Source organism: Escherichia sp. WS1152, assembly GCF_046487665.1.
In the GTDB taxonomy this organism is placed as follows: domain Bacteria; phylum Pseudomonadota; class Gammaproteobacteria; order Enterobacterales; family Enterobacteriaceae; genus Escherichia; species Escherichia coli.
Window position 1 is genome coordinate 115,344 of sequence record NZ_JBJQJA010000008.1, and the last position, 57,671, is coordinate 173,014.

48 protein-coding genes and 1 pseudogene (2 of these 49 cut by a window edge) are annotated in these 57,671 nt (G+C 53.1%); 21 read left to right on the plus strand and 28 right to left on the minus strand.

Annotated elements, in window-relative coordinates:
• Together yaiW and sbmA are read right to left on the minus strand one after the other, a co-directional pair.
• On the minus strand, nucleotides 1-946 hold the 5' portion of the coding sequence (gene yaiW, locus ACJHW7_RS14660; protein ID WP_021556549.1) for a surface-exposed outer membrane lipoprotein YaiW. It extends 149 nt beyond the left edge of the window; the window shows 946 of its 1,095 coding nt (coding positions 1-946); its start codon is at nucleotides 944-946; its stop codon lies off the left edge, out of view.
• 12 nt (nucleotides 947-958) lie between these two features.
• Nucleotides 959-2,179 carry a peptide antibiotic transporter SbmA gene (gene sbmA, locus ACJHW7_RS14665; RefSeq protein WP_001301663.1) on the minus strand — a complete coding sequence of 407 codons (1,221 nt, stop codon included), beginning with the start codon at nucleotides 2,177-2,179 and terminating at the stop codon, nucleotides 959-961.
• 351 nt (nucleotides 2,180-2,530) lie between these two features.
• Here sbmA and ampH point away from each other — a divergent pair, with 351 nt between their 5' ends.
• Nucleotides 2,531-3,688, plus strand: coding sequence for a D-alanyl-D-alanine-carboxypeptidase/endopeptidase AmpH (gene ampH / locus ACJHW7_RS14670; protein WP_000830741.1), 1,158 nt, complete (start codon nucleotides 2,531-2,533; stop codon nucleotides 3,686-3,688).
• Here ampH and iprA read toward each other — a convergent pair whose 3' ends face one another.
• Nucleotides 3,689-4,312: a hydrogen peroxide resistance inhibitor IprA gene (gene iprA / locus ACJHW7_RS14675; protein ID WP_001295335.1), complete on the minus strand. Its 624-nt coding sequence runs from the start codon at nucleotides 4,310-4,312 to the stop codon at nucleotides 3,689-3,691.
• 87 nt (nucleotides 4,313-4,399) lie between these two features.
• Nucleotides 4,400-7,417 carry an autotransporter adhesin EhaB gene (gene ehaB, locus ACJHW7_RS14680; protein WP_000556451.1) on the minus strand — a complete coding sequence of 1,006 codons (3,018 nt, stop codon included), beginning with the start codon at nucleotides 7,415-7,417 and terminating at the stop codon, nucleotides 4,400-4,402.
• Nucleotides 7,418-7,941: 524 nt separating this feature from the next.
• Here ehaB and hemB point away from each other — a divergent pair.
• Nucleotides 7,942-8,916 carry a porphobilinogen synthase gene (hemB, locus tag ACJHW7_RS14685; RefSeq protein WP_001295337.1) on the plus strand — a complete coding sequence of 325 codons (975 nt, stop codon included), beginning with the start codon at nucleotides 7,942-7,944 and terminating at the stop codon, nucleotides 8,914-8,916.
• A 106-nt stretch (nucleotides 8,917-9,022) separates the two neighbouring features.
• Here hemB and tauD read toward each other — a convergent pair whose 3' ends face one another.
• Genes tauD through tauA form a run of 4 tightly spaced genes read right to left on the minus strand, consistent with a single transcriptional unit; the run spans nucleotide 9,023 to nucleotide 12,437 of the window.
• Nucleotides 9,023-9,874, minus strand: a complete 852-nt coding sequence (tauD, locus tag ACJHW7_RS14690) for a taurine dioxygenase (RefSeq protein WP_000004033.1) — start codon at nucleotides 9,872-9,874, stop codon at nucleotides 9,023-9,025.
• Nucleotides 9,871-10,698: a taurine ABC transporter permease TauC gene (gene tauC, locus ACJHW7_RS14695; protein ID WP_000114602.1), complete on the minus strand. Its 828-nt coding sequence runs from the start codon at nucleotides 10,696-10,698 to the stop codon at nucleotides 9,871-9,873. Before tauC ends, tauD begins: the two co-directional genes overlap by 4 nt.
• The gene (gene tauB, locus ACJHW7_RS14700) at nucleotides 10,695-11,462 is read right to left on the minus strand and encodes a taurine ABC transporter ATP-binding subunit (RefSeq protein WP_000939376.1); all 768 of its coding nucleotides are present in this window, start codon (nucleotides 11,460-11,462) and stop codon (nucleotides 10,695-10,697) included. Before tauB ends, tauC begins: the two co-directional genes overlap by 4 nt.
• A 12-nt stretch (nucleotides 11,463-11,474) precedes the next feature.
• Complete coding sequence (gene tauA, locus ACJHW7_RS14705) at nucleotides 11,475-12,437, minus strand: taurine ABC transporter substrate-binding protein (protein ID WP_021556548.1); 963 nt, start codon at nucleotides 12,435-12,437, stop codon at nucleotides 11,475-11,477.
• A 302-nt stretch (nucleotides 12,438-12,739) separates the two neighbouring features.
• Here tauA and ACJHW7_RS14710 point away from each other — a divergent pair, with 302 nt between their 5' ends.
• From ACJHW7_RS14710 to fghA, 9 genes are all read left to right on the plus strand, one after another.
• Nucleotides 12,740-13,369 carry a response regulator transcription factor gene (locus ACJHW7_RS14710; RefSeq protein WP_000621915.1) on the plus strand — a complete coding sequence of 210 codons (630 nt, stop codon included), beginning with the start codon at nucleotides 12,740-12,742 and terminating at the stop codon, nucleotides 13,367-13,369.
• Nucleotides 13,369-14,910, plus strand: a complete 1,542-nt coding sequence (locus tag ACJHW7_RS14715; protein WP_000089301.1) for an MASE1 domain-containing protein — start codon at nucleotides 13,369-13,371, stop codon at nucleotides 14,908-14,910. The genes ACJHW7_RS14710 and ACJHW7_RS14715 overlap by 1 nt, the downstream gene beginning before the upstream one ends.
• A gap of 72 nt (nucleotides 14,911-14,982) precedes the next feature.
• Complete coding sequence (uhpC, locus tag ACJHW7_RS14720; RefSeq protein WP_072769118.1) at nucleotides 14,983-16,299, plus strand: MFS transporter family glucose-6-phosphate receptor UhpC; 1,317 nt, start codon at nucleotides 14,983-14,985, stop codon at nucleotides 16,297-16,299.
• On the plus strand, nucleotides 16,296-17,327 hold the full coding sequence (locus ACJHW7_RS14725; protein ID WP_021556546.1) for an ABC transporter substrate-binding protein: 1,032 nt from the start codon (nucleotides 16,296-16,298) through the stop codon (nucleotides 17,325-17,327). Before uhpC ends, ACJHW7_RS14725 begins: the two co-directional genes overlap by 4 nt.
• Nucleotides 17,328-17,395: 68 nt before the next feature.
• Nucleotides 17,396-19,474, plus strand: coding sequence for an ABC transporter permease (locus ACJHW7_RS14730; RefSeq protein WP_021556545.1), 2,079 nt, complete (start codon nucleotides 17,396-17,398; stop codon nucleotides 19,472-19,474).
• A gap of 11 nt (nucleotides 19,475-19,485) precedes the next feature.
• Nucleotides 19,486-20,532, plus strand: coding sequence for a ferric ABC transporter ATP-binding protein (gene fbpC / locus ACJHW7_RS14735; RefSeq protein WP_000078831.1), 1,047 nt, complete (start codon nucleotides 19,486-19,488; stop codon nucleotides 20,530-20,532).
• Between the two features lie 159 nt (nucleotides 20,533-20,691).
• Nucleotides 20,692-20,967, plus strand: coding sequence for a formaldehyde-responsive transcriptional repressor FrmR (gene frmR, locus ACJHW7_RS14740; RefSeq protein ID WP_001141271.1), 276 nt, complete (start codon nucleotides 20,692-20,694; stop codon nucleotides 20,965-20,967).
• 34 nt (nucleotides 20,968-21,001) lie between these two features.
• A complete protein-coding gene (frmA, locus tag ACJHW7_RS14745) occupies nucleotides 21,002-22,111 on the plus strand; it encodes an S-(hydroxymethyl)glutathione dehydrogenase (protein ID WP_000842102.1) in 1,110 nt (369 codons plus the stop codon).
• Between the two features lie 92 nt (nucleotides 22,112-22,203).
• On the plus strand, nucleotides 22,204-23,037 hold the full coding sequence (gene fghA / locus ACJHW7_RS14750; protein WP_021556544.1) for an S-formylglutathione hydrolase: 834 nt from the start codon (nucleotides 22,204-22,206) through the stop codon (nucleotides 23,035-23,037).
• Between the two features lie 325 nt (nucleotides 23,038-23,362).
• On the opposite strand, the gene ACJHW7_RS14755 is transcribed toward fghA, so the two are convergent.
• The 8 genes from ACJHW7_RS14755 to ACJHW7_RS14790 all read right to left on the minus strand — a co-directional run bounded on the left by ACJHW7_RS14755 (nucleotide 23,363) and on the right by ACJHW7_RS14790 (nucleotide 32,063).
• Nucleotides 23,363-23,902 carry a DUF2058 domain-containing protein gene (locus ACJHW7_RS14755; protein ID WP_021556543.1) on the minus strand — a complete coding sequence of 180 codons (540 nt, stop codon included), beginning with the start codon at nucleotides 23,900-23,902 and terminating at the stop codon, nucleotides 23,363-23,365.
• Nucleotides 23,903-24,003: 101 nt separating this feature from the next.
• Complete coding sequence (mhpT, locus tag ACJHW7_RS14760; RefSeq protein ID WP_021556542.1) at nucleotides 24,004-25,215, minus strand: 3-(3-hydroxy-phenyl)propionate transporter MhpT; 1,212 nt, start codon at nucleotides 25,213-25,215, stop codon at nucleotides 24,004-24,006.
• Nucleotides 25,216-25,792: 577 nt separating this feature from the next.
• Nucleotides 25,793-26,806, minus strand: a complete 1,014-nt coding sequence (gene mhpE, locus ACJHW7_RS14765; protein ID WP_001013510.1) for a 4-hydroxy-2-oxovalerate aldolase — start codon at nucleotides 26,804-26,806, stop codon at nucleotides 25,793-25,795.
• Nucleotides 26,803-27,753: an acetaldehyde dehydrogenase gene (mhpF, locus tag ACJHW7_RS14770; RefSeq protein ID WP_000044308.1), complete on the minus strand. Its 951-nt coding sequence runs from the start codon at nucleotides 27,751-27,753 to the stop codon at nucleotides 26,803-26,805. Before mhpF ends, mhpE begins: the two co-directional genes overlap by 4 nt.
• Entirely contained in the window at nucleotides 27,750-28,559 is an 810-nt protein-coding gene (gene mhpD, locus ACJHW7_RS14775) for a 2-keto-4-pentenoate hydratase (RefSeq protein ID WP_000160731.1), read from the minus strand. The genes mhpF and mhpD overlap by 4 nt, the downstream gene beginning before the upstream one ends.
• 9 nt (nucleotides 28,560-28,568) lie before the next feature.
• Entirely contained in the window at nucleotides 28,569-29,435 is an 867-nt protein-coding gene (gene mhpC, locus ACJHW7_RS14780; protein WP_000121896.1) for a 2-hydroxy-6-oxonona-2,4-dienedioate hydrolase, read from the minus strand.
• A gap of 17 nt (nucleotides 29,436-29,452) precedes the next feature.
• On the minus strand, nucleotides 29,453-30,397 hold the full coding sequence (gene mhpB / locus ACJHW7_RS14785; RefSeq protein ID WP_021556541.1) for a 2,3-dihydroxyphenylpropionate/2,3-dihydroxicinnamic acid 1,2-dioxygenase: 945 nt from the start codon (nucleotides 30,395-30,397) through the stop codon (nucleotides 29,453-29,455).
• Nucleotide 30,398: 1 nt separating this feature from the next.
• The gene (locus ACJHW7_RS14790) at nucleotides 30,399-32,063 is read right to left on the minus strand and encodes a bifunctional 3-(3-hydroxy-phenyl)propionate/3-hydroxycinnamic acid hydroxylase (RefSeq protein ID WP_001007431.1); all 1,665 of its coding nucleotides are present in this window, start codon (nucleotides 32,061-32,063) and stop codon (nucleotides 30,399-30,401) included.
• A gap of 190 nt (nucleotides 32,064-32,253) precedes the next feature.
• Between ACJHW7_RS14790 and ACJHW7_RS14795 the strand changes: the two genes are divergently transcribed.
• The 7 genes from ACJHW7_RS14795 to lacA all read left to right on the plus strand — a co-directional run bounded on the left by ACJHW7_RS14795 (nucleotide 32,254) and on the right by lacA (nucleotide 41,249).
• The gene (locus ACJHW7_RS14795; RefSeq protein ID WP_001180626.1) at nucleotides 32,254-33,087 is read left to right on the plus strand and encodes a DNA-binding transcriptional regulator; all 834 of its coding nucleotides are present in this window, start codon (nucleotides 32,254-32,256) and stop codon (nucleotides 33,085-33,087) included.
• Between the two features lie 114 nt (nucleotides 33,088-33,201).
• Entirely contained in the window at nucleotides 33,202-33,978 is a 777-nt protein-coding gene (locus ACJHW7_RS14800) for an MBL fold metallo-hydrolase (RefSeq protein WP_000705452.1), read from the plus strand.
• Nucleotides 33,979-33,997: 19 nt separating this feature from the next.
• Nucleotides 33,998-34,951: a GlxA family transcriptional regulator gene (locus tag ACJHW7_RS14805; protein WP_001247692.1), complete on the plus strand. Its 954-nt coding sequence runs from the start codon at nucleotides 33,998-34,000 to the stop codon at nucleotides 34,949-34,951.
• A 36-nt stretch (nucleotides 34,952-34,987) separates the two neighbouring features.
• A complete protein-coding gene (gene lacI, locus ACJHW7_RS14810) occupies nucleotides 34,988-36,070 on the plus strand; it encodes a DNA-binding transcriptional repressor LacI (RefSeq protein WP_024227145.1) in 1,083 nt (360 codons plus the stop codon).
• A gap of 122 nt (nucleotides 36,071-36,192) precedes the next feature.
• Nucleotides 36,193-39,267, plus strand: a complete 3,075-nt coding sequence (gene lacZ, locus ACJHW7_RS14815; RefSeq protein WP_021556539.1) for a beta-galactosidase — start codon at nucleotides 36,193-36,195, stop codon at nucleotides 39,265-39,267.
• 51 nt (nucleotides 39,268-39,318) lie between these two features.
• A complete protein-coding gene (gene lacY, locus ACJHW7_RS14820; protein WP_000291549.1) occupies nucleotides 39,319-40,572 on the plus strand; it encodes a lactose permease in 1,254 nt (417 codons plus the stop codon).
• A gap of 65 nt (nucleotides 40,573-40,637) precedes the next feature.
• On the plus strand, nucleotides 40,638-41,249 hold the full coding sequence (gene lacA / locus ACJHW7_RS14825; protein ID WP_024227144.1) for a galactoside O-acetyltransferase: 612 nt from the start codon (nucleotides 40,638-40,640) through the stop codon (nucleotides 41,247-41,249).
• Nucleotides 41,250-41,351: 102 nt separating this feature from the next.
• Here the strand turns inward: lacA and cynX are convergent, their stop codons facing one another.
• Genes cynX through cynT form a run of 3 tightly spaced genes read right to left on the minus strand, consistent with a single transcriptional unit; the run spans nucleotide 41,352 to nucleotide 43,699 of the window.
• A complete protein-coding gene (gene cynX / locus ACJHW7_RS14830; RefSeq protein WP_001307618.1) occupies nucleotides 41,352-42,533 on the minus strand; it encodes a cyanate transporter CynX in 1,182 nt (393 codons plus the stop codon).
• Nucleotides 42,534-42,538: 5 nt separating this feature from the next.
• Nucleotides 42,539-43,009, minus strand: a complete 471-nt coding sequence (gene cynS, locus ACJHW7_RS14835) for a cyanase (RefSeq protein WP_000616247.1) — start codon at nucleotides 43,007-43,009, stop codon at nucleotides 42,539-42,541.
• 30 nt (nucleotides 43,010-43,039) lie between these two features.
• Nucleotides 43,040-43,699, minus strand: coding sequence for a carbonic anhydrase CynT (cynT, locus tag ACJHW7_RS14840; protein ID WP_021556537.1), 660 nt, complete (start codon nucleotides 43,697-43,699; stop codon nucleotides 43,040-43,042).
• Between the two features lie 109 nt (nucleotides 43,700-43,808).
• Between cynT and cynR the strand changes: the two genes are divergently transcribed.
• Nucleotides 43,809-44,708: a transcriptional regulator CynR gene (gene cynR, locus ACJHW7_RS14845; RefSeq protein ID WP_021556536.1), complete on the plus strand. Its 900-nt coding sequence runs from the start codon at nucleotides 43,809-43,811 to the stop codon at nucleotides 44,706-44,708.
• Between the two features lie 130 nt (nucleotides 44,709-44,838).
• On the opposite strand, the gene codA is transcribed toward cynR, so the two are convergent.
• The 6 genes from codA to prpB form a co-directional block, all read right to left on the minus strand.
• On the minus strand, nucleotides 44,839-46,122 hold the full coding sequence (gene codA / locus ACJHW7_RS14850; RefSeq protein ID WP_021556535.1) for a cytosine/isoguanine deaminase: 1,284 nt from the start codon (nucleotides 46,120-46,122) through the stop codon (nucleotides 44,839-44,841).
• Nucleotides 46,112-47,371, minus strand: coding sequence for a cytosine permease (codB, locus tag ACJHW7_RS14855; protein ID WP_000076227.1), 1,260 nt, complete (start codon nucleotides 47,369-47,371; stop codon nucleotides 46,112-46,114). The genes codA and codB overlap by 11 nt, the downstream gene beginning before the upstream one ends.
• Before the next feature lie 893 nt (nucleotides 47,372-48,264).
• A complete protein-coding gene (gene prpE, locus ACJHW7_RS14860) occupies nucleotides 48,265-50,151 on the minus strand; it encodes a propionate--CoA ligase (RefSeq protein WP_000010304.1) in 1,887 nt (628 codons plus the stop codon).
• 39 nt (nucleotides 50,152-50,190) lie between these two features.
• Complete coding sequence (prpD, locus tag ACJHW7_RS14865; RefSeq protein WP_001275873.1) at nucleotides 50,191-51,642, minus strand: 2-methylcitrate dehydratase; 1,452 nt, start codon at nucleotides 51,640-51,642, stop codon at nucleotides 50,191-50,193.
• A gap of 33 nt (nucleotides 51,643-51,675) precedes the next feature.
• Nucleotides 51,676-52,845 carry a 2-methylcitrate synthase gene (gene prpC, locus ACJHW7_RS14870; RefSeq protein WP_001285909.1) on the minus strand — a complete coding sequence of 390 codons (1,170 nt, stop codon included), beginning with the start codon at nucleotides 52,843-52,845 and terminating at the stop codon, nucleotides 51,676-51,678.
• 159 nt (nucleotides 52,846-53,004) lie between these two features.
• On the minus strand, nucleotides 53,005-53,895 hold the full coding sequence (gene prpB, locus ACJHW7_RS14875; protein ID WP_000052197.1) for a methylisocitrate lyase: 891 nt from the start codon (nucleotides 53,893-53,895) through the stop codon (nucleotides 53,005-53,007).
• Between the two features lie 238 nt (nucleotides 53,896-54,133).
• Here prpB and prpR point away from each other — a divergent pair, with 238 nt between their 5' ends.
• Nucleotides 54,134-55,720 carry a propionate catabolism operon regulatory protein PrpR gene (gene prpR, locus ACJHW7_RS14880; RefSeq protein WP_000941072.1) on the plus strand — a complete coding sequence of 529 codons (1,587 nt, stop codon included), beginning with the start codon at nucleotides 54,134-54,136 and terminating at the stop codon, nucleotides 55,718-55,720.
• A gap of 97 nt (nucleotides 55,721-55,817) precedes the next feature.
• On the opposite strand, the gene yahO is transcribed toward prpR, so the two are convergent.
• Nucleotides 55,818-56,093, minus strand: a complete 276-nt coding sequence (gene yahO, locus ACJHW7_RS14885; protein ID WP_000691953.1) for a DUF1471 family periplasmic protein YahO — start codon at nucleotides 56,091-56,093, stop codon at nucleotides 55,818-55,820.
• Nucleotides 56,094-56,239: 146 nt separating this feature from the next.
• Between yahO and ACJHW7_RS14890 the strand changes: the two genes are divergently transcribed.
• Nucleotides 56,240-56,911: a LysE family transporter gene (locus ACJHW7_RS14890; RefSeq protein WP_072769115.1), complete on the plus strand. Its 672-nt coding sequence runs from the start codon at nucleotides 56,240-56,242 to the stop codon at nucleotides 56,909-56,911.
• A gap of 16 nt (nucleotides 56,912-56,927) precedes the next feature.
• Here the strand turns inward: ACJHW7_RS14890 and yahM are convergent, their stop codons facing one another.
• Nucleotides 56,928-57,173, minus strand: a complete 246-nt coding sequence (yahM, locus tag ACJHW7_RS14895) for a protein YahM (protein ID WP_000290614.1) — start codon at nucleotides 57,171-57,173, stop codon at nucleotides 56,928-56,930.
• A gap of 412 nt (nucleotides 57,174-57,585) precedes the next feature.
• Nucleotides 57,586-57,671 (minus strand): annotated as a pseudogene (yahL, locus tag ACJHW7_RS14900) (protein YahL); it runs 730 nt beyond the window's last position.

Consider the following 57,671-nt stretch of genomic DNA (forward strand, 5'->3'; position numbering starts at 1 on the left):
GATAAACTTTCTTGTACAGCGCCGTCTCCTCAAAAGAGAAGCTGTCACCTTTCTCTAGCTGACGACGAATTTCGCTGTCGCTCATCCCCAGTTTTGCCGCCAGTTTGCGCGTTGCCAGTTCGGTTTTCCCGGGTTCTTTACTGTCGTAACGAATTAAATCACCGTCCAGTGCCAGCTTCACGCCGCTGGCCTTACTGACCGCGTTCTGAAACGCGGCATTACGGCTGGCGTACCAGCCAGCGTTAAAATCAGCAAAACGGTATATCGGTGCACTATAACTGGCGGGATAATTCAGTAAATGGTAAGTACCAAACCACAACCCGCCGCGGCGACTAAAGACTTCCTGACGGACTGTACCGTCCATTTTCCACGGATACCCTTTGGTATGCTGTTCGGCAAAAGCAATGCTGACCTGCATCGGCCCACCGGTGCGCACCGGATTAAGCGAACCAAACAGCGTCTGCCCCATTGGCACCATGCTGATCAGATCGTCAAAAATCGCGCTCAATTGCTTTTCTGTACGCACCGAATCTAACCGTTCGCTATAACTTTTGCCGTTTGGAGATTTGATTTTTAGCGCGGTATGAACCAGAAAAGCAGGAATGTGCATCCGTTCAGCACGACGGTCAATCTCTTGCCAGGCGATTTTGCTTAAGCCCGGAACGGCCGGATCTGCCTGATAATTTGACTCCTGCTGCGCCACCGCCAGCACCGAGCAGACGTTTTCCAGCGTCGGTGCCAGCCCCTGACTTTCAAAGGTGGTGGCGAGATCTTTTGCCCAGGCATCACGGTCTTTCACGTTCGCAGGCATCTTCTGCCGCACGACGCTCGCCACATCTATCTCTTTTTCGCCCTTTTTCAACGGTTGCGGAGCCTGACTACTGCACCCCGCTAAAACCAGAACCGCCAACAATGACAGCGAAGATAGATGATTGACGCGCGACATTACTTCTCCTTTTTAGCTCAAGGTATGGGTTACTTCCTGAATTTTGTCACCATCCAGCTCATGTTCAAAGCTGCGCAGACGTTTGTAGATAGACATCAACTCAACCAGTGTGGTCCATGAGTTAATCAGGTACTGGAAAGCACCGCGAACCTGACCAAAAACGTTGGTAATCTGCGTCATCAGGCCGAGCGTAATCGTACCGGCAACAATTGACGGAAACAGCAAGAACAAACCGAAAACGTTATCGACCTGCAAATAGAGAATGCGAGCGATGTTGAAATACATATAGTGAAAATAGAGGCGGAAATAGTTTTTCCGTACGGCGCTAAACAGCTCGCGTACCGTTGGCGGCGTCGCGCGCGTGGCATCGTCTTCACCATAAACCAGCTCTTTACGGTAGGCAGCCTCTACACGCTGGTTTTTAAACTCCAGCCCCGGCAGTTTGATCCCTACCACTGCCAGCAATCCGGTCCCCATCAGCGACCAGACGATAGCGGCAATCACCAGACCATACGGAATGTGCCCGATAATCGGCAGCTCCGGCACATGCGCGGAGAGCGTTACCAACACCGGCAGGAAGGCGATCAACGTCATGATGGCGTTGATAAAACTGACACCCATATTCTCCAGCGTTGAAGCAAAACGCATGGTGTCTTCCTGCACACGCTGTGCGGCGCCTTCGATATGACGCAGTTGTTGCCAGTTCGCCATGTAATATTCGTTCATCGCCGTACGCCAGCGGAACACGTAGTGACTGACAAAGAAGTTATTCAGCACACTGATCACTACCGCGATCAGCGCAATCCCCAGAAAGACGCCCACTTCGCGGTAAAATTGTTCGATAGTGACTTTATGCGGCGAACTTAGCGCGGTTTGAATCAGATCATAGAACGGTGCATACCAGGCGTTGACGGCAACCCCGACTTCCACCAAAAACCAGGTGACGAAGATGATCAGTGCAGTACCGAGTATTGACCAGTATTGCCAACGGTGCGGGCTGTAGATAAACCAGAACAATGCAAAAAGTCCTACGCAAACAATGTAGTAAGCGTAAAAAATCAGGAAATCCAACGACCAGAAACGCGCGGCGCTAATCGGGATCTGCCCGGAAGCTCCGGTGATACGCGCCACCCAGTCACCCCCACCGGCTTGCCAGAAGATAACGGCAATCAATGCCCAAACAAAGGCCGAGAGAAAAAACGTTCCCGGCTTTGGGAAAAAAGACTTAAACATATGCACTCCTGCTAACTTCTTATCGTTTTAACAACTGCTGTGTATTAACCGCATGACCGCTACAAAGCGTCAGCCAAATGAAACCGCCCATTGTGACCCATAGCAAGGCGCTTAGTTCGCCAGCCTGGCCATAAGAATTGTTTCGACGGATTTCACAAACCAAAGATTGTTTACATAAGCGGATTAACACGCGCAGGATCACAAATGCAGGCATTGGTGAGCAGGAAAAAGATCGTGTTTACGCGCCGTTACGTTTTTAACACTATTATTGCACTAATTCGCCCTTTGCAATCCATCAATGAGTAGTATAAATACGCTCAGTTACCTTCATTCAATTTATGGACACCACCGTTGAAACGTAGTCTGCTTTTTTCTGCCGTGCTGTGTGCGGCGTCATTGACCTCCGTCCATGCGGCGCAGCCGATCACTGAACCGGAGTTTGCCTCTGATATTGTCGATCGTTATGCCGATCATATTTTTTACGGCAGCGGTGCCACGGGGATGGCGCTGGTTGTTATCGACGGTAACCAGCGCGTCTTTCGCAGTTATGGCGAAACGCGACCTGGTAATAACGTTCGCCCGCAGCTGGATTCGGTCGTGCGTATTGCTTCCCTCACCAAGCTAATGACCAGTGAGATGCTGGTGAAATTGCTCGACCAGGGGACCGTGAAGTTAAACGATCCGCTAAGTAAATATGCTCCGCCAGGCGCACGCGTGCCAACCTACAATGGGACGCCCATTACGCTGGTCAATCTGGCAACCCATACCAGCGCCCTGCCCCGTGAACAGCCCGGTGGCGCGGCACATCGTCCGGTGTTTGTCTGGCCAACGCGCGAGCAACGCTGGAAATACCTTTCTACGGCGAAGCTGAAAGCCGCGCCAGGCAGTCAGGCGGCGTACTCTAACCTTGCGTTCGACCTGCTGGCAGATGCACTGGCGAATGCGTCAGGCAAGCCTTATACCCAGTTGTTTGAAGAGCAGATTACCCGTCCGTTGGGGATGAAAGACACCACCTACACCCCCTCACCGGATCAGTGCCGCCGTTTAATGGTTGCAGAGCGCGGTGCCAGTCCATGCAATAACACGCTGGCGGCAATTGGCAGCGGCGGCGTCTATTCCACGCCTGGCGATATGATGCGCTGGATGCAGCAGTATTTGTCATCTGATTTTTATCAGCGCAGTAACCAGGCAGATCGCATGCAGACGTTGATTTATCAGCGCGCGCAGTTTACGAAAGTGATTGGCATGGATGTCCCCGGCAAAGCGGATGCGCTTGGTTTAGGCTGGGTATATATGGCCCCGAAAGAGGGTCGTCCGGGGATTATTCAGAAGACGGGTGGTGGTGGCGGTTTCATTACCTATATGGCGATGATCCCGCAGAAGAATATTGGCGCGTTTGTGGTGGTCACTCGTTCGCCATTGACGCGCTTTAAAAATATGAGCGATGGCATCAATGACCTGGTGACCGAGCTAAGCGGGAATAAACCGTTGGTTATCCCCGCATCCTGATTAATACTCTGAAGGCAAACGGTTGATAGCGACCAGTTTGCCTTTATTCATTTCGATATAGCCGCCTTTACGCAAAGCAGCGAGAACTTCTGCGACGACAGAACGCGATATGCGTGTACGTTGATGGATATAATTCATCACACCAATACGTGATCGCAATTCTTCATTCCAGTCAATCATTGATAATAATGTTGCGCGGATTTGTTCGTAGGAATTATGCCCAATGAGCTGCACGTCGCGTAATTCCAGAATTCTATTTTGCCAGGCTAACCAGTAAAAAGCGTCTCGCCAGAGTTGATTTTGTTCAATAAGCGTAATGGTTTGTTTGGCTGGTAGATGATATCCCGTACAATTTCCTTCTGATATTAATTTGTATGGTATATCGTTTTTCATTAAACCATCAGCCAGCCCCATAATATAAGGAGCCTGGGTAATACCGATAAGTACGTTTTCTTCTCTACGCAGAGAGATAACGCCCTCTAAAATAACGAAAGTATCTTCGTTATTGACATCACTGGAAAATATAACTTGCTTTTCATTATTAAACTCGAAGCGCGTACCGTATCTGGACAAACATTTATCGAGCTTACCAAATTCCTGAAGAGGTTTAACTACAGATAACATTTGCGCGTCCTTTGCAGTAATGCCCGTCAAATCCTTGACGGGCATTATTTAGATTAAATTACCAGTATTTCTTCGGAGTGAAGAATATTACCAGGTATATTTAACACCCACGTTCGCGGACCAGTCTTGATCTACGTCACCACCACCGAGGTAGTTAGCATCGGTATAGGCGCTGAAGTTCTTAGTGAAGCTGAACTGAGTACCCAGACCAACACGTACCGCAGACCCTTCAGTACCGTTATCGATGGAATCACCGTTCACATCGTTATCGTTGTTAGAGTCGTCGTAGACGTAAGCCAGTTTGAAGTACGGAGTCAGAGCCTGGTCTTCGCTGTAGGTGAAGGTATAACCTGCATCTACACCCAGTTCATAACGCATGCTGTCGTAAGACTGACCGTCAACTTTCATGTCGTTGCTCAGCTGGTAGTCATCACCAGACTGGAACAGACCAGAAATGCTGCCGTAAGGAGTCACGTAACCAGCATCACCCAGTTTGAAGTCGTAACCGGCTTTCAAACCGAAGCCCCAAGCGTCGGAGTTGGTGCTACCGTCAACGTAAGTACCGTTGCTCATGGTTGCAGACAGGTCGTTGTTGAAGTGAGAGTAGCTCAAGCTACCATCAACAAAGACGTTGTTCGCGAAGTGAGCAGAAGAGTAGATGTAGGCAGTCTGGCTGTCTTGATCCACCTGACCAGAACGGTCATTCATGTCACCTTTAGCGAAGCCTGCAGCCGCACCGACGATCCACTTAGCGTTGTTACCGTCAATTTTGGTATCAACACCGACCATGATGCCGTTAACATCCTGATCATAGTTGATGGTGCCGTTGTCACCGTTGAAGTTACCACCGAAGTAGCTTACCCATGCGCCGCCGTTATCAGCCAGGCCATGACGAGAGTTGGTCAGACGAGTACCAACGGTGTCTTGTTCCAGGTTCCAGATATTGGTGTTCGCAGACGGGATGCTCAGCGCCATGTTAGCGTAGTCGGTCAGCTCCATCTGTTGCAGAACAACGGTGTTACCGCGCTGTTCAGCCTGATAGGTGTATGCACCCAGGTCAGCTTTGTTAGCAGCAGAGAAGGTCGCGTTGCTGTTTTTGTCGTTGACGTAGATCAGCTCGTTGCCGTTGTAGTCAGCGATAGAACCAGCACCAGTAGCGTTGTCGATACGAACTTTGTAGTTACCGGTTGCGGCTGCAACATGGTCACCGTTGTTATCAACTTCGTTCTGACCAGCTTCGATAGAAGCAGTGTTGTCGTTATCGCCGTTACCGTTAATGGTCAGGTGACCATCAGAGTTCATTGCGATTAAGCCATAACCGTAGTTTGACTTGGTAGTATCGTTGGTACGGTCGTTGACCAGATCGGTATCCATTACGTAATCACTGCTATGGATATCGAATACACCAGCGTGAATGTTGCCGTTAGTATCAGTGGTACTGGTCAGATTCAGGGTATCGGCCTGGAACGGGTTAGCATCGAACTGATCAACGTTAACATCCAACAGACCGTCGTTAGTTACGGTGATGGTATTTGCGTACAGTGCAGCATCTTCTAAACCCCAGCCCGCAGAAACATCATCAGACATTTTAACGGTACTATTGTCGATGGTCAGGGTATTAGTCGCTACATGACCGTCTTCACCGATGTTCAGGTTAGAACCGCCAGTCAGAGAGATAGTGTCAGAGATCAGACGAGAGTCTGCAACATTAACCTGGGAACCACTGTTAATACTTAAAGTATCAATCAGAGAAGATTTTGTTGTATCCCACTCTGAACCACCGTTCAAAGTCACATTAAACAAACCGCTCTGGTAAACTTCGTTTCCTACGATATGGCCATTTTCGTCATATTGAGTATTGATGTTATCAACACCGACAGTTGATGAAGGCCACAGGCTGTTAGCTGCAATATCGAGCAGAGTTGCAGTTGCTTCAGTACCAACACCGTAGCTGTCGTAAACGCCATCTGGTGTAGTGTGATCAAGGATACCGTCACCGTCTAAGTCGACTGTATACTCAAATACGCCGTCGTTGTTTGCGTCAGTACCACGGTCTTCCATATGAACAGACATTGCAGCACCAACCCACTTGCTGCCGTTGTTCAGAGTCACATCCATACGGTCTGTGCCATCCCAACCGTTGGTATCTACATCACCATCAGCATCGCGATAGCTGTCAGCACCTTGCGGGAAGAAGTTTTCATCGAAATTACTGGAGAAAACAACATCACCCATCAGTGTTGAGTTGTCTAAAGTTACTGTAGTCTGCATCGCATTATCAGCATACGGATTTGCGATTGCGGCAATTGCAACATCGTCTGCAGTCAGCGTGTTGCTATAGTTGCTGGCATTACCAGTATGGCCAAACCAACCAGTAGTACCTTCATCAGTCCATGAACCAGAGGTCACAGTAGAATCTTTAACAGTAATAGTGTTATTAAACACTTCGCTGCTGTTTACGCCAGTGCTGACTGTGTTGTCGTCAATATCTTCCCACTCATAACCCTGAGTCAGCGTAATACCTGCTACATGAGAGTTATTAGTGATGGACAGATCAACTTCCTGATCCAGTGTAATAGCAGTACCCATATCGTAAACATCTACAACATGAGTGTCAGCGGCATTATTATAGGTACCGTTGTAAGTATAATGCTCGTAGTTGTCATCGATCGTTGAATTATCAACGCTCAGTGTCAGACGATCATAAACATAACCAGTAGCACGGTCATCAGCACAATCAGTAGTCATGCACTCAGAGGTAATCATACCGTGAATAGTGCTGTTTTTGATTGTCAGACTATTGGCGTTGGTATTGGTAGAAATACCGTCGTCCAGATAGTAGGTAGAAATCACCCCGTTAACAGTAGCGTTATTAATGACCGGGTAGATATCGCCGTTGTAATAGCTATCAGCGGCATAGTTGTTCCAGCCTACATAACCATCATAGTAAACATCATCAGCATAGGTGGCGTCGTTGTAGTGATGAAAAGTATTGTAAGTTTGACCAGAAATATCGTTGGTCGCTGCATTAGCCTGAGAGGTGATAGCCAGAGTGCAAGCCAATGCTAATTGTGATACTACAAGTTTCTTTTTCCAGGAGTGCATTTGTCATCCCTCCTCAGGGACGTAATAAGTTGATCCATCAATTATCAATGCATAGAAAACATCTTATGTTTCGCGTTTACGATTATGCGGCGTTATAGAGGAATGGTTCAATTATTCTTTCCCCTAAGTCCGATTGCGGACATATATAAAAATATCTATACGCACAAAGAATAAGTTGACAAAAACACTGCATTTCAACACGTTAATGAAATCATTAATTTTGAATTATAGATCCTGAAAATACCAAAACAACAAATCAGACAAATAATTTATCAATAAACAATGAACTTTAAGTAATTCAATTTTTGACAGTTCAACCAAATTAGCAAAAATAATAACCAGCACCTATAAATAAAAATTAAAAATATTTTCAGTGAATATGAAATTATTGCTATTTCTATTACAAAGATGTCCTGGCCTCTCTTCCATTCTCTTCTTGTCAACATCGCGACAACTTTCGTAAAACATCCCCACCCTGCTTCAGGTATACTATGCCCCTCGATTCCACAAACATCAGGCAGACCATGACAGATTTAATCCAACGCCCTCGTCGCCTGCGCAAATCTCCTGCGCTGCGCGCTATGTTTGAAGAGACAACACTTAGCCTTAACGACCTGGTGTTGCCGATCTTTGTTGAAGAAGAAATTGACGACTACAAAGCCGTTGAAGCCATGCCAGGCGTGATGCGCATTCCAGAGAAACATCTGGCACGCGAAATTGAACGCATCGCCAACGCCGGTATTCGTTCCGTGATGACTTTCGGCATCTCTCACCATACCGATGAAACCGGCAGCGACGCCTGGCGGGAAGATGGACTGGTGGCGCGTATGTCGCGCATCTGCAAGCAGACTGTGCCAGAAATGATCGTCATGTCAGACACTTGTTTCTGTGAATACACATCTCACGGTCACTGCGGTGTGCTGTGCGAGCATGGCGTCGACAACGATGCGACTCTGGAAAATTTAGGCAAGCAAGCCGTGGTTGCAGCTGCTGCAGGCGCAGACTTCATTGCCCCTTCCGCCGCGATGGATGGCCAGGTACAGGCGATTCGCCAGGCGCTGGACGCTGCTGGCTTTAAAGATACGGCGATTATGTCGTATTCGACCAAGTTCGCCTCTTCCTTTTATGGCCCGTTCCGTGAAGCTGCCGGAAGCGCATTAAAAGGCGACCGCAAAAGCTATCAGATGAACCCAATGAACCGTCGTGAGGCGATTCGTGAGTCACTGCTGGATGAAGCCCAGGGCGCAGACTGCCTGATGGTTAAACCTGCTGGAGCGTACCTCGACATCGTGCGTGAGCTGCGTGAACGTACTGAATTGCCGATTGGCGCGTATCAGGTGAGCGGTGAGTACGCGATGATTAAGTTCGCCGCGCTGGCGGGTGCTATAGATGAAGAGAAAGTGGTGCTCGAAAGCTTAGGTTCGATTAAGCGTGCGGGTGCGGATCTGATTTTCAGCTACTTTGCGCTGGATTTGGCTGAGAAGAAGATACTGCGTTAGTTCTGTTTTCTCTCAGAAAGGGGGAAGTAACCTGTTGAAAGTACGGTGAACTCCCCCTCACCCTAACCCTCTCCCCAAAGGGGCGAGGGGACCGTCCACTCTCGTATTACCCCGCCCGATAAAACGGTTTATCCCCAAGAATCGTCGCCCGATACATAATCCGCCGCTGTGGCAGGTAATCCGCATTGGCATAGTGCTGAGTCACACGGTTATCCCAAATCGCAATATCATTCGGTTGCCAGCGCCAGCGCACCTGAAACTCCGGTTTAGTGATATGGGCGAATAAAAAGCCCAACAAGGCTTCGCTCTCTTTCTCGCTGACATCAACAATTCGCGTAGTAAAGCCTTCATTCACAAACAGCGCCTGTTTACCGCTCACCGGATGCGTTCGCACCACCGGATGTAGCAACGGCGGATTTTTCGCAACCGCCTCGTGCCAGCGTTGATGCTCCTCCTCGGTTTTGCGGTATTTGTATTCCGGGAACGATTTACGGAAATCATGCTCCGCACGCAACCCGCTCATCAGCTGGCGGAAGGGAACAGAGAGCGCCTCATAGGCCGCAATACCGCTGGTCCAGAGCGTATCGCCGCCGGTCGAAGGTAACTCTTTCGCTGCCAGAATCGCCCCTGCGGGTGGCGTTTCAATAAATGTCACATCGGTATGCCAGTTGTCGTTATCTGGCGGATTATCGTTATGGGTATCCAGCACGATGATCTCGTCAACCCCTTCGGCATGAGGGTAAACAGGGTGAATATGCAGTTCGCCAAAACGCTGGGCCAGCGCGCGTTGCTGCTGCGGCGTAATGGCTTGATCGCGCAGAAACACCACCTGATGGCGCAGTACCGCATGGTAAAGTTGTTCAAACTGATTATCGCTTAACGGGCGCGTCAGGTCGGCACCCGAAATTTGTGCTCCGATATACGGCCCCAGCGGGGTAATGCTCAGACGTTCACTCATTGTACTTCTCCATGCCAGGGCGTCAGTCGGCGCTGTAACGCGCGCAAACCCAGTTCTAAAAGAAAGGCGATAATCGCAATCACCGCGATCCCCGCCAGCACCACGTCAGTCGCGAGAAATTCACCCGCTGACTGAACCATAAATCCTAAACCGCGCGTCGCGGCAATCAGCTCCGCCGCTACCAGGGTAGACCAGCCCACCCCCAGACCAATGCGTAATCCGGTGAGAATTTCCGGCAGCGCGCCGGGCAAAATGACAAACCACAGCACCTGCGCACGGCTGGCACCCAGCGACTGGGCGGCACGAATGCGAACCTGCTGCGCGCTTTTCACCCCTGCCAGCGCCGACATCGCCACCGGTGCAAAAATCGCTAAATAGATCAGTAAGATCTTCGAGGTTTCGCCAATACCAAACCAGATCACCATCAGTGGTAAATAAGCCAGCGGCGGCACCGGACGATAAAGTTCGATTACCGGATCCAGAATGCCGCGCACCGTCGGGCTTAGCCCCATGGCGATCCCGACCGGAATGCCGATCAACACCGCCGCGAGTAGCGCCAGCACAATGCGCGTCAGGCTGGCTGCCAGATGCTGCCACAGCGTGGCGTCCATAAATCCCTGCGGTCCGGCAATGGTGAGCAGTTTTGCCAGTACTTGTTGCGGCGGCGGCAAAAACAGCGGGCTAATCAGTTGCAGCGCCGCCACCGTCCACCATACAGTGAGTAAAACCGCTAACGTGCCAATGCTTAAGGTCACCTGACGCGAGAGCGGCCAGCGCCATTTCAGCCGCCGCGAATGCAGTTTTTCATTAATGAGCACACTCATGAGAACGCCTCCCGTTGCTCAAATACGCGGCTTAAAACATATTCGCGCATGGCGATGAATTGTGGATCGGACTTGATGCTGCGGCTCGACTCTCCCGCAACAAAGCGGCGAGCAAAGTTGAGCTGCAGCCGCTCCAGCACACGGCCAGGACCGGATGAAAGCAGAACCAGTTCAGTCGCCATAAACACCGCTTCTTCTATATCGTGGGTAATCAACAGCACCTGCTTGCCCGTCTCCTGCCAGAGTTTCAGCAGCAGGGTTTGCATCTGGTCGCGGGTGAAGGCGTCCAGCGCACCAAACGGTTCGTCGAGTAATAACAGCTGGGGATTCGCCGCCAGCGCGCGGGCAATCCCCACCCGCTGACGTTGACCACCGGAAAGCTGCCAGATGTAGCGTTTTTCTGCGCCTTCCAGCCCCACTTTTTTCAGCATCTGGTGCGCGATTTCCAGTCGCTGCATTTTCTCTATACCTGCCAATTGCAGGCCGAACGCCACGTTGTCCTGTACATTGCGCCACGGTAGTAGCCCTTCATTCTGAAAAACTACGCCACGCTCTGCTCCCGGTCCCTCAATACGCTTACCCGCCAGTTGAATGCTGCCATGCTGATAAGGCACAAAACCGGCAATCAGATTCAGCAGGGTGGTTTTACCGCAGCCGGACGGCCCCAGCACCACCAGTAGCTCGCCGCTTTCCAGCGTCAGGTTGATATCTTCCAGTGCCGGTTTGCCGCCATAATCGGCGTAAAGATGAGAGATTTGCAGCATCTGCGCCTCCTTTTATTGCACGAAGCGCGAGGTAACGTACTGGCTGTAATCATTCGCTACAGCCGGGACCTTGCCCTGCTCTTTCAAAAACTGCGCGGTGTCGATGATCGCTTTGTTCACCGGTCCGGTCAGTTCTGCCGTTTGTTGCTGCGGCGTCAGATAGGTATTCCCCTTCACCAGCCCCGGAACGTCACCTTCAGGCACGCCGCTTAAACGCGCCAGTTTGCTGATGTTTTCCGGCTGTTTCAGCCACACGTCTGGGTTAGCAATGTACGGTTGCTGAGCATCGATGGCGCTTTTAGCGAACGCTTTCACGACCTCAGGATGTTTCTCGGCAAAATCTCTGCGCACCACCCAAACGTCCAGCGTTGGCGCGCCCCACTGTCCGACCTGTTCAGAATCGGTCAACACCTTGCCGTCTTTTTCCAGGGCGTTAACCGCCGGTGCCCAGACATAAGCACCATCAATATCTCCCCGCTGCCAGGCAGCGATAATCGCGGGCGGCTGCAGGTTCACAATCTCCACTTGCCCGGGTTTAATGCCCCAGTGTTTCAGCGCCGCCAGCAGGCTGTAGTGGGTGGTGGAGATAAACGGTACGGCGATGCGTTTGCCAATCAGATCTTCCGGTTTGCTGATAGTTTTCTTTACCACCAGCGCTTCGGAGTTACCCAGTTTTGACGCCAGCAAGAAGACTTCAATCGGCACCTGTTGGCTGGCTGCAACCGCTAACGGGCTGGAACCGAGGTTGCCGATTTGCACGTCGCCTGAAGCCAGCGCCCGCACGATGCTGGCTCCGCTGTCAAACTTACGCCAGTCCACGGTTGCTCCGCTTTCTTTAGCAAAGGTGTTGTCGGCCTGAGCCACTTTCGCCGGTTCGGCTGAGGTTTGATACGCCACGGTGACGTTCACCGCCTGCGCCTGAAAAGCGATGAATGCCAGTGCGGCAAGAAGAGTGTTACGCGATGAAATTGCCATGATTGTCTGCTCCCCTGTCTTGTTATGGGAGCAGTATTTCGTTGCGGGTCAGTTTGATAAAGGAATTAAAAGGTCTTGTTAAGAACAAAGCGTTTTTAGAAAAAAATCGGCAATGGTTAGCGAGTTTGCGCATTTTGCGGTTTTGGCGAACGTATCCCGCCGGTTCACAAGCCAGATAAGCTGTGCGCGCTCCGGCAAATTATTGCCATTTTGTTACATCCATTCCATATCTGTCGCTGGTTGATTGCCAGCGCCGCGCCGTGATGCATGATAGGAGAATTAGATAATAAGAGAAGAAAAGTATGATTCGGGTAGTGCTGGTGGATGACCATGTGGTGGTGCGCTCTGGCTTCGCACAATTACTCTCTCTGGAAGACGATCTGGAGGTCATTGGTCAGTACAGTAGTGCCGCGCAGGCATGGTCGGCATTAATCCGTGATGACGTCAATGTTGCCGTCATTGATATTGCCATGCCAGACGAAAACGGCCTCAGTTTGCTTAAGCGCCTGCGTGCACAAAAACCGCAATTTCGCGCCATTATTCTTAGCATTTATGACGCGCCAACCTTTGTGCAAAGCGCGCTGGATGCCGGTGCCAGCGGGTATTTAACCAAACGCTGTGGGCCGGAAGAGTTAGTGCAGGCGGTGCGCTCGGTCGGGCTGGGCGGGCATTATCTCTGTGCCGATGCGATTCGGGCTTTACGCGGCGGCGGGCAACCCGCCCAGGCGCTGGAAATTCTCACCCCACGAGAACGTGAAGTGTTTGATTTACTGGTCAAAGGAGACAGCGTTAAAGAGATCGCCTTTAAACTCGAACTCAGTCATAAAACGGTACATGTGCATCGCGCCAATGTGCTGGGAAAACTGAACTGCCATAGCACCATTGAACTGGTACATTTTGCGCTCGACCACCATCTGCTGGCGGGGCATTAATGTCGCGCAATCTTCGTCATTGGGTGATTTCGCTGTTTATTGTGCTGGCCTGGGGAACCGGCTGGCTGATGCTGTGGACGCTCAGCTTTTATCTGACCAATAACGGTCAACAGGCGGTGTTGTTTCTCCCGCAGGGAGTTTATCTCGCCCTTGTTATTTTGCTCTCTCGCCGCTACTGGCCTGCGTTGGTGCTCCCCCCTTTGCTGATGATGTTCTGGCTCCATAGTGAACAGCTATTGAACGGTTATCTCATGCTGGCAACGCCGGTTATTAGCCTGTTTCCTGTCCTCCTTGCGCAAAACTTCTGGCACCGTTTTCCACTTTACTGGCAGCGTCTGACGTTGCTGTTAGCCACTGTCACGGCAGCTTCATTGTTGAATACCGCCCTGCTCTCCCCTTTTATGTCAGGCCCAATAATGCTGCCGGGTTTGACCTCATTTACCGGCGGCGTATTACTGACGCCGTTTGTCTATCTTATCTTTGAGTTTCTGCGCCAGCAGCATCGCTACCAGCTCCTGGGACTCGATACGCATAATCCCCCCTTGCGTACCTCTTTAATCATCTGGTGTAGCCTGTTTTTTATTATTGGTATCGGCACTCAGATGGTGCTGTCACCTGAAATTGAACGTCTGCTGTTGATCGTGGTCTTTTTGCCCAATGTGGTGATGGCGTGGAAATTTGGCTGGCAAGGTGGCGTACTCTCCGGGCTTTTGGGCAGCATGATGATCACCATCGCCCGCCAGATTGGCGTGGGCTTTAGTAACCTGGTGGAGCTGGAGATTTTCCTCGCGACCCAGGCCTTGCTGGGAATTGGCCTGGGCATTGCCATCAGTCGCCAGCAACATCTGGCGCTAAACCTGCACCATTACCGACAACGGCTGGAGGCCGAGCTGGCAGCGCGGCGGGCATTGGCGGAAAAGCTGATCCACACCGAGGAGGACACGCGAAAAAACCTGGCGCGAGAGCTGCACGACGAAATCGGTCAGAACATCACCGCCATTCAGATCCAGTCGCAACTGGTGAAGCGGGCGCGTGATCCGGCGCAAATTCAATCCGCAGCCAGCCAAATCAATGAGCTCGCCCGCCGCATTCATCTCTCCACCCGCCAATTGCTGCGCCAGTTGCGGCCTCCCGCGCTTGATGAACTGACATTTCGCGAAGCGTTGCTGCATCTGATTAATGAATTTGCCTTTAGTGAACGCGGCATTCATTGCCAGTTTGCCTATCAACTGAACTCCACACCAGAAAACGAAACGGTGCGCTTTACCTTGTATCGGTTATTGCAGGAGTTGCTCAATAACATCTGTAAACACGCCGAAGCCAGCGAAGTGACGATTATCCTGCGCCAGCAGGGAGAGGTATTGCATCTGGAAGTCAGCGACAACGGTGTGGGGATCGCCAGCGGGAAAATGGCCGGATTTGGCATTCAGGGGATGCGTGAGCGCGTCAGCGCCCTGGGCGGCGACTTAACGCTCGAAAAACAGCACGGCACGCGGGTAATTGTTAACTTGCCCACATTTTTGCAACAAATCGCCGGATAACCAGGAAAAAGTCTTAGGTATCCCGGATTTTCTCTCATCCCCTTTCACTTTCATTTTCATATAGTCAGCAACATGGAGACAACCATGCACGCGCGTTCAGCGAGAGAAATTGATCAATGCTACCGGACATTACGTCCGCGATTGCTGATGTGCATGATTATTGGCTACGCCGCATTTTATCTGACGCGAAAAAGCGTGAATTACGTCCTTCCGGCGCTACAAACCGACCTCGGACTGGATAAAGGCGACATTGGCCTGCTGGGTTCGCTGTTTTATCTCAGTTACGGATTGTCGAAATTTACCGCCGGACTGTGGCATGACAGCGACGGACAACGCGGTTTTATGGGCGTCGGCTTGTTCGCCACCGGGTTATTGAACGTGGTGTTTGCCTTTGGCGAATCACTTACGCTTCTGCTTGTGGTCTGGACACTGAACGGTTTTTTTCAGGGTTGGGGATGGCCACCGTGTGCCCGCTTGCTGACCCACTGGTACTCACGCAATGAGCGCGGTTTCTGGTGGGGCTGCTGGAATATGTCGATCAACATTGGCGGAGCGATTATTCCGCTGATTAGCGCCTTTGCCGCCCACTGGTGGGGCTGGCAGGCCGCGATGCTGACACCGGGGATAATCAGCATGGCATTAGGGATCTGGTTAACACTACAACTCAAAGGCACGCCCCAGGAAGAGGGATTACCGACAGTTGGTCACTGGCGTCACGATCCGCTGGAGTTACGTCAGGAACAACAAAGTCCGCCGATGGGGCTGTGGCAAATGTTGCGCACCACCATGCTGCAAAATCCGCTGATCTGGCTACTGGGCGTCTCTTATGTACTGGTTTATGTGATCCGGATTGCGCTTAACGACTGGGGCAATATCTGGCTGACGGAAAGCCACGGTGTCAACCTGCTCAGCGCCAACGCCACGGTAATGCTGTTTGAAGTCGGCGGCTTACTCGGCGCGTTATTTGCCGGATGGGGATCGGATTTGCTGTTTAGCGGGCAACGGGCGCCAATGATTTTGCTGTTCACGCTGGGGTTGATGGTGTCGGTCGCCGCACTCTGGCTGGCGCCGGTTCATCACTACGCCCTGCTGGCAGTGTGCTTTTTTACCGTGGGCTTTTTCGTCTTTGGCCCGCAAATGCTGATTGGACTTGCGGCGGTGGAGTGTGGGCACAAAGCTGCGGCGGGTTCAATCACCGGATTTCTCGGCCTGTTCGCTTATCTCGGCGCGGCGCTGGCAGGCTGGCCGCTGTCGCTGGTCATCGAACGCTACGGCTGGCCAGGAATGTTCAGTTTACTCTCGGTCGCCGCAGTACTTATGGGTTTACTGCTGATGCCGTTACTGATGGCGGGCATCACCACCACTCACGCTCGAAGGATAAAACAATGAAAATGACCCTTACCTCTACTCTGATTGCTTCTGCCGTTGCGCTGGCAACCTTAACGGGTGCCGCACAGGCGAAAGGCCGGCTGGTGGTCTATTGCAGCGCCACCAATGAAATGTGTGAGGCCGAAACCAAAGCGTTTGGCGAGAAATATGATGTGAAAACCTCGTTTATCCGCAACGGTTCCGGTAGCACCCTGGCAAAAGTCGATGCCGAAAAGAAAAACCCACAGGCTGACGTCTGGTACGGCGGCACCTTAGACCCGCAGTCGCAGGCCGGCGAGATGGGCCTGCTGCAGGCGTATAAATCCCCTAACCTTGAGCAGATCATGGAAAAATTCCGCGATCCGGCAAAAGTGAAAGGGAATCTGTCATCCGCCGTTTATGTGGGGATCCTCGGATTTGGCGTCAATACCGATCGGCTGAAAGAGAAAAACCTGCCGGTGCCGAAGTGCTGGAAAGATCTCACCAAACCGGAATATAAAGGCGAAATTCAAATTGCCGATCCGCAAAGTTCCGGGACAGCCTACACCGCGCTGGCTACCTTTGCGCAGCTGTGGGGGGAAGATCAGGCCTTTGATTATCTCAAACAACTTAACGCCAACGTCTCCCAGTACACCAAATCAGGCATTGCCCCGGCACGTAACGCCGCCCGCGGCGAAACGGCGATTGGTATTGGCTTCCTGCATGACTACTCGCTGGAAAAAGAACAGGGCGCGCCACTGGAGTTGATTTCCCCGTGTGAAGGTACGGGCTACGAAATTGGCGGCGTCAGCATTCTGAAAGGCGCGCGCAACCTCGACAACGCCAAACTGTTTGTGGACTGGGTATTATCAAAAGAAGCACAGGAACTGGCGTGGAAGAAAGGGAAGTCTTATCAGATCCTGACCAATACCACCGCCGAAACGTCGCCAAATTCGCTGAAGCTCGACGACCTGAAATTAATCAACTACGACATGGATAAATATGGTTCCACGGATGTTCGTAAGGCATTGATTAATAAATGGGTCAGCGAAGTGAAGATGGGTAAATAAACCCGCATTAGGCGTATTTGCCGGGTGCAGCACAAACGCCTGCCCCGGCCAACCATACCGGAACTGCTATGTCACAGACACTTGCACTCCATCCCGTGAAAAAGCGGGATGCGATTTTCCTTTGGGTTTTGCTGGGCTGGCTGGCATTTGTCCTGTTGCCGAGCTGGAGCCTCGATTATGGCCTGCTGGAGTCCACGAGTGATGAGATCCTCGGGGCGTACGGCTGGTCGCATTTTAATATCAGCTGGCTGTGGTATTTACTCCCGAGCCTGTTGCTGGTCCGCCCGTTTAGTGAGGCCACGCGCGAACAACGTAGCCGTCATTATTTCGATGCCGGCTGGGCATTGCTCTGTATGGCGTTTATCGTCATCAGCGCCACCGTGGTTGGACGCGGTTTAGGCTACGCCGCCATCGTGCTGTTTGTCGAACTAGGCGCGATTATGACGCTGGCCTTAACCCGCCTCGAATGGCTGGGTGGCGACCGCTTCGTGATCGGCTCACTGATTGCGATTGTGGCGCTGATTGGCATTTTTATCGTCTGGCCGAGCATCGCCATTTTTATCCCGATGTTCACCAACGACGCGGGAGAGTTCGCCCCGCTGGCGTTTATGACCGTGCTCTCGCAGGCACATATTGTTCAGGTGATCGTCAACTCTATCGTCTTGTCGATAGCGGTGGGGATAGGCTGTACTTTCTTCGGCCTGGTGCTGGCGATTTATACCACGCGCATCGCTAAACGCAGCGCCATTATTGGTCGCATCTTTTCCATTTTGCCCATCGTTACGCCACCGTTTGTGGTCGGCTTAGGCGTGACGCTCATGATGGGGCGCTCCGGCTATGTTACGGAATTTATGGTGGAGTGGTTTGGGCTGACCAACACCAACTGGCTGTACGGTTTTACCGGGATCTGGCTGGCACAGGTTCTGGCATTCACGCCAATGGCATTTATGATCCTCGACGGGGCCATTAAAACCATTCATCCCTCGCTGGAAGAGGCCTCCTACACCCTGCGCGCCAGCCGCTGGCAAACCTTTAACGGCGTGTTTGTGCCGTTGTTGAAGCCCGCGCTCGCCAATGCCTTTTTAATCGTCGTGGTACAGTCACTGGCTGATTTCAGTAACCCGCTGGTACTTGGCGGTAACTTCGACGTACTGGCGACGCAAATTTACTTCTATATTACCGGCTCGCAGCTGGATTATCAGGCCGCCAGCACCCTTGGCGCTTCCCTGCTGCTGTTCTCGCTGCTGGTGTTCTGCATACAGTATATGTGGATTGGTAAACGCTCTTACGTCACGGTTTCCGGCAAATCCTACCGTGGCGACGTCCAGCCGCTACCGGTCACCCTGGTGTGGAGCGTGGTCGCCATACTTGCGATATGGATTGCCTTTAACGCCCTGCTCTACGGCAGCATTTTCTACGGCAGCTTCACGGTGAACTGGGGCGTGGACTACACCCTGACGCTGGATAACTTTATCAAGCTATTTGGTCAGGGAATGAGCGACGGCGCGTGGCCTTCACTGCTGGATACCCTGCTCTACGCCGGGATTGCCGCTCCCATTACCGCTATCTTTGGCCTGCTCATCGCCTGGGTGGTGGTGCGTCAACAATTCAAAGGCAAAAAGACCATCGAGTTCACCACCATGCTGTGCTTTGCCGTACCGGGTACGGTGGCGGGCGTCTCGTATATTCTTGCCTTTAACAGCGCTCCGGTTTATCTCACCGGAACGGCGGCAATTGTGATTATCTCGATGGTGATGCGTAACGTTCCGGTGGGTATTCGCGCCGGGATTGCAGGCCTGGGGCAGATCGACAAATCGCTGGATGAAGCCTCACTCAGCCTGCGCGCGGGTTCCTTGCGAACCATAACCCACATTTTACTGCCGCTGCTGCGTCCGGCCATTCTCTCGGCCCTGATCTACAGCTTTGTGCGGGCCATCACGACGGTCAGCGCCATCGTCTTTCTCGTCACGCCGGACACCCGCGTGGCAACCGCCTACATTCTTAACCGCGTTGAAGACGGCGAATATGGCGTAGCCATCGCCTATGGTTCGATTCTGATCGTGGTGATGCTGGCGATTATTTTCCTCTTTGACTGGCTGATCGGAGAAGCTCGTATCTCCCGTTCTAAAGCCAAAAACCAGGCGTAATGGAGCGCACTATGAGTCAGAAAAATTTTGTTGAACTGCGCAACGTCACTAAACGATTCGGCAGTAATACGGTTATCGACAATATCAATCTCACCATCCCACAAGGGCAAATGGTGACGCTGCTCGGTCCTTCCGGCTGTGGCAAAACCACCATTTTGCGTCTGGTTGCCGGGCTGGAAAAACCGAGCGAAGGGCAAATTTTTATTGATGGCGAAGATGTCACGCATCGTTCCATTCAACAGCGCGATATCTGCATGGTGTTTCAGTCATACGCTCTGTTCCCGCATATGTCGCTGGGTGAAAACGTTGGCTACGGGCTGAAGATGCTTGGCGTGTCGCGTAGCGAAGTGAAACAGCGGGTGAAGGAGGCGCTGGCAATGGTGGATCTGGAAGGCTTCGAGGACCGCTATGTCGATCAGATTTCCGGTGGTCAGCAACAGCGTGTGGCACTGGCCCGCGCGTTGATCCTCAAGCCAAAGGTGCTGCTGTTTGATGAGCCGTTAAGTAACCTCGATGCCAACCTGCGCCGCAGTATGCGCGATAAGATCCGCGAGCTGCAAAAGCAGTTTAATATCACGTCGCTCTACGTCACTCACGATCAAAGTGAAGCTTTCGCGGTGTCCGACACTGTGCTGGTAATGAATAAAGGTCACATCATGCAGATTGGCTCACCGCAGGATCTCTATCGTCAGCCAGCCTCCCGATTTATGGCAAGTTTTATGGGCGACGCCAACCTGTTCCCGGCGAACTTTAGCGAAGAGTATGTCGATATCTACGGTTATCGCCTGCCGCGCGCGGCGCATTTCCCGGCGCAAGGTAGCGGCACCGTCGGCGTTCGCCCGGAAGCCATCACCTTAAGCAATCACGGCGAAGAGAGTCAGCGTTGTGTTATTCGCCATGTCGCCTACATGGGGCCGCAGTACGAAGTGACCGTAGAGTGGCATGGACAGGAGATTTTATTACAAGTAAACGCCACCCGTTTACAGCCCGATATTGGTGAGCACTATTACCTCGAAATCCATCCTTACGGGATGTTTGTTTTAGCGGATGCGGCATAAAAATAGCACATAAACGGTCCCCATCTGTCTTGAGGGACCGTTCACCTGGTTAGGCTTCGGACAACAATTATTCTCCAGTGTTATATACTATAGGGGGGTATGCATTGACATATAGCATACCCCCCTATAGTATATTGCGTGCAGATGATGAGGTGCGAAATGCCCAGTACTCCGGAAGAGAAGAAAAAGGTCCTTACTCGAGTTCGTCGTATTCGGGGGCAGATTGATGCTCTGGAACGGTCGCTGGAGGGTGATGCCGAATGCCGTGCCATACTCCAACAGATCGCTGCCGTTCGGGGCGCGGCTAACGGGCTGATGGCTGAAGTGCTTGAAAGCCATATCCGGGAAACGTTTGACCGAAATGACTGCTACAGCCGCGAAGTCAGCCAATCCGTTGACGACACTATTGAACTGGTTCGTGCCTATCTTAAATAGCTGAATCTATTACCATATTGAGGAAGAGCGAGAGATGAAATCACGTGCTGCCGTTGCATTTGCTCCCGGTAAACCGCTGGAAATCGTTGAAATTGACGTTGCACCACCGAAAAAAGGTGAAGTGCTGATTAAAGTCACCCATACCGGCGTTTGCCATACCGACGCATTTACCCTCTCCGGCGATGACCCGGAAGGTGTATTCCCGGTGGTTCTCGGTCACGAAGGGGCTGGCGTTGTGGTTGAAGTCGGTGAAGGCGTAACCAGCGTCAAACCAGGCGACCATGTGATCCCGCTTTACACCGCAGAGTGCGGCGAGTGTGAGTTCTGTCGTTCTGGCAAAACTAACCTCTGTGTTGCGGTTCGCGAAACCCAGGGTAAAGGCCTGATGCCAGACGGCACCACCCGTTTTTCTTACAACGGGCAGCCGCTTTATCACTACATGGGGTGCTCTACATTCAGTGAATACACCGTAGTCGCGGAAGTGTCTCTGGCAAAAATTAATCCAGAAGCAAACCATGAACACGTCTGCCTGCTGGGCTGTGGCGTGACCACCGGTATTGGCGCGGTACACAACACAGCTAAAGTCCAGCCAGGGGATTCTGTTGCTGTGTTTGGTCTTGGCGCGATTGGTCTGGCAGTGGTTCAGGGCGCGCGTCAGGCGAAAGCGGGACGGATTATCGCTATCGATACCAACCCGAAGAAATTCGATCTGGCGCGTCGCTTCGGTGCCACCGACTGCATTAACCCGAATGACTACGACAAACCGATTAAAGATGTCCTGCTGGATATCAACAAATGGGGTATCGACCATACCTTTGAATGCATCGGTAATGTCAACGTGATGCGTGCGGCGCTGGAAAGTGCGCACCGCGGCTGGGGTCAGTCGGTGATCATCGGGGTCGCGGGTTCCGGTCAGGAAATCTCCACCCGTCCATTCCAGTTGGTCACTGGTCGCGTATGGAAAGGTTCCGCGTTTGGCGGCGTGAAAGGTCGTTCCCAGTTACCGGGTATGGTTGAAGATGCGATGAAAGGTGATATCGATCTGGAACCGTTTGTCACGCATACCATGAGCCTGGATGAAATTAATGACGCCTTCGACCTGATGCATGAAGGCAAATCCATTCGAACCGTAATTCGTTACTGATTTCCCGCTGGTTTACCCCGTCCACTTCATACGGGGTTCTTAATACTCTCCCCGGGCAGCCGTCCGGGGGATTAACCGTGAGATAATGACTGATGGAACTCATTGAAAAACATGCCAGCTTTGGCGGCTGGCAAAATGTGTATCGGCATTATTCCGCATCACTGAAATGTGAAATGAATGTCGGCGTCTATCTCCCACCAAAAGCTGCAGGTGAAAAATTACCGGTGCTGTACTGGCTTTCGGGCCTGACCTGCAATGAGCAGAATTTCATTACTAAATCGGGGATGCAGCGTTACGCGGCTGAGCACAACATTATTATTGTTGCGCCGGACACCAGTCCGCGAGGCAGTCATGTCGCAGATGCCGACCGTTACGATCTCGGGCAAGGTGCCGGGTTTTACCTGAACGCGACGCAAGCGCCGTGGAATGAACATTACAAAATGTATGACTATATCCGCAACGAGCTGCCGGATTTAGTGATGAATCATTTTCCGGCAACGGCCAAAAAGTCTATCTCTGGTCATTCTATGGGCGGACTGGGCGCGCTGGTGCTGGCGTTACGTAACCCAGATGAATATGTCAGCGTCTCGGCGTTTTCGCCCATTGTCTCCCCATCGCAAGTGCCGTGGGGACAGCAAGCCTTTGCTGCATATCTTGGTGAAAATAAAGAGGCCTGGTTGGATTACGACCCGGTGAGTCTTATTTCACAAGGTCAACGCGTTGCGGAAATCATGGTTGATCAGGGGTTGAGTGATGATTTTTACGCGGAACAGCTGCGGACTCAAAATCTTGAAAAGATCTGCCAGGAGATGAATATCAAGACGTTAATCCGTTATCACGAGGGTTACGACCACAGCTATTATTTTGTCTCCAGTTTTATTGGCGAGCATATTGCCTACCACGCCAATAAACTGAATATGCGTTAATAATAGTGCACGACTGCCGGATGCGGCGTGAACGCCTTATCCGCCTACATTTCGCCCGCAGGCCGTAGGCATGATAAGACGCGCATAGCGTCGCATCAGGCATCTGCGCACGACTGCCGGATGCGGCGTGAACACCTTATCCGGCCAACATTTCGCCCGTAAACCGTAGGCCTGATAAGACGCGCAAGCGTCGCATCAGGCATCTGCGCTCAACTGCCGGATGCGGCGTAAACGCCTTATCCGGCCTACATTTCGCCCATAAACCGTAGGCCTGATAAGACGCGCATAGCGTCGCATCAGGCATCTGCGCACGACTTATCTATGTTTACCACATCAAATCATCAGGCACTTTGAAGTCGGCATACGGATCGTCTTCATCCTGCTCTTCGGCACTGAGCGCGCAATGCAACACAATACTGCTGGCATCACGCTGAGCAATTTTATCGGCAACGCTGGCGGGAATAATGGCGTATTCACCTTCGCTATTGTTATCGACCAACAAGCGGGCAATCGCCAGACGACCATTAATCAACTGCGCCTGTGTGAGCTTATCGACAAAAATCTTCTTAATCAGATTGCCGTCAGTGAAGTTAAAACCAATATCGCCATTGGCAATGGTGATCCGGTTCATTTCAATAAGCTGCTTCACCTGAGCTTTATATTCTTTCGCCAACGCCGCTTGTTTTTGCTGTTCGCTAAGCTGTTTATCACGCTCAAGCTGTGCCTTTTTATTTTCTTCTACCGCAGCCCGAGCTTCACGCGCCTGAACGCGCGATTTTTTCGCCGTTCTCTCGACCTTCGCCGCTTTTTTGCTGGTGACTAATCCTGCTTTGAGCAACTGCTCTTGTAAGGTAAGTTTTGCCATCTTTGTTTCCAAACCCGCTGAATAATTTTTAGCGAGTATACCTGTAAACGCCGTGGGTGTATTGGGGGCAAGTCCCTTTCGCCCCTGCTTAATAAGGCGCGTCAGGCATCGGCACACGGCTGCATTCTTGATCTCCGACTCATCAAAATAAACACCGCCAACCCCGCAACAAGAATACCCGGTGCAGAAGCGGCCATTACGCCGACCGTGCCAGTGCCTAATGCCAGCATTTTCCCGGCCAGTAACGGACCGCTCATAGCCCCCAGACGCCCTACCGCCACGGCTGTTCCCACACCTGTTGCGCGGATCTGCGAACTGTAAAACAACGGTGCCAGGGCATACAAAACGCTTTGCCCACCTGTCGCAAACAACCCCGCGACAAATCCCGCCAGCAACATACCGTTAAATGACGACACCGTTCCAAGCGCCAGCAGCGAAGTTAACATGCCGCTATAAATCAGTAGCGACATGGTTACTGGACGCAGCTTATCCATCAATGCGCCCAACATTAACGTCCCGCTCGCCGCACCCATTTGCAGTGCAAACATCACCCCTGCCGCCTGCGATGGCTGGAATCCTTGCTCCACCAAAAGCAGCGGTAGCCAGTTGATCAACATGTAAACCACCAGCAGAGTGAAGAAATAACACAGCCACAGCAGCAGCGTCGCGGTTGCCGTTTCTGGCGCAAATAACGCACGCAGTGGTGGCGCAGCCTGTTTTTCGCCAGCGAAAACCGCCGACTCCGGCAGCCAGCGCATTAATAGCGGCACCAGAATCAACGGCACCACACCACCTACCCAAAACACCGTTTGCCATGCTAAGTTTGCCCCCGCGAAACCCAGTGTCGCCGCCAGCGCCGCGCCAATGGGAACACCGCAATACATCAGGCTCACTGCCGTCCCACGAAAACGTGGACCCGCGGCTTCAGACGTCAGGGCGATAAGATTCGGCAACGCCGCCCCCAGCCCGACACCGGTCATCAGCCGCGCAAAGACCAGTGAGGGGAAATCCCAGGCAATCGCCGTTGCCAGTGAGAACAAACCAAACAGCGCAACTGAGCCAATCAAAATGCGCTTGCGACCATAACGGTCCGCCAGCATTCCGCCAACCAACGCGCCGGGTAGTAAACCGAGTATTCCGGCGCTGAATATCCAGCCCATTTGCATTTTATCGAGTGCGAAAGCCTGGGCGATGCCACCCGCCGCAATGCCAGCCGCCTGAAGATCCAGCCCTTCCATCAGAGCGACCAAAAAACAAAGCCCGATGGTCAGCATCAGGCGGGATGAAGATGATGAAGGGGTACGAGTCGACATAAGATGAACCTCGTTGCGAGTGCAGGTGAATCGCGACTGATACATTGCCAGCCGCGTAATCAGAACTATTTAATGACTGCCTACGGGCGAAATGTAGGCCGGATAAGGCGTTCACGCCGCATCCGGCAGTCGTGTGCAGATGCCTGATGCGACGCTTGCGCGTCTTATCAGGCCTACAAATTCCCGCGCCATCCGTAGGCCGGATAAGGCGTTTACGCCGCATCCGGCAGTCGTGCGCAGATGCCTGATGCGACGCTTGCGCGTCTTATCAGGCCTACAAATTCCCGCGCCATCCGTAGGCCGGATAAGGCGTTCACGCCGCATCCGGCAGTCGTGTGCAGATGCCTGATGCGACGCTTGCGCGTCTTATCAGGCCTACAAATTCTCGCGCCATCCGTAGGCCGGATAAGGCGTTCACGCCGCATCCGGCAGTCGGGTGCAGATGCCTGATGCGACGCTAACGCGTCTTATCAGGCCTACAAATTCTCACGCCACCCGTAGGCCGGATAAGGCGTTTACCGCATCCGGCAGTCGTGCTGGGATGGGCATACAAAATGCACGTTCTCGGCAGTCAATATTATTTGTTGTTGCGCAGATCCAGCGCCACGTCGACGATCATATCCTCCTGGCCGCCAACCATCCGGCGTTTGCCCAGCTCAACGAGAATATCCACCGCGCTTAAGCCATAACGCGCCGCCGCCGTTTCACAGTGACGCAGGAAGCTGGAGTAAACACCAGCGTATCCCAGCGCCAGCGTTTCGCGATCGACTCGTACCGGACGATCCTGCAACGGACGCACCAGGTCGTCAGCGGCATCCATTAACGCATAGAGATCGGCCCCATGCTGCCAACCCAGTTTATCCACGGCGGCAATAAATACTTCCAGCGGCGCGTTACCTGCGCCCGCGCCCATTCCCGCGAGGCTGGCGTCGATTCGGTCGCAGCCCTCTTCCACCGCCGCGATAGAGTTCGCCACGCCAAGACTCAGGTTATGGTGAGCGTGCATGCCGGTTTGCGTTTCTGGTTTCAGCACTGCTTTCAGGGCGCGGAAACGGTCACGGATATCGCTCATGTTCATCGCACCGCCAGAATCCACCACATAAATACAGGTCGCACCGTAGCCTTCCATCAGCTTTGCCTGCTTGGCGAGATTCTCCGGCGTGGTCATATGGCTCATCATCAGAAAACCAACGGTGTCCATTCCGAGCTCGCGGGCATACTGAATATGCTGGGCGGAAACATCAGCTTCGGTACAGTGCGTTGCCACACGAACCACCCGCGCGCCAGCCTGCCAGGCATTTTTCAGATCGTGAATAGTGCCGATTCCTGGCAGCAACAACGTCGCGATTTTGGCGTGCTTCACCACATCCGCCGCCGCTTCAATCCATTCAAGGTCGCTATGTGCGCCGAAACCATAGTTAAAGCTGGAACCCTGCAAACCGTCGCCGTGGGCCACTTCAATCGAATCCACGCGGGCATCGTCCAGTGCTTTGGCAATCTGGCGAACGTTTTCCAGCGAATACTGATGACGAATGGCGTGCATACCGTCACGCAACGTGACGTCCGAGATATAAAGTTTTTTACCGTTCATGCCGCTTCTCCTGCCTTGCGCGCCAGTGACTGGGCCATTTTTTCCGCTGTCGCCAGCGCACTGGAAGTCATAATGTCGAGGTTGCCCGCATAGGCAGGCAGATAATGCGCTGCGCCTTCGACTTCCAGCCAGACCGCCGTTTTCAGCCCGGAGAACTGACCCACGCCCGGCAAATTAACCGGTTTATCCTGCGGGATAACTTCAAACTGCACGCGCTGTTTCAGGCGATATCCCGGTACGTAAGCCTGCACCGCCTCAGCCATTTCATTGATTGAGGCTTCGATATCATCTTGTGAAGCTTCGTCGCTCAATACATACACCGTGTCACGCATCATCAACGGTGGCTCTGCTGGGTTAAGCACGATAATTGCCTTCCCTTTTGCCGCGCCGCCCACCACTTCAATGGCTCGGGAAGTGGTTTCCGTAAATTCATCGATATTGGCACGCGTGCCAGGTCCGGCAGATTTACTGGCGATAGAAGCGATAATTTCGGCGTAATGAACACGCGCCACGCGTGAAACTGCCGCCACCATTGGAATGGTGGCCTGGCCGCCGCAGGTGACCATATTGACGTTCAGTTGTTCGACATTCGCATCAAGGTTAACCACCGGCACGCAGTAAGGGCCGATGGCAGCAGGCGTCAGGTCGATTAAGCGAATATCCGGTTTCGCTTCGCGCAAAGCGGCATCGTTTTTCACATGTGCGCCCGCGCTGGTCGCATCAAATACAATGTCGATATCAGCAAATTCAGGCATGTTCATCAGCCCGATCACCCCTTCATGGGTGGTGGCGACGCCCATACGTCTGGCACGCGCCAGACCGTCGGACTGAGGATCAATACCGACCATCACCGCCATCTCCAGATGCTGACCGTGACGCAAAATTTTAATCATCAGATCGGTGCCAATGTTGCCAGAACCGATAATGGCGACTTTACGCTTACTCATGACAGACTTCCTTTTGGGGCTGCGCTTGAAAATGTCGCAGCAACTGAACCTATGCCTTCAATATGGGCTTCAAAACGATCGCCCGCATTCACTGCCACCATCGGACCTAATGCCCCGGTAAGAATGATATCTCCGGCGCGCAGCGGTTCACCCAGACTGGCCATTTTGCGTGCCAGCCAGACGGCGGCATTAAGCGGATGTCCTAGGCATTCGCTGCCGCGCCCGCTGGAAACCTCTTCGTTATTACGCGTCATCTTCATGGCGCAGTTTTTCAGGTCTAACCCCGCCGGACGTTGCGCCGGACCGCCGATGACATACACCCCGCAGGAAGCGTTATCTGCCACGGTATCGACAAACTGAATCGACCAGTCGCGAATGCGGCTCCCCACCACCTCCAGCGCCGGAAGTACCCATTCAATGGCGTTATACAATTCGTCGAAGGTGATATCGGTTGCGGGCAAATCGCGGTTCAACACCAGTGCGATCTCCGCTTCAATGCGGGGTTGCAGAACACGGGAAAAAGGAATGGTTTCGTTATCGCCATAACACATGTCGGCAAATAACGTCCCGAAATCCGGTTGATCAACGCCCAGTTGTTGCTGCACTTTCGGATGTGTCAGGCCCACTTTACGCCCCACCACGCGACGCCCCTGCGCAACGTCATATTGCACATTTATGTGCTGAATGGCGTAGGCCGCTTCAGCGTTATCGATACCAATCAGATCGCGCAGCGGCGCAATCGCTTCGCCCTGCTCTGCGGCGCGGCGTAAATCCGCCGCCAGTTGCTCAAGAGTATGCTTCGTCATGACCGTTCCTTAAGCACGTGCGAGGAAATTCAGCACCAGTTGATTGAAAGCGTCGGCATGTTCCCACTGCGCCCAGTGACCACAGTCGCGGAAGATATGCAGTTCAGAACCAGCAATGCCGGACAGTAGACGCAGCCCCGCATCCATCGGCACAAAGCGGTCGTTGCGCCCCCAGACAATCAGGGTTTGCGCTTTGATTTCCGCCAGACGTGGGCCAAAATCCGGGAACTGTTTCGGATTAGCTTCCAGGCTCTTAACGAAGTTTTCCAGGTGATCGCGGCGCGACAGCATATTATTCAGGCGCGCTTCAAACAGGGCGTCGGTCAAATCGCTGGTATCAAAAACGAAGATATCCATCATCAGCTTCAGGTTTTCGATAGTCGGCTGACGATAAAGCTGATTCAGTCGCTTAATACCTTCGGTTGGCATCGGCGTAAACAAACTCATGCCGCCCGTACCGCCGCCCATCAGCACCAGTTTGCCGACGCGCTCCGGCCAGTTAAGGGTGAACGCCACAGAACTATGGCCACCCATTGAGTTGCCCAGCAGGTGGATTTTGGCGATATCCAGTTGATCCACCACGCTTTTCAGGATTCGTGCATTAAGATCCGATCGCGAACCACTATTAACGATCGAATCGCTCTTACCCCAACCCGGACAATCCAGCAGGATCACCCGATAGCCCGCCTCTACCAGCGGATCGATATTGCGGCTGAAGTTCGCCCAGCCAGTAGCACCCGGGCCGGAACCATGCAGCAGGACAACGGTTTCGTCGCCTTGTCCGCAGTCATTAAAATGGATGCGCAGCGTTTTACCCGCTTCTTCTACATTCAGAAAACGGCTGGTGGCGGCTTCGGTTTGTGGCTGATAACTCATCATCTTCTCCTGCATATTCAGTTCTCTGTTCTGGCGCTTAACGAGCCAAATCCGGCAATCCACTCCGGGATTGGGCGGTAATAACGCCCTTCGCTACGCCAGTTGCCAAATGCAGAAATAGCGGCAAAAGCGGCGACCCAGGTTTTGATTTCATGTGTCGACTTTCCGGCAATGGCGGAAAGCTCTTCGTTACTGACGGCATCCAGTTCCTGTATGCGTCCCTGCTCCAGCAAAGTCATGAACTGGTTATCCCAAATCGGGTTGAGCGGATGCAGAGTTCTCTGATCCTCAACAAACTTCTCAGCGGCGCTAATCACCCGTTGCTGACGCAATTCGCGCTCACTGGCGGGTAAATCTTTCCCGCTCCCCAACAGACGGTCGCGCATATGGGCATCGGCTTTCGCCAGTTCGGGCACCGGCGGCTGATGGGAAAGCCCACCGGAACCCAGGAACAGCACGCGTTTATTGAGAGTGCTGGTGAAACGTCCAATGGCTTCACCCAACATGCGGGTACGCTGGAAACCGGGCAGCGGCGTGGCGACACCGTTGATGAACACAGGCAGAACTGGCACCTTATCCAGCCCACCGAGCAGGAACTCCAGCGGCTGGGCGAACCCGTGGTCCACCTGCATACAGTAAGAAACGGCAAGATCGATCCCGCTCTTCATGACGGCATGCGCACAGGCCTCCGCCAACTCCACAGGCACTGGCAGCTCTCCTGCCGCACTACCGAAATCACCAATTGCCGTCGCTCCAACGCCTAAACAGAACGGTGGCATCACGTCATAGAAAAAGCCGTTGTAGTGATCTGGCGCAAACAGCACCACCAGTTCAGGGGAGAAAGCCGCAATACGCTCGCGGGCGCTGGCAATCACGCCATCGACCTCATCGAGCACCTCTTGCGCCGGGTCGACATACCCCACCAGCGGCGAGTGGGAAAGACAGTGAAGATAAGCGTGCATATCAGGCTACCTTTTCGACAGAAACGTCGGCATCAGGGCGGGTCAGCGTCATCACCGACGCCAGTTTATTCAGGGTCTTGCCCAGGGTTTGCGGAATGGCGGTGGCGGCAACAAAGCGATCCGGGCGCATCACCACCAGCGAAGCATTGTGTTGCGCGAACCAGCTACGCAGGCGACCTTGCGTATCCCCCACGCGTAGTACGCCGTCGTGGTTATCCTGTGCGGTATGAATTTGCACTTCCGGCACCACCTGAATGAAGCGTGTGCCCAACGCGCGCCACTGCTGGATTTGCTCGTCGCTCATCCCCCACAGTGGATTGCATCCCCAGCCAATTACCGCGAAGTTCGCGCCGATCGCGTTATCGAGCAGCGTCACGTCGCCGTTTTCCAGCGTGACTTTCGGCTGAATAAACATCTTGCCGACCGGAGAGTGCTTCGCTTCGCCCTCACGCACCAGCGCACCGCCGTAATATTGCGGCATCGGCTTGAAGCGCATTTCGAGGAAGTAGCGTTTTACTGGCGGCAGATAATTCAGCAGCCAGGAAACGCCGTCACGTAACGTACCCTGCCAGCGTTTCGGCGGAGCCAGCACGTTGCCCGCCGTCACGGACAGGTCAATCATCGCTTTGGCGTGATCGCGACGTTCTTGTTGATAGGTATCGAGCAGCGCATCGCGGGCTTTCCCCTGGATAACCAACGCCAGTTTCCATGCGAGGTTAAAGGCGTCGCGCATGCCACTGTTATAGCCCTGCCCCTGCCATACCGGCATGATGTGCGCGGCATCGCCCGCCAGCAGTACGCGATCAATACGGAAACGTTGCGCCAGTCGCGCGTTGTGGGTGTAGACACGCTGGCGAATCAATTCAACATTGTCCGGATTAGGCAGCACTTTGCTTAACAGCTTGCGCATATTTTGCGGCTCACGCAGCTGTTCTTCGGTTTCTCCCGGCATCACCATAAATTCAAAGCGACGTACCGCATGAGGCAGCGCGGCAGAAACATACGGGCGCACCGGATCGCAACACAAATAGATATGCGGCGTACTTAACGGATCGTTGGCGATATCTACCACAATCCACTGATTTGGTGCAGTTTTACCTTCAAACGGCACATTCAGGGTGCGACGGACAAAACTTGCCCCACCATCACAGGCCACCAGCCACTGGGCTTTGACTATTTCCCGCTGCCCTTCTGCCGTTTTCAGGTGCAAGGTCACTTCGTCATCTTGCTGACTGAAGGCCTCCAGCTCGCGGGAAAACAAGCAGCGCACATTCGGAAAACGCGACACCCCTTCCAGCATCACCGCATCGACCTGCGGCTGAATAAAGGCGTTACGGCGCGGCCAGCCAAATTCATCGGTCATTGGCTGAATATCAGCAAAACAGCGGCCCTTCGGGGTGAGAAAACGCATCGCGTGCCACGGTGTAGTGTGCGGCAGAACATTATCGACCAGGCCAACCGACTGCATGGTGCGCAGCGCCTCGTCATCAATACCAATCGCACGCGGGTAGTCGATCAACTTATCGAGTTTCTCCACCACCAGCACGTCAATGCCCATCTGGCCGAGATAGTTCGCCATCATCAGTCCGACCGGACCGGCACCAGCGATCGCCACCTGAACGCTATGGTTAACAGCAGGCTGGATGTCAGGGTGTTGTATTGCCATTTCAGTACCTCACGACTCGGACAAAATGCCGTTGCGCGCACAGTACGGCGCAACTTATTTTGTTAAAAACATGTAAATGATTTTTTATTGTGCGCTCAGTATAGGAAGGGTGTTTTCGGCTACAATCAAAACATGCCCGAATGTGCACCAGGTGCACAACGTTGTTTTAACTATAGAAATGTCAATTAATATGCAGAACAATGAGCAGACGGAATACAAAACCGTGCGCGGCTTAACCCGCGGTCTAATGTTATTAAATATGTTAAATAAACTTGACGGCGGTGCCAGCGTCGGGCTGCTGGCGGAACTCAGCGGCCTGCATCGCACCACTGTGCGGCGACTGCTGGAGACGCTGCAGGAAGAGGGATATGTCCGGCGTAGTCCCTCCGATGATAGTTTTCGTCTGACCATCAAAGTGCGGCAATTAAGCGAAGGATTTCGTGACGAACAGTGGATTTCTGCACTGGCGGCCCCACTGCTGGGCGATCTGTTGCGCGAAGTGGTATGGCCGACAGATGTGTCCACGCTGGATGTTGATGCAATGGTGGTACGCGAAACCACCCACCGTTTCAGCCGCTTATCCTTTCACCGGGCAATGGTCGGGCGACGTTTGCCGCTTCTGAAAACCGCCTCGGGCCTGACCTGGCTGGCCTTTTGCCCGGAACAAGAACGCAAGGAATTAATCGAAATGTTAGCCTCCCGCCCCGGTGATGACTATCAACTGGCACGAGAACCGTTAAAGCTGCAAGCCATTCTGGCGCGCGCGCGCAAAGAGGGTTACGGACAGAACTACCGCGGCTGGGATCAGGAGGAGAAGATCGCCTCTATCGCCGTACCGCTGCGCAGTGAACAACGGGTGATTGGCTGTTTGAATCTGGTGTATATGGCGAGCGCAATGACCATCGAACAGGCAGCGGAAAAGCATCTTCCGGCACTACAACGGGTAGCAAAACAGATCGAAGAAGGGGTTGAATCGCAGGCTATTCTGGTGGCCGGACGGCGAAGCGGCGTGCATTTACGCTAGTTACGCCAATGTGTAATTTGGCCCATTCTCATCGTTATTCGCCCATTTGCCCACATGCACAGTACGGGCTGCACGCTACGCTAATGACATCAATACTGTGATGTGGAGCAAATCATGAAAATTACGCAAATTCGTAATGCCACCCAAATTATCCAATACGCTGGCAAAACATTTCTTATCGACCCGTTACTCGCGCCTAAAGGAAGTTATCCGGGTTTTGCCGGAACGGCACGCGCAGAAATCCGCAATCCAACGGTAGAATTACCGTGCGATTTAACAACGTTACTCAACGTTGACGCCCTAATCGTGACTCATTTACATGAAGATCACTGGGACGAAACAGCCTCCCGCGTCGTCCCTAAAGATAAACTGATTTATGTGCAAAATGAGCAAGATGCTGAATCACTGCATAAACAAGGATTTACACATCTTACCGTACTTACCGATGAGACTAAATTTGGCGATATTACTCTGCATAAAACGACAGGGCAGCACGGCTCCGATCGCACCTATGCCGACCCGGCGATGGCGAAGCGTTTAGGCGCAGCCTGCGGCGTTGTTTTCCAGCACCCGACAGAGAAAACGCTCTATCTGGCTGGCGATACCCTCTGGCGTGACGACGTCGAGGCTACAATGCTAACTTTCCAACCAGAAGTGGTTGTGTTGAATGCCGGATTTGCGCATGTTCTGGGGCATGGCGCGATAATTATGGGAGCAGAAGATATTCTCAAAACACATTTTACCCTGCCAGAAGCGCAAATTGTCGCGACACATATGGAGGCCGTAAACCACTGTTTGCTGACGCGTGATGCGCTCAAGGAATACGCCAGAGATAATCAAATTATCGAATTTGTGAACGTACCAGAAGATGGTGAAACGTTGACATTCTAATTCGGAGATAAAGAGTGTTATGCGCCCGCTAACTGTTGCCATTATCGCCGTTGCCGGTTTTAGTCCTTTTCACCTTTCCGTACCGTTTATCGTATTTAGCGAAAAAATGGCGGAGAAAAAACACTTTCACGTAATTATCTGCGCTGAAAAGCCGGGAAACGTGGACTCTGCCGATGGGTTTTCCGTAACCGCCACCCATGACTATACCGCAGTCATCCAGGCGGATATTGTGATAATTCCTTACTGGGGAACCATTACACAAAAACCGCCACAAAAACTGCTGGAAGCCTTAACGACCGCACGGGATAACGGCGCACAGATTGTCGGGCTTTGCCTGGGCACGTTTGTGCTCGGCTATGCAGGTTTACTGAAAAATAAGCGTGCCGCCACGCACTGGGAGTTCGAGCGTGAATTTCAGGCACGTTTTCCACAAACACATCTGGATATTAACGCGTTGTACGTAGACGATGACGGCATTATTACCTCTGCCGGTACTGCCGCGGCGCTGGATTGCTGTTTGTATATTGTTCGGCAACATTTTGGCAGCGACTATGCTAACCATATTGCCCGACGGATGGTCGTACCGCCATATCGCACTGGCGGTCAGGCGCAGTTTATTGAGCAACCAGTGCCGAAAAATACCCATGATGAACGCATTAATCTCCTGCTGGATTACCTGCGGCAAAACATTGCGCAACAGCATGATCTCGACTCGCTGGCGCAGCGAGTAATGATGAGTCGCCGCACATTAACTCGCCATTTTATGAAAGCGACCGGTTCGAGTATCGCCGAATGGCTTATTACTGAACGCTTACGCCGTAGCCAGGAACTGTTGGGATCCAGTCAATTGCCCGTTGAGCGGATAGCAGCTGAGGTGGGTTTTCTCTCACCTGTGACCTGGCGTCAGCATTTTAAATCTCACTTCGGCGTCAGCCCCGCCGAATGGCGCAAAACCTTTCGCGGTATGGCATGATAGCGCCCGGAAGAGAGTCAATTCAGGGTGGTGAATGTGAAACCAGTAACGCTATACGATGTCGCAGAGTATGCCGGTGTCTCTTATCAGACCGTTTCCCGCGTGGTGAATCAGGCCAGCCACGTTTCTGCGAAAACGCGGGAAAAAGTGGAAGCGGCGATGGCGGAGCTGAATTACATTCCCAACCGCGTGGCACAACAACTGGCGGGGAAACAGTCGTTGCTGATTGGCGTTGCCACCTCCAGTCTGGCCCTGCACGCGCCGTCGCAAATTGTCGCGGCGATTAAATCTCGCGCCGATCAACTGGGTGCCAGCGTGGTGGTGTCGATGGTAGAACGAAGCGGCGTCGAAGCCTGTAAAGCGGCGGTGCACAATCTTCTCGCGCAACGCGTCAGTGGGCTGATCATTAACTATCCGCTGGATGACCAGGATGCCATTGCTGTGGAAGCTGCCTGCGCTAATGTTCCGGCGTTATTTCTTGATGTCTCTGACCAGACTCCCATCAACAGTATTATTTTCTCCCATGAAGACGGTACGCGACTGGGCGTGGAGCATCTGGTCGCATTGGGTCACCAGCAAATCGCGCTGTTAGCGGGCCCATTAAGTTCTGTCTCGGCGCGTCTGCGTCTGGCGGGCTGGCATAAATATCTCACTCGCAATCAAATTCAGCCGATAGCGGAACGGGAGGGCGACTGGAGTGCCATGTCCGGTTTTCAACAAACCATGCAAATGCTAAATGAGGGCATCGTTCCCACTGCGATGCTGGTTGCCAACGATCAGATGGCGCTGGGCGCAATGCGCGCCATTACCGAGTCCGGGTTGCGCGTTGGTGCGGATATCTCGGTAGTGGGATACGACGATACCGAAGACAGCTCGTGTTATATCCCGCCGTTAACCACCATCAAACAGGATTTTCGCCTGCTGGGGCAAACCAGCGTGGACCGCTTGCTGCAACTCTCTCAGGGCCTGGCGGTGAAGGGCAATCAGCTTTTGCCCGTCTCTCTGGTGAAAAGAAAAACCACCCTGGCGCCCAAGACGCAAACCGCTTCTCCCCGCGCGTTGGCCGATTCATTAATGCAGCTGGCACGACAAGTTTCCCGACTGGAAAGCGGGCAGTGAGCGCAACGCAATTAATGTGAGTCAGCTCACTCATTAGGCACCCCAGGCTTTACACTTTATGCGTCCGGCTCGTATGTTGTGTGAAATTGTGAGCGGATAACAATTTCACACAGGATACAGCTATGACTATGATTACGGATTCACTGGCCGTCGTATTACAACGTCGTGACTGGGAAAACCCTGGCGTTACCCAACTTAATCGCCTTGCAGCACATCCCCCTTTCGCCAGCTGGCGTAATAGCGAAGAGGCCCGCACCAATCGCCCTTCCCAACAGTTGCGCAGCCTGAATGGTGAGTGGCAATTTGTCTGGTTTCCGGCACCAGAAGCGGTTCCGGAAAGCTGGCTGGAGTGCGATCTTCCTGTCGCCGATACTGTCGTCGTCCCCTCAAACTGGCAGATGCACGGTTACGACGCGCCCATCTACACCAACGTGACCTATCCCATTACGGTCAATCCGCCATTTGTTCCCACGGAGAATCCGACGGGTTGTTACTCGCTCACATTTAATGTTGATGAAAGCTGGCTACAGGAAGGCCAGACGCGAATTATTTTTGATGGCGTTAACTCGGCGTTTCATCTGTGGTGCAACGGGCGCTGGGTCGGTTACGGCCAGGACAGTCGTTTGCCGTCTGAATTTGACCTGAGCGCATTTTTACGCGCCGGAGAAAACCGCCTCGCGGTGATGGTGCTGCGCTGGAGTGACGGCAGTTATCTGGAAGATCAGGATATGTGGCGGATGAGCGGCATTTTCCGTGACGTCTCGTTGCTGCACAAACCGACCACACAAATCAGCGATTTCCATGTTGCCACTCGCTTTAATGATGATTTTAGCCGCGCGGTACTGGAGGCAGAAGTTCAGATGTACGGCGAGCTGCGCGATGAGCTGCGGGTGACGGTTTCTTTGTGGCAGGGTGAAACGCAGGTCGCCAGCGGCACCGCGCCTTTCGGCGGTGAAATTATCGATGAGCGTGGCGGTTATGCCGATCGCGTCACACTAGGTCTGAACGTCGAAAACCCGAAACTGTGGAGCGCCGAAATCCCGAATATCTATCGTGCGGTGGTTGAACTGCACACCGCCGACGGCACGCTGATTGAAGCAGAAGCCTGCGATGTCGGTTTCCGCGAGGTACGGATTGAAAATGGCCTGCTGCTGCTGAACGGCAAGCCGTTGCTGATTCGCGGCGTTAACCGTCACGAGCATCATCCTCTGCATGGTCAGGTCATGGATGAGCAGACGATGGTGCAGGATATCCTGCTGATGAAGCAGAACAACTTTAACGCCGTGCGCTGTTCGCATTATCCGAACCATCCGCTGTGGTACACGCTGTGCGACCGCTACGGCCTGTATGTTGTGGATGAAGCCAACATTGAAACCCACGGCATGGTGCCAATGAATCGTCTGACCGATGATCCGCGCTGGCTACCCGCGATGAGCGAACGCGTAACGCGAATGGTGCAGCGCGATCGTAATCACCCGAGTGTGATCATCTGGTCGCTGGGAAATGAATCAGGCCACGGCGCTAATCACGACGCGCTGTATCGCTGGATCAAATCTGTCGATCCTTCCCGCCCGGTGCAGTATGAAGGCGGCGGAGCCGACACCACGGCCACCGATATTATTTGCCCGATGTACGCGCGCGTGGATGAAGACCAGCCCTTCCCGGCGGTGCCGAAATGGTCCATCAAAAAATGGCTTTCGCTACCTGGAGAGCTGCGCCCGCTGATCCTTTGCGAATATGCCCACGCGATGGGTAACAGTCTTGGCGGCTTCGCTAAATACTGGCAGGCGTTTCGTCAGTATCCCCGTTTACAGGGCGGCTTCGTCTGGGACTGGGTGGATCAGTCGCTGATTAAATATGATGAAAACGGCAACCCGTGGTCGGCTTACGGCGGTGATTTTGGCGATACGCCGAATGATCGCCAGTTCTGCATGAACGGTCTGGTCTTTGCCGACCGCACGCCGCATCCGGCGCTGACGGAAGCAAAACACCAGCAGCAGTTTTTCCAGTTCCGTTTATCCGGGCGAACCATCGAAGTGACCAGCGAATACCTGTTCCGTCATAGCGATAACGAGCTCCTGCACTGGACGGTGGCACTGGATGGCAAGCCGCTGGCAAGCGGTGAAGTACCTATGAATGTCGCTCCGCAAGGTAAACAGGTAATTGAATTGCCTGGACTACCGCAGCCGGAGAGCGCCGGACAACTCTGGCTCACAGTACGCGTAGTGCAACCGAACGCGACCGCATGGTCAGAAGCCGGACACATCAGCGCCTGGCAGCAGTGGCGTCTGGCGGAAAACCTCAGCGTGACACTCCCCTCCGCGCCCCACGCCATCCCGCAACTGACCACCAGCGAAACGGATTTTTGCATCGAGCTGGATAATAAGCGTTGGCAATTTAACCGCCAGTCAGGCTTTCTTTCACAGATGTGGATTGGCGATGAAAAACAACTGCTGACGCCGCTGCGCGATCAGTTCACCCGTGCACCGCTGGATAACGACATTGGCGTAAGTGAAGCGACCCGCATTGACCCTAACGCCTGGGTCGAACGCTGGAAGGCGGCGGGCCATTACCAGGCCGAAGCAGCGTTGTTGCAGTGCACGGCAGATACACTTGCCGACGCGGTGCTGATTACGACCGCTCACGCGTGGCAGCATCAGGGAAAAATCTTATTTATCAGCCGGAAAACCTACCGGGTTGATGGTAGTGGTCAAATGGCGATTACCGTTGATGTTGAAGTAGCGAGCGATACACCGCATCCGGCACGGATTGGCCTGACCTGCCAGCTGGCGCAGGTTGCAGAGCGGGTAAACTGGCTCGGATTAGGGCCGCAAGAAAACTATCCCGACCGCCTTACTGCGGCCTGTTTTGACCGCTGGGATCTGCCATTGTCAGACATGTATACCCCATACGTCTTCCCGAGCGAAAACGGTCTGCGCTGCGGGACGCGCGAATTGAATTATGGCCCACACCAGTGGCGCGGCGACTTCCAGTTCAACATCAGCCGCTACAGTCAACAACAACTGATGGAAACCAGCCATCGCCATCTGCTGCACGCGGAAGAAGGCACGTGGCTGAATATCGACGGTTTCCATATGGGGATTGGTGGCGACGACTCCTGGAGCCCGTCAGTGTCGGCGGAATTCCAGCTGAGCGCCGGTCGCTACCATTACCAGTTGGTCTGGTGTCAAAAATAATAATAACCGGGCAGGCCATGTCTGCCCGTATTTCGCGTAAGGAAATCCATTATGTACTATTTAAAAAACACAAACTTTTGGATGTTCGGTTTATTCTTTTTCTTTTACTTTTTTATCATGGGAGCCTACTTCCCGTTTTTCCCGATTTGGCTACATGACATCAACCATATCAGCAAAAGTGATACGGGTATTATTTTTGCCGCTATTTCTCTGTTCTCGCTATTATTCCAACCGCTGTTTGGTCTGCTTTCTGACAAACTCGGGCTGCGCAAATACCTGCTGTGGATTATTACCGGCATGTTAGTGATGTTTGCGCCGTTCTTTATTTTTATCTTCGGGCCACTGTTACAATACAACATTTTAGTAGGATCGATTGTTGGTGGTATTTATCTTGGCTTTTGTTTTAACGCCGGTGCGCCCGCAGTAGAGGCATTTATCGAGAAAGTCAGCCGTCGCAGTAATTTCGAATTTGGTCGCGCGCGGATGTTTGGCTGTGTTGGCTGGGCGCTGTGTGCCTCGATTGTCGGCATCATGTTCACCATCAATAATCAGTTTGTTTTCTGGCTGGGTTCTGGCTGTGCACTCATCCTCGCCGTTTTACTCTTTTTCGCCAAAACGGATGCGCCCTCTTCTGCCACGGTTGCCAATGCGGTAGGTGCCAACCATTCGGCATTTAGCCTGAAACTGGCGCTGGAACTGTTCAGACAGCCAAAACTGTGGTTTTTGTCACTGTATGTTATTGGCGTTTCCTGCACCTACGATGTTTTTGACCAACAGTTTGCTAATTTCTTTACTTCTTTCTTTGCCACCGGTGAACAGGGGACGCGGGTATTTGGCTACGTAACGACAATGGGCGAATTACTTAACGCCTCAATTATGTTCTTTGCGCCACTGATCATTAATCGCATCGGTGGGAAAAACGCCCTGCTGCTGGCTGGCACTATTATGTCTGTACGTATTATTGGCTCATCGTTCGCCACCTCAGCGCTGGAAGTGGTTATTCTGAAAACGCTGCATATGTTTGAAGTACCGTTCCTGCTGGTGGGCTGCTTTAAATATATTACCAGCCAGTTTGAAGTGCGTTTTTCAGCGACGATTTATCTGGTCTGTTTCTGCTTCTTTAAGCAACTGGCGATGATTTTTATGTCTGTACTAGCGGGCAATATGTATGAAAGCATCGGTTTCCAGGGCGCTTATCTGGTGCTGGGTCTGGTGGCGCTGGGCTTCACCTTAATTTCCGTGTTCACGCTTAGCGGCCCCGGCCCGCTTTCCCTGCTGCGTCGTCAGGTAAATGAAGTCGCTTAAGCAAACAATGTCGGATGCGGCGCGAGCGCCTTATCCGACCAACATATCAGGACGGAATGATCGCAATGAACATGCCAATGACCGAAAGAATAAAAGCAGGCAAGCTATTTACCGATATGTGCGAAGGCTTACCGGAAAAAAGACTTCGTGGGAAAACGTTAATGTATGAGTTTAATCACTCGCATCCATCAGAAGTTGAAAAAAGGGAAAGCCTGCTTAAAGAAATGTTTGCCACGGTAGGGGAAAACGCCTGGATAGAACCACCTGTCTATTTCTCTTACGGTTCCAACATCCATATAGGCCGCAATTTTTATGCAAATTTCAATTTAACCATTGTCGACGACTACACGGTCACGATCGGTGATAACGTATTGATTGCACCCAATGTTACTCTTTCCGTTACGGGACACCCTGTACACCATGAATTGAGAAAAAACGGTGAGATGTACTCTTTTCCGATAACGATTGGCAATAACGTCTGGATCGGAAGTCATGTGGTTATTAATCCAGGCGTCACCATCGGGGATAATTCTGTTATTGGCGCGGGTAGTGTCGTCATAAAAGACATTCCACCAAACGTCGTGGCTGCTGGCGTTCCTTGCCGGGTTATTCGCGAAATAAACGACCGGGATAAGCAATATTATTTCAGAGATTACAAAGTTGAATCGTCAGTTTAAATTATAAAAATTGCCTGATGCGCTTCGCTTATCAGGCCTACAAGTTCAGTGATCTACATTAGCCGCATCCGGCATGAACAAAGCGCAGGAACAAGCGTCGCATTATGCCTCTTTGACCCACAGCTGCGGAAAACGTGCTGGTGCAAAACGCAGGGTTATGATCATCAGCCCAACGACGCACAGCGCATGAAATGCCCAGTCCATCAGGTAATTGCCGCTGATACTACGCAGCACACCAGAAAACCACGGGGCAAGCCCGGCGATGATAAAACCGATCCCCTGCATAAACGCCACCAGCTTGCCAGCAATAGCCGGTTGCGCAGAGTGATCGAGCGCCAGCAGCAAACAGAGCGGAAACGCGCCGCCCAGACCTAACCCACACACCATCGCCCACAATACCGGCAATTGCAGCGGCAGCCAGATAAAGCCGCAGAAACCCACCAGTTGTAACGCCAGTGCCAACAGCAAAAGTTTGCGCCGATCCTGATGGCGAGCCATAGCAGGCATCAGCAAAGCTCCTGCGGCTTGCCCAAGCGTCATCAATGCCAGCAAGGAACCGCTGTACTGCGCGCTGGCACCAATCTCAATATAGAAGGCGGGTAACCAGGCAATCAGGCTGGCGTAACCACCGTTAATCAGACCGAAGTAAACACCCAGCGTCCACGCGCGAGGAGTGAAAACCACGCGAACCGGAGTGGTTGTTGTCTTGTGGGAAGAGGCGACCTCGCGGGTGCTTTGCCACCACCAGGCAAAGAGCGCAACAACGGCAGGCAGCGCCCACCAGGCGAGTGTTTGATACCAGGTTTCGCTATGTTGAACTAACCAGGGTGTCAGGGCGGCACCAAGCCCACCGCCGCCCATCAGAGCCGCGGACCACAGCCCCATCACCAGTGGCGTGCGCTGCTGAAACCGCCGTTTAATCACCGAAGGCATCACCGCCTGAATGATGCCGATCCCCACCCCACCGAGCAGTGCGCTGCTAAGCAGCAGCGCACTTTGGGGGTAAAGCTCACGCATCAATGCACCGACGGCAATCAGTAACAAACTGATGGCGACGCTGCGACGTTCGCTGACATGCTGATGAAGCCAGCTTCCGGCCAGCGCCAGCCCGCCCATGGTAACCACCGGCAGAGCGGTCAACAGGGCAGCCACGCTAAAGCTCATTCCGCTTGCCTGGCGCAATTGCGGTAGCAGTGGCCCGACGGAGGTGAGCAGTGGTCGCATATTAAGACCAATCAGCACCAGAACCAGCAGCATCGTGAACGTCTTTTGATGGTTACGCATGGCTGTCAGAACGGTTTGGTCGGCAGATATTTACCATCTAAGGTGATGACCGCACGTTCGCCACCTTCCGGGTCCGCCACTTTCTTAACGTCGAGTTTGAAGTTAATCGCGCTGATAATGCCATCGCCAAACTTCTCATGAACCAACGCTTTCAGGGTTGTGCCGTACACCTGCAACATTTCATAGAAACGATACATCGTTGGGTCGGTTGGAATACGGTCATCAATGCAGCCACGCAGTGGGATCATCTGTAACAGTAGAATGGCGTCTTCGTCGAGATCCAGCTTCGCCCCGACCTGGCGGGCGGCGTCGGCAGGAAGCGCCTGCTGACCCAGCAAAGCCGCGGTCACAAAGGCTTCTGCCAGACCGGTGCCGTCGGCAATCTCGGCAAATGAGAGATCTTTTTTAGCTTTGCTGAGCAAAATGGCATCGGCAAGATCAAGACGAATATTGCGATTAATTTGCGACTGAATCATGGTGCATCTCCTGATGGTTTAAAAATAAGGTTACGCTGCGGTCGGTTGGCGTAGCGGTATGGCACAAACGCGAGGATTAGCGGCCAGTGGCACAAACTGGCGGGTTGCGCCGTCAAACGCTGCGATGCTGCCGCTTTCAATGTCGTAGACCCAGCCGTGCAGGGCGATCCGCCCCTCTTCGAGCGCCAGGCGCACCGATGGATGAGTTTGCAAATTAGACAACTGAGCAATGACGTTTTCACGTACCATCGCCGCAGCTTTTGACGGTAAATCGGGATGCGGGCGCGCCTCATTAACGACGCGGGCTGAATCGGCATAACGCAGCCAGTGGGAGACGGCAGGCATATGGTCCATGCACTGACAGCTGGCAATGGCGGTCATTGCGCCACAGTTGGAATGACCGCAAATCACAATGTCAGATACCCGAAGCGCGGCGACGGCATACTCCACCGAAGCAGAAACGCCACCGGGTTCCGGCCCGTAGGAAGGGACGATATTGCCCGCATTGCGAATAACAAACAGATCGCCAGGCTCACGTTGCGTCACCAGCTCAGGGACCAGACGGCTGTCGGAGCAGGAGATAAAAAGTGTGCGCGGGCTTTGCTGTGTCGCCAGCTGTTTAAACAAGGCTTCCCGCTTCGGAAATGCCTCGCGCTGGAATTTAAGGAATCCATCAATAACCTCTTTCACCGTTAACCTCTGTCTGTCTCTGGAATGAGAGGCAGACTACTCGCCGATTGTCATAAGGTAAAAGTCTCATTTATGATGAGTTCTATTGGATTTACTTATAGGTTGGCGAATGCTCTCTCGACATATCAATTATTTTCTTGCCGTGGCTGAACATGGCAGCTTCACCCGTGCCGCCAGTGCGTTGCACGTCTCCCAGCCTGCGCTTTCCCAGCAGATTCGCCAGTTAGAGGAGAGTTTAGGCGTGCCGCTGTTTGACCGTAGCGGGCGAACGATTCGTCTCACTGATGCAGGAGAAGTCTGGCGACAGTACGCCAGCCGGGCGTTACAGGAACTGGGAGCGGGTAAACGGGCGATTCATGATGTTGCCGATTTGACGAGAGGATCGCTGCGTATCGCCGTCACCCCCACCTTTACGAGCTACTTTATCGGCCCCTTAATGGCGGATTTCTATGCGCGCTACCCCGGCATCACGCTCCAGCTACAGGAAATGTCGCAGGAGAAAATCGAAGATCTGCTTTGCCGCGACGAGTTGGACGTTGGGATTGCCTTCGCGCCTGTGCATTCGCCGGAGCTGGAGGCAATTCCTTTACTGACAGAAAGTTTAGCGTTAGTCGTGGCGCAACATCATCCGCTGGCCGCCCATGAACAGATGGCGTTGAGTCGCTTGCATGATGAAAAACTGGTCCTGCTCAGCGCGGAATTTGCCACCAGAGAGCAAATTGACCACTACTGCGAGAAAGCGGGGCTGCATCCACAGGTGGTAATTGAGGCGAACTCAATTAGCGCGGTTCTGGAGCTGATTCGCCGCACTTCCCTTTCCACATTGTTACCAGCAGCGATTGCCACACAACATGACGGGCTTAAAGCTATTTCTCTTGCCCCGCCACTACTGGAGAGAACGGCGGTTTTGTTGCGGCGGAAAAATAGCTGGCAGACAGCCGCCGCGAAGGCATTTTTGCACATGGCGTTGGAGGAATGCGCGGATGTTGGCGGGAATGAATCACGGTAGCCGCTGACACAGGTCTGCGGCTGGAATTGCCTGATGCGCTACGCTTATCAGGCCTACGAGTTCAGTGTAAGGCGTTCACGCCGCATCCGGCATAAACTACGCTCGCTTTGTCAACACACAGCCCAGCCGATCACCGTTTGTAATCGATGGCTTCTGGCTGCTCCAGATATACGGTGGTTTGTGCCGGTTGTGTGCTGGCGATCACCTTACCGCCACGTACAGAATAACGTACCGGAACCTGACGGCGCAGCGCATCAAATCCATTTTCAGCCGGCAGGATAATCAGGTTCGCGCTGTTTCCGGCGGCAATGCCGTAATCCTGCAAATTCAACGTCCTGGCGCTGTGGTGGGTGATTAAATTCAGGCCATCGTTAATCTGCCCATAGCCCATCAGCTGGCAAACATGCAGCCCCATATGCAGCACTTGCAGCATATTCGCCGTTCCCAGCGGATACCACGGATCGAAGACATCATCGTGACCAAAGCAGACGTTAATGCCGGACTCCAGCATCTCTTTAACGCGCGTGATGCCGCGACGTTTTGGATACGTATCGAAACGTCCTTGCAGATGAATATTGACCAGCGGGTTGGCGACAAAGTTAATACCGGACATTTTCAGCAAGCGGAACAGGCGTGAGGTATACGCCCCGTTATAGGAGTGCATTGCCGTGGTGTGGCTGGCGGTGACTCGCGCGCCCATGCCTTCACGGTGCGCCAGGGCAGCAACGGTTTCGACAAAGCGCGACTGCTCGTCATCGATCTCATCACAGTGAACGTCGATGAGACGGTCGTATTTTTGCGCCAGGGCGAAGGTTTTATGCAGCGACTCCACGCCGTATTCACGGGTAAATTCAAAATGCGGAATCGCCCCCACTACATCTGCCCCTAAGCGTAACGCCTCTTCCAGCAACGCTTCACCGTTGGGATACGACAAAATCCCTTCCTGAGGGAAGGCGACGATTTGCAGATCAATCCACGGCGCGACTTCCTGCTTCACTTCCAGCATTGCTTTCAGCGCAGTTAGCGTTGCATCCGAAACATCGACATGGGTACGCACATGCTGAATGCCGTTGGCAATCTGCCATTTCAGCGTTTGCCAGGCGCGTTGTTTCACATCGTCATGGGTTAATAACGCTTTGCGCTCGGCCCAGCGTTCAATGCCTTCAAACAGCGTGCCGGACTGATTCCAGTTCGGTTGTCCGGCGGTTTGCGTGGTGTCCAGGTGAATATGCGGCTCCACAAATGGCGGTATAACTAAACCTTGTTCGGCATCCAGGCTGTTTTCAGTTATGGGCATCACGCCGGATTGCGCATCAATGGCGCTGATTTTTCCGTCCTGCAGATGAATCTGCCACTGCCCCTCTTTGCCTGGTAACCGGGCGTTAATAATTGTTTGTAAAGCGTTATTCGACACTGTTAGCCTCCACATGCGTCATTGCTGCTGTCGTTTTACGATTCAAAATCGGGTTAAGGATCAGATAGCTCAGCGCGCCACCTAATACCGCGTTGACCGGAACAATTCCCGGTAACCAGTGGCCTGCAGCAATCCCCAAGGCGACCGCCAGAATCGCCACCCAATTGACACTCATCATACGCGTGGTCGCAAAGTGCTCATAGCGGCGACGGTTCATCAGATAGTCGGCAATGATCACGCCACCCACTGGAGGAATAGCTGCCGAAAGGAAGGTCAACCAGCCGACAAAATTGTTATACAGCCATAATGCGCAGACCGTACCGATAATACCGTTGATTACCGAAAGGGTTTTGCTCGACATCCCGGTAATGTTGGCGAAACCTAAACCCGACGCATAGAGCGCGTTATCGTTGGTGGTCCAGATATTTAGCCCCAGCACCACAATCGCAGGCAACAGCAGGCCCTGAGCAATCATCACATCAGAGATATCCGCCAACCCCAGTGCCGCCGCTCCCGCTGCACCGAAAATAAACATCAACGAGTTGCCGAGGAAAAAGGCCACCATCGCCACCAGCACCGCCAGTTTGGCATTGCGACCAAACCGGACAAAGTCAGCGGTGAGCGTACCCGCACTGATAAATGACCCCACAACCAGCGCCAGCGCGACATTGAAATCTAACGGTTGTGCGGGAACGACCGCTTTTAATGCGTCCAGGCCGCCCATGCCGTTAACAGCCAGCCACACGGAATAACCACCAAGGCAGGCGATAGCCGGAACCGCAATCACCGAAAGAACCGTCAGCGCCGAAATGCCAAAGAAGACGGTGACGGTCATCAGTAAACCGGAAACGGCAATCAGCAAATTAATATCCAGCCCGGTTGCCTTGCCCACCGGAATGGCAAACATCGCCACACCGACGCCAAACCAGCCAACCTGGGTGCCGCCCAGCAGCAGTGAAGGCAGCCATGAGCCTTTAACACCAAACGAGAAGCGAGCAAGAAGATGGGTGGTCAGGCCGGTTTTTGCACCAATGTAACCGAGAAATGAAGTGTAAATACCGAGGAGAAGATTACCGATGAGAACTGCGAGGAAGAAATCATGATAGCTAAGACCGGTTCCGAGAGTGCCGCCGGTCCACATACTGGCGGAAAAGAAGGTTAATCCCAGCATGACGAACGTCAATGCCAATACCCCTTTCCGCGCCGACTGCGGGACTGGCCCCTGGCTAAAGTTGTTATCTTGCGACACGAAATTCCCCCTTTTTGCTGTTTGAAACCCAAAAAATCCGCCGCATTCTATTCATCTGAAGATAAAAAGCAATCGTTTTCGTGGGGAAATATATTTTTTATATGAATGAGTGCAAAAAGGTGGGGGAAAAATTATCGGTGTAAAAACAGTGGGTAGGCATAATAAGACGCGGTAAGCGTCGCATCAGGCATCGGCGCATGGTGTCGGATGCGGCGCGAGCGCCTTATCCGACCTGCGGTTCAGGCCTGTAGGCATGATAAGACGCGCCTGCGTCGCATCAGGCATCTGCGCATGGTGTCGGATGCGGCGCGAACGCCTTATCCGACCTGCGGTTCAGGCCTGTAGGCATGATAAGACGCGCCTGCGTCGCATCAGGCATCGGCGCACGGTGTCGGATGCGCCGCGAGCGCCTTATCCGACCTACGGTTCAGGCCTGTAGGTATGATAAGACGCGCCTGCGTCGCATCAGGCACTGAGCACGGTGTCGGATGCGGCGCGAGCGCCTTATCCGACCTACGGTTCAGGCCTGTAGGCATGATAAGACGCATCAGCGTCGCATCAGGCATCGGCACACGGTGTCGGATGCGGTGCGAGCGCCTTATCCGACCTACGGTTCAGGCCTGTAGGCATGATAAGACGCATCAGCGTCGCATCAGGCATCGGCACACGGTGTCGGATGCGGCGCGAGCGCCTTATCCGACCTACGGTTCAGGCCTGTAGGTATGATAAGACGCATCAGCGTCGCATCAGGCACTGAGCACGGTGTCGGATGCGGTGCGAGCGCCTTATCCGACCTACGGTTCAGGCCTGTAGGCATGATAAGACGCGCCAGCGTCGCATCAGGCATCTGCGCACAACTGTCGGATGCGCCACGCGACGCATCCGACAATACCTTACTCTTCCATCGCCTGGCGGATCTGATCCAACGACGCCGGATCATCAATGGTCGTCAGATCCCCCGGATCGCGTCCTTCGCAAATCGCCTGGATCGTGCGGCGCAGCATTTTTCCGGATCGCGTTTTTGGCAATTGCGAGACAAACCAGACGTGCGCCGGGCGGCCAAAGTTGCCAATCTGGCTGTCCACCAGCGCCATAATCGCCTTCTCTTGCGAATGCGCCACATCACGATCTTCCAGACTGTCGCTCTCTTTCGGAATGACAAACGCCACCGCCACCTGCCCTTTCAGCGCATCGTTCACCCCAACCACCGCCACTTCGGCAACGCCCGGATGACTGGAGATACTCTCTTCAATCTCGCGCGTCCCCAGCCGATGCCCGGCAACGTTAATTACATCGTCAGTGCGCCCGAGAATAAAGTGATAACCGTCAGCGTCACGGATGCCCCAATCAAAGGTGGCGTACACCGGGCGGGAAAACAGCGACCAGTAAGTCTTCACAAAGCGGTCGTCGTCGCCCCAGATGGTCTGAATACAGCCCGGCGGCAGCGGCCCTTCCACCACCAGCATCCCTTTCTCGTTGACGCCACACGGTTCGCCGGTGACTTCATTAAGCAACTGCACGTTATAGCCATACATCGGCACGCCGGGGCTTCCCAGACGCGTCGGCCTGTCGTCCAGACCGCGAGCAATCGCCATAATCGGCCAGCCGGATTCGGTCTGCCAGTAGTTGTCGATAACCGGCACATCCAGCGTATTGCTTACCCAACTGGCGGTTGGCTCGTCCAGCGGCTCCCCCGCCAGATAGAGTACTTCCAGCGACGAAAGATCGTGTTTGCGAATTTCAGCGGTAGGGAATTTTTTCAGCACGCGAATGGCGGTCGGCGCCGAGAACATCCGGCTAACCTGATATTTCTCGACGATTTTCCACCACACGCCGCAGTCCGGCCAGGTCGGTAATCCTTCGTAAACGATAGTCGCCATCCCCGCCAGCAGCGGCGCGTAGACGATATACGAATGCCCCACCACCCAGCCGATATCCGAAGCACAAAAGAACACACCGCCCGCTTTGCCGCCAAAAATGGTGTCCATCGAGGTCGCCAGCGCCACCGCATATCCGCCGACGTCACGCTGCACGCCTTTAGGTTTGCCGGTCGTGCCGGAGGTGTAGAGAATGCAGGAGGTTTCGTTGGATTCCAGCCACGCCACCGGTACCCGCGCGCCGATGTGTTGATGGCGCAACGACGCGAAATCGACATCCCGCCCGCTGACGCGCGCCATTTTCGCCAGCCCGCGATCCACCAGCAAAACATGGCGCGGCTGGTGCTGCGCCTGACTTATCGCATCGTCGAGCAATTTTTTATAGGGAATGATTTTGCCACCGCGCGCTCCGGCATCAGCCGAGACAATCAGCACCGGTTTAGCATCATCAATTCGCGCCGCCACGCTATGAGAGGCAAATCCACCAAACACCACCGAGTGAATAGCGCCAATGCGCGCGCAAGCCAGCAGGGTTATATGCGCTTCGGCAATCATCGGCATATACACCAGCACCCGTTCGCCACGCTGCACGCCCAGTGAGCGCAGCATTGACGCCACCGCGTTCACTTCGTCATGCAGCTGACGAAAGGTAAAGGTGCGCTCTTCTTCTGTTTCCGAAGAGACGGCAATCAGCGCCAGCGCCTCTGGCTGTTTCTCCAGCCAGCGATCGATAGCGTTGTGACACAAGTTGGTTCGGCCTTCACAAAACCAACGGGCAAACGGCGGATTGCTGTGATCGAGCGTTTGCGTAAAGGGCGTCTGCCAGTCAATACGCCGGGCCTGCTCGGCCCAGAACTGCTCCGGTTCGTTAATCGAACGCTGATAAAATTCGCTAAAAGACATAATGCTCTCCTGTTGAACTTACGCCTTACCGCTGTTTGCTTAAATGACGTACAGGTCGAGATACTCATTGACCGGCATCTGTTCCAGGCGAGTTCTGTCGAGAGAAACCTCCAGAATGCGCTGCTGCTGGCGAGTCGGGAACTGGCGCGCGAGATTGATTTTGAATTTATCCACCAGCTTCGGAATGCCATCCTGACGGCGGCGAGCATGACCAATGGGGTACTCCACCACCACTTCTTCAAAGCGCGTGCCGTCGGTGAACTCAAGAGTAATGGCATTGGCGATGGCGCGTTTTTCCGGGTCGTGGTAGTCAGCGGTAAACGCCGGATCTTCAAAGCAATTGATCTTCTCGCGCAGGGCGTCGATGCGTTTATCTTGCGCAACGTTGTCCTCGTAATCTGCCGCCGTTAAGCGCCCGAACAGCAGCGGGATCGCCACCATGTACTGAATGCAGTGGTCGCGGTCTGCCGGGTTATTGAGCGGCCCCTTTTTGTCGATGATGCGAATACAGGCTTCGTGGGTGCGGATGGTCACTTTTTCGATATCTGCCGCCGTTTTGCCTGCTGCCTGCATCTGTTCATAGAGCGTCATCGCTGCTTCAACTGCCGTCTGGGAGTGGAACTCCGCCGGGAAGGAGATTTTGAACAGCACATTTTCCATCACGTAAGAACCGTACGGACGCTGGAAGCGGAACGACTCACCTTTAAAGGAGACGTCATAGAAGCCCCACACAGGCGCAGTCAGGGCTGACGGGTAACCCATTTCGCCCGTTTTCGCCATCAGTGCCAGACGTACCGCGCGGGAAGTGGCATCGCCCGCCGCCCAGGATTTACGCGTGCCGGTGTTCGGCGCATGGCGATAGGTGCGCAGCGACTGACCGTCCACCCACGCCAGCGAAACAGCGTTGAGAATTTCCTCGCGGGTCAGGCCAAGCATTTCGGCGACCACGGCGGTGGAAGCCACTTTCACTAACAGAACGTGGTCGAGGCCGACGCGGTTAAAGGAGTTTTCCAGCGCGATGCAGCCCTGAATTTCATGGGCTTTAATCATTCCGGTCAGCACCTGTTTCATGGTCAACGGCGCTTTGCCGCTGGCGACCGCGTTGCGCGAAAGCCAGTCTGCCGTTGCCAGAATGCCGCCGAGGTTGTCGGAAGGATGGCCCCACTCTGCCGCAAGCCAGGTATCGTTGAAATCGAGCCAACGGATCATCGCGCCGATGTTAAATGCCGCCTGGACGGGGTCGAGCTGGAACTGAGTTCCGGGGACGCGCACGCCGTTAGGTACGACGGTGCCGGGGACAATTGGCCCCAGCAGTTTTTTACAGGCCGGGTATTCGAGAGCTTCAAGACCGCAGCCGAGCGTGTCGAGCAGGCAGTAATGTGCGGTGTCGTAGGCCACTTTGGAGCTGATTTCGTAGTTCATCACGTAATCGACGATATCAACGATTTCACGATCAAATTCCGGGCGGATGTTGTTGATTTGAGCTGACATTGGGTACGTTTCCTTATTGTTATTCGTAGAGGTTTACTGGCGCTTATCCAGCGCGACAAACTGGCGGTCTTCCGGTCCAACATAATTGGCGGAAGGACGGATAATTTTGTTGTCCTGACGTTGTTCGATAATGTGCGCCGCCCAGCCGGTGACGCGAGCGATAACAAACAGTGGTGTGAACATCTCGGTGGGAACGCCCATCATGTTGTAGGAAACAGCGGAGAACCAGTCGAGATTGGGGAACATCTTTTTGCTCTCCCACATCACCGTTTCCAGGCGATCGGCGATGTTGTACATCTTCAGCGAGCCGCCTTCCTGCGAGAGCTGCTTCGCCACACGTTTAATCACCTGGTGGCGCGGGTCGGCGATGGTATAAACCGGATGCCCAAAACCAATGACCACTTCTTTGTTTTCCACGCGCTTGCGGATATCTGCTTCGGCTTCGTCTGGCGTTTCGTAGCGTTGCTGGATCTCCAGCGACACTTCATTCGCCCCGCCGTGTTTCGGCCCGCGCAGTGCGCCAATCGCGCCAATAATCGCGGAATACATATCAGAGCCGGTGCCCGCAATCACCCGACTGGTAAAGGTGGAAGCGTTAAACTCGTGTTCGGCGTACAGCACCAGCGAAATATGCATCGCCTTTTCCCAGCTTTGCGACGGCTTTTCGCCGTGCAGCAGATGCAGGAAGTGACCGCCGATGGAGTCGTCATCGGTTTCCGGCTGGATGCGTTCGCCGTTATGGCTGTAGTGATACCAGTAGAGAAGAATCGAGCTAAGTGACGCCAGCAGTTTGTCGGCAATATCCCGCGCGCCAGAGACGGTATGCCCCTCTTTTTCTGGCAGCGTGCAGCCGAGCGCGGAAACGCCGGTGCGCATAACATCCATCGGGTGTGACGCCGCCGGTAAGGCTTCCAGCACGGTACGCACGTTAGCCGGTAAACCGCGCAGGGCTTTCAGTTTCGTTTTGTAGGCGGCGAGTTCGTCACGGGTCGGCAGTTTGCCGTGGATCAGCAGATGCGCCACTTCTTCAAATTCGCAATGTTCCGCCAGATCAAGAATATCGTAGCCACGGTAATGCAAGTCATTGCCACTTTTACCCACGGTGCAGAGCGCCGTATTGCCCGCCGGAACGCCAGAAAGCGCCACAGATTTTTTCGGTTTAATGACATGGGTACTGTTTTGCAGGATCGTTGTGTCGCTCATATTGTCCTCGTCATTGTTATCATTTGTAGGGTCGAGATTGTTGTCGGATGCGACGCCATGCGTCTTATTCGACCTACAGTTCAGTACACCCGTAGGCCTGATAAGCCGCGTCAGCGGCGCATCAGGCATCGGTTGTCGAATACAACCAACGGGCGTTTTTTATTTCACCTGGCTACGGGCAAACAGGTCGTCGAGCTTCGCTTCGTACTGGTAGTAGTTGATGCTTTCGTACAGCTCGTTGCGGGTCTGCATGGTGTCGATGACACTTTTCTGCGTGCCTTCCTGACGCAGGACGTTGTAGACATGCTCAGCGGCGCGGTTCATGGCGCGGAACGCTGAAAGCGGGTACAGCGCCATTGCGACATGGGCGCTGCGTAATTCGTCGATGGTAAACAGCGGCGTTGCGCCAAATTCGGTAATATTGGCGAGGATTGGCACCTGCACCGCATCGGCAAACTGGCGGTACATGGCGAGTTCGGTAATCGCCTCCGGGAACAACATCTCGGCACCCGCTTCAACATAGGCCTGCGCACGCTCGATCGCCGCATCCAGCCCTTCTACCGCCAGCGCATCGGTGCGCGCCATGATCACAAAATCAGGATCGGTTTTCGCATCCACCGCCGCGCGGATCCGATCCACCATCTCCTCTTTCGAGACGATCGCTTTGTTCGGGCGATGACCACAGCGTTTTGCACCAACCTGATCTTCAATATGCAATCCCGCCGCACCGGCTTTAATCATCGATTTCACCGTACGCGCAACGTTAAAAGCAGAAGAACCAAAACCGATATCCGCATCCACCAGCAGCGGCAGCGAACAAACGTCGGTGATACGGCGAATATCTGTCAACACGTCATCAAGAGTAGAAATACCGAGATCGGGCAGCCCCAGCGACCCTGCCGCCACGCCACCGCCGGAGAGATAAATTGCCTGATATCCGGCACGCTGCGCCAACAGCGCATGGTTGGCGTTGATGGTGCCAACAATCTGCAATGGATTTTCTTTAGTCAGTGCAGCGCGAAACGCTTTACCTGGGGAGTGTAGAGACATAGCCCATCCTTTGTTATCAACTTGTTATTTGCGTTGATAAACACAAAGCAAGGGGTGTGCCACAATTGCCTTAATAAAATTAAATCTTTAATTTCAATTCGTTAGAGATAAAGTCATGAACTAATCCGCAAATATGCGTTTCAGTTAACGTTTCAGGCAATGTTTCACCGCGTTTCATTGCAACAATTATGAAACAAGACTAAACCCAATATTCGGTTTCTTAACTTTGCGGTGCGCTATGGCACATCCACCACGGCTTAATGACGACAAACCGGTTATCTGGACGGTATCTGTAACGCGCCTGTTCGAGCTGTTTCGCGATATCAGCCTCGAGTTTGATCACCTGGCGAACATTACCCCTATTCAGCTTGGCTTTGAAAAAGCAGTGACCTACATCCGCAAGAAACTGGCAAACGAACGCTGTGACGCCATCATCGCTGCTGGCTCTAACGGCGCGTACCTGAAAAGCCGCCTGTCAGTGCCAGTTATTTTGATTAAACCGAGCGGCTACGATGTGTTACAGGCACTGGCAAAAGCCGGAAAGCTCACCTCTTCTATCGGCGTTGTCACTTATCAGGAAACTATTCCGGCACTGGTGGCGTTTCAAAAAACCTTTAATTTGCGCCTCGATCAACGTAGCTACATTACCGAAGAAGACGCACGCGGGCAGATTAACGAGCTAAAAGCTAACGGCACCGAAGCGGTGGTCGGCGCGGGGCTGATTACCGATCTGGCAGAAGAAGTCGGAATGACCGGAATTTTTATCTATTCCGCCGCCACCGTGCGCCAGGCGTTCAGCGATGCGCTGGATATGACGCGCATGTCGTTACGCCATAACACTCACGATGCTACCCGTAACGCCCTGCGTACTCGTTACGTGCTGGGCGATATGCTCGGTCAATCACCACCGATGGAACAAGTACGGCAGACTATTTTGCTGTATGCCCGCTCCAGTGCAGCGGTGTTGATTGAGGGGGAAACGGGGACGGGCAAAGAGCTGGCGGCCCAGGCGATTCATCGGGAATATTTTGCCCGCCACGATGCGCGACAGGGCAAAAAGTCGCATCCGTTTGTTGCCGTCAACTGCGGGGCGATAGCCGAATCGCTGCTGGAATCGGAGCTGTTTGGCTATGAGGAAGGGGCGTTTACCGGCTCGCGACGCGGAGGTCGCGCCGGGCTGTTCGAAATTGCCCACGGCGGTACGCTGTTTCTGGATGAGATTGGCGAAATGCCGCTACCTTTGCAGACTCGCCTGTTACGGGTGCTGGAAGAAAAAGAGGTTACTCGCGTCGGCGGGCATCAGCCTGTTCCGGTGGATGTGCGGGTCATTAGCGCCACTCACTGCAATCTGGAAGAAGATATGCGGCAAGGGCAGTTTCGCCGTGATCTGTTTTATCGGCTGAGTATTTTGCGTCTGCAATTGCCACCACTGCGCGAGCGGGTGGCAGATATTCTGCCACTGGCGGAAAGTTTTTTGAAAGTGTCTCTGGCGGCGCTCTCCGCCCCATTTTCTGCTGCATTACGCCAGGGGTTACAGGCAAGTGAAACTGTGCTGCTGCGCTACGACTGGCCGGGCAATATTCGTGAACTGCGCAATATGATGGAGCGACTGGCGCTGTTTTTAAGTGTGGAACCGACGCCGGATTTAACGCCGCAGTTTTTGCAGCTGCTACTGCCGGAACTGGCGCGCGAGTCGGCGAAAATTCCCGCTCCACGCTTGCTGACACCACAACAGGCACTGGAGAAATTTAAAGGCGATAAAACAGCAGCGGCGAATTATTTAGGCATAAGCCGGACGACGTTCTGGCGGCGGCTGAAAAACTGAACTGCCGAATGCAGCGCGAACGCTTTATCCGGCATAAATTTCAATAGATGATCACCGATAAACTTACGCATCGGGGATGTTTACATAGGATTCAGAATTACTTCTTCTTATAAATATTTGCCGTGCCGTGGATCTTATTGTCAGTTTGACCGGAGGTCAGTACCAACACATCAGCCCCTTTTTCATCCGCTTTTTTGATCAAATCTTCTTTCGCGTCTGCGGTCGACATTTCATTGCTGGTTGAAATATCACCTATTTTTTCATATTGCGATTCGACTTTTTCAAATTCCGCTTTAGTCATCAATTCAGCGGCATAGACATTGGTAACGGCAAACGCTAACGCACCGACTAACATTTTAGAGATTATTTTCATATTACGGCTCCAGAGTTGTTATCACACTATCACCCACCGACATTATTGGGTTGATTAATAATTAGTTCAGTCAGGGCATAAACGCCAGTAACCGGAAATAAGACACTTTGTGATCTCTCTCGCACCCGATTATTTTTGGTAGAAATATGATGCAGTTACTTCACTTATTTATGGATGAAATCACTATGGATCCTTTGCACGCCGTTTACCTGACCGTAGGACTGTTCGTGATTACTTTTTTTAATCCGGGAGCCAATCTCTTTGTGGTAGTACAAACCAGCCTGGCTTCCGGTCGACGCGCAGGAGTGCTGACCGGGCTGGGCGTGGCGCTGGGCGATGCATTTTATTCCGGGTTGGGTTTGTTTGGTCTTGCAACGCTAATTACGCAGTGTGAGGAGATTTTTTCGCTTATCAGAATCGTCGGCGGCGCTTATCTCTTATGGTTTGCGTGGTGCAGCATGCGCCGCCAGTCAACACCGCAAATGAGCACACTACAACAACCGATTAACGCCCCCTGGTATGTCTTTTTTCGCCGTGGATTAATTACCGATCTCTCTAACCCTCAAACCGTTTTATTTTTTATTAGTATTTTCTCAGTAACATTAAATGCCGAAACACCAACATGGGCACGTTTAATGGCCTGGGCGGGGATTGTGCTCGCATCAATTATCTGGCGAGTTTTTCTTAGTCAGGCGTTTTCTTTGCCCGCTGTACGTCGTGCTTATGGGCGTATGCAACGCGTTGCCAGTCGGGTTATTGGTGCAATTATTGGTGTATTCGCGCTACGCCTGATTTACGAAGGGGTGACGCAGCGGTGAGCAGATAATTTACTCTCTACGTAATCAACCTGATTTGCCGAATCCCGACCATCGGCGATGATAGCCCCCGTAATGCGTGGTCCTTATTTCCGATAAGTTTACTTGAGTCTTTAGCTTCCCATTTCAGCCCACTCTCCCCTGTGTGGGCTTTTTTCATTGGTCTGACCCGTCCTGAATAGCCAAACAATGGCAATGTTCCACTTTGCAGGGATGATAATAAGGGGATCTGATTCAGAAGAGTTTTGAAAAGTTGGACCGCCATCGAGGCCTCGAACCCCGTACCATACAACAATCCTGGTTGTCGTCTGCTCTTCCTGATGAGCTAATGGCGGTTTTTGATATGAGCCTTACAGCATATTTTCTGTCAGGCTTGAGTGCGATGCGTAAGATACAGAAAAGACCCCACACAAACATGATGGAATTATGATTTTTTTCATATGAATGTCAACCCACACATTCACAAAACATCTGCATGAGATCATTTTTTATACACCACATAGCTGCAAAACCACTGCTGGTGCTTTTTTAAGCGAAGCGTCGCCGATCACAACAAAATATCGGCGAAAAAGGCGGTGGAATGCCATTTGGCATACGGATATACAGATGAAATGATTACCTGCATTGCGATTCACTCTCTGGTGGAATAACAACTTGCAGGTGGAACCCTTTCTGAACTAAAGAGTGTAGCGGATTTTAACGTGCTTATTTACAGGATAATATCTGTCACCTAATTCCTGCACTCTATTAGATATCCATTCAT

Bases quoted from the DNA above. Each gene is read 5' to 3' on its own strand.
- sbmA (WP_001301663.1), bottom strand. From the start codon at position 2,179: ATGTTTAAGTCTTTTTTCCCAAAGCCGGGAACGTTTTTTCTCTCGGCC.
- hemB (WP_001295337.1), top strand. From the start codon at position 7,942: ATGACAGATTTAATCCAACGCCCTCGTCGCCTGCGCAAATCTCCTGCG.
- ACJHW7_RS14710 (WP_000621915.1), top strand. From the start codon at position 12,740: ATGATTCGGGTAGTGCTGGTGGATGACCATGTGGTGGTGCGCTCTGGC.
- ACJHW7_RS14800 (WP_000705452.1), top strand. From the start codon at position 33,202: ATGAAAATTACGCAAATTCGTAATGCCACCCAAATTATCCAATACGCT.
- iprA (WP_001295335.1), bottom strand. From the start codon at position 4,312: ATGTTATCTGTAGTTAAACCTCTTCAGGAATTTGGTAAGCTCGATAAA.
- cynR (WP_021556536.1), top strand. From the start codon at position 43,809: ATGCTCTCTCGACATATCAATTATTTTCTTGCCGTGGCTGAACATGGC.
- cynS (WP_000616247.1), bottom strand. From the start codon at position 43,009: ATGATTCAGTCGCAAATTAATCGCAATATTCGTCTTGATCTTGCCGAT.
- tauB (WP_000939376.1), bottom strand. From the start codon at position 11,462: ATGCTGCAAATCTCTCATCTTTACGCCGATTATGGCGGCAAACCGGCA.
- lacA (WP_024227144.1), top strand. From the start codon at position 40,638: ATGAACATGCCAATGACCGAAAGAATAAAAGCAGGCAAGCTATTTACC.
- lacZ (WP_021556539.1), top strand. From the start codon at position 36,193: ATGACTATGATTACGGATTCACTGGCCGTCGTATTACAACGTCGTGAC.
- fbpC (WP_000078831.1), top strand. From the start codon at position 19,486: ATGAGTCAGAAAAATTTTGTTGAACTGCGCAACGTCACTAAACGATTC.
- prpD (WP_001275873.1), bottom strand. From the start codon at position 51,642: ATGTCAGCTCAAATCAACAACATCCGCCCGGAATTTGATCGTGAAATC.
- tauA (WP_021556548.1), bottom strand. From the start codon at position 12,437: ATGGCAATTTCATCGCGTAACACTCTTCTTGCCGCACTGGCATTCATC.
- ehaB (WP_000556451.1), bottom strand. From the start codon at position 7,417: ATGCACTCCTGGAAAAAGAAACTTGTAGTATCACAATTAGCATTGGCT.
- ACJHW7_RS14730 (WP_021556545.1), top strand. From the start codon at position 17,396: ATGTCACAGACACTTGCACTCCATCCCGTGAAAAAGCGGGATGCGATT.
- mhpT (WP_021556542.1), bottom strand. From the start codon at position 25,215: ATGTCGACTCGTACCCCTTCATCATCTTCATCCCGCCTGATGCTGACC.
- frmR (WP_001141271.1), top strand. From the start codon at position 20,692: ATGCCCAGTACTCCGGAAGAGAAGAAAAAGGTCCTTACTCGAGTTCGT.
- tauD (WP_000004033.1), bottom strand. From the start codon at position 9,874: ATGAGTGAACGTCTGAGCATTACCCCGCTGGGGCCGTATATCGGAGCA.
- frmA (WP_000842102.1), top strand. From the start codon at position 21,002: ATGAAATCACGTGCTGCCGTTGCATTTGCTCCCGGTAAACCGCTGGAA.
- cynX (WP_001307618.1), bottom strand. From the start codon at position 42,533: ATGCGTAACCATCAAAAGACGTTCACGATGCTGCTGGTTCTGGTGCTG.
- ACJHW7_RS14715 (WP_000089301.1), top strand. From the start codon at position 13,369: ATGTCGCGCAATCTTCGTCATTGGGTGATTTCGCTGTTTATTGTGCTG.
- ACJHW7_RS14790 (WP_001007431.1), bottom strand. From the start codon at position 32,063: ATGGCAATACAACACCCTGACATCCAGCCTGCTGTTAACCATAGCGTT.
- ACJHW7_RS14795 (WP_001180626.1), top strand. From the start codon at position 32,254: ATGCAGAACAATGAGCAGACGGAATACAAAACCGTGCGCGGCTTAACC.
- prpB (WP_000052197.1), bottom strand. From the start codon at position 53,895: ATGTCTCTACACTCCCCAGGTAAAGCGTTTCGCGCTGCACTGACTAAA.
- mhpD (WP_000160731.1), bottom strand. From the start codon at position 28,559: ATGACGAAGCATACTCTTGAGCAACTGGCGGCGGATTTACGCCGCGCC.
- yahO (WP_000691953.1), bottom strand. From the start codon at position 56,093: ATGAAAATAATCTCTAAAATGTTAGTCGGTGCGTTAGCGTTTGCCGTT.
- ACJHW7_RS14805 (WP_001247692.1), top strand. From the start codon at position 33,998: ATGCGCCCGCTAACTGTTGCCATTATCGCCGTTGCCGGTTTTAGTCCT.
- mhpE (WP_001013510.1), bottom strand. From the start codon at position 26,806: ATGAACGGTAAAAAACTTTATATCTCGGACGTCACGTTGCGTGACGGT.
- ACJHW7_RS14890 (WP_072769115.1), top strand. From the start codon at position 56,240: ATGATGCAGTTACTTCACTTATTTATGGATGAAATCACTATGGATCCT.
- uhpC (WP_072769118.1), top strand. From the start codon at position 14,983: ATGGAGACAACCATGCACGCGCGTTCAGCGAGAGAAATTGATCAATGC.
- mhpC (WP_000121896.1), bottom strand. From the start codon at position 29,435: ATGAGTTATCAGCCACAAACCGAAGCCGCCACCAGCCGTTTTCTGAAT.
- fghA (WP_021556544.1), top strand. From the start codon at position 22,204: ATGGAACTCATTGAAAAACATGCCAGCTTTGGCGGCTGGCAAAATGTG.
- lacY (WP_000291549.1), top strand. From the start codon at position 39,319: ATGTACTATTTAAAAAACACAAACTTTTGGATGTTCGGTTTATTCTTT.
- yahM (WP_000290614.1), bottom strand. From the start codon at position 57,173: ATGGCGGTCCAACTTTTCAAAACTCTTCTGAATCAGATCCCCTTATTA.
- ACJHW7_RS14725 (WP_021556546.1), top strand. From the start codon at position 16,296: ATGAAAATGACCCTTACCTCTACTCTGATTGCTTCTGCCGTTGCGCTG.
- mhpB (WP_021556541.1), bottom strand. From the start codon at position 30,397: ATGCACGCTTATCTTCACTGTCTTTCCCACTCGCCGCTGGTGGGGTAT.
- mhpF (WP_000044308.1), bottom strand. From the start codon at position 27,753: ATGAGTAAGCGTAAAGTCGCCATTATCGGTTCTGGCAACATTGGCACC.
- prpR (WP_000941072.1), top strand. From the start codon at position 54,134: ATGGCACATCCACCACGGCTTAATGACGACAAACCGGTTATCTGGACG.
- prpC (WP_001285909.1), bottom strand. From the start codon at position 52,845: ATGAGCGACACAACGATCCTGCAAAACAGTACCCATGTCATTAAACCG.
- tauC (WP_000114602.1), bottom strand. From the start codon at position 10,698: ATGAGTGTGCTCATTAATGAAAAACTGCATTCGCGGCGGCTGAAATGG.
- ACJHW7_RS14755 (WP_021556543.1), bottom strand. From the start codon at position 23,902: ATGGCAAAACTTACCTTACAAGAGCAGTTGCTCAAAGCAGGATTAGTC.
- prpE (WP_000010304.1), bottom strand. From the start codon at position 50,151: ATGTCTTTTAGCGAATTTTATCAGCGTTCGATTAACGAACCGGAGCAG.